41 protein-coding genes and 1 pseudogene (2 of these 42 only partly in view) are annotated in these 57,671 nt (G+C 70.7%); 27 read left to right on the top strand and 15 right to left on the bottom strand.

The features are described 5' to 3' along the window. On the top strand, nt 1-213 hold the 3' portion of the coding sequence (locus tag OG440_RS01685) for a DUF3140 domain-containing protein (protein ID WP_406005019.1). 129 nt of this gene lie to the left of the window's left edge; 213 of the gene's 342 nt are visible here — the last part of the coding sequence; its start codon lies off the left edge, out of view; it ends in the stop codon at nt 211-213. 33 nt (nt 214-246) lie between these two features. On the opposite strand, the gene OG440_RS01680 is transcribed toward OG440_RS01685, so the two are convergent. Next, a complete protein-coding gene (locus OG440_RS01680) occupies nt 247-477 on the bottom strand; it encodes a hypothetical protein (RefSeq protein ID WP_406005018.1) in 231 nt (76 codons plus the stop codon). Nucleotides 478-691: 214 nt separating this feature from the next. Between OG440_RS01680 and OG440_RS01675 the strand changes: the two genes are divergently transcribed. Beyond that, on the top strand, nt 692-1,363 hold the full coding sequence (locus OG440_RS01675) for a beta-glucanase (RefSeq protein WP_406005017.1): 672 nt from the start codon (nt 692-694) through the stop codon (nt 1,361-1,363). A gap of 12 nt (nt 1,364-1,375) precedes the next feature. On the opposite strand, the gene OG440_RS01670 is transcribed toward OG440_RS01675, so the two are convergent. Then, nucleotides 1,376-1,609, bottom strand: coding sequence for a hypothetical protein (locus OG440_RS01670; protein ID WP_406005016.1), 234 nt, complete (start codon nt 1,607-1,609; stop codon nt 1,376-1,378). A 144-nt stretch (nt 1,610-1,753) separates the two neighbouring features. Between OG440_RS01670 and OG440_RS01665 the strand changes: the two genes are divergently transcribed. Next, complete coding sequence (locus OG440_RS01665; protein ID WP_406005015.1) at nt 1,754-2,182, top strand: DUF6003 family protein; 429 nt, start codon at nt 1,754-1,756, stop codon at nt 2,180-2,182. Between the two features lie 359 nt (nt 2,183-2,541). Here OG440_RS01665 and OG440_RS01660 read toward each other — a convergent pair whose 3' ends face one another. Next, nucleotides 2,542-3,879, bottom strand: coding sequence for an L-fuconate dehydratase (locus tag OG440_RS01660; protein WP_406005014.1), 1,338 nt, complete (start codon nt 3,877-3,879; stop codon nt 2,542-2,544). An 11-nt stretch (nt 3,880-3,890) separates the two neighbouring features. Beyond that, nucleotides 3,891-4,004: pseudogene (locus tag OG440_RS01655) on the bottom strand (2-hydroxyhepta-2,4-diene-1,7-dioate isomerase); the annotation flags it as partial. Nucleotides 4,005-4,825: 821 nt separating this feature from the next. On the opposite strand from OG440_RS01655, the gene OG440_RS01650 reads away from it, so the two are divergent. The 6 genes from OG440_RS01650 (at nt 4,826) to OG440_RS01625 (ending at nt 13,783) form a co-directional block, all read left to right on the top strand. Further along, the gene (locus OG440_RS01650; protein WP_406005013.1) at nt 4,826-5,878 is read left to right on the top strand and encodes a sugar ABC transporter substrate-binding protein; all 1,053 of its coding nucleotides are present in this window, start codon (nt 4,826-4,828) and stop codon (nt 5,876-5,878) included. A gap of 109 nt (nt 5,879-5,987) precedes the next feature. Beyond that, nucleotides 5,988-7,565: a sugar ABC transporter ATP-binding protein gene (locus OG440_RS01645; protein ID WP_406005012.1), complete on the top strand. Its 1,578-nt coding sequence runs from the start codon at nt 5,988-5,990 to the stop codon at nt 7,563-7,565. A gap of 2 nt (nt 7,566-7,567) precedes the next feature. After that, entirely contained in the window at nt 7,568-8,608 is a 1,041-nt protein-coding gene (locus OG440_RS01640) for an ABC transporter permease (protein WP_406005011.1), read from the top strand. 85 nt (nt 8,609-8,693) lie between these two features. Beyond that, nucleotides 8,694-9,407, top strand: a complete 714-nt coding sequence (locus tag OG440_RS01635) for a FadR/GntR family transcriptional regulator (protein WP_406005010.1) — start codon at nt 8,694-8,696, stop codon at nt 9,405-9,407. 116 nt (nt 9,408-9,523) lie between these two features. Next, nucleotides 9,524-12,730: a glycosyl hydrolase family 95 catalytic domain-containing protein gene (locus OG440_RS01630; RefSeq protein WP_406005009.1), complete on the top strand. Its 3,207-nt coding sequence runs from the start codon at nt 9,524-9,526 to the stop codon at nt 12,728-12,730. 132 nt (nt 12,731-12,862) lie between these two features. Then, complete coding sequence (locus tag OG440_RS01625; protein WP_406011221.1) at nt 12,863-13,783, top strand: amidohydrolase family protein; 921 nt, start codon at nt 12,863-12,865, stop codon at nt 13,781-13,783. Nucleotides 13,784-13,854: 71 nt separating this feature from the next. Here the strand turns inward: OG440_RS01625 and nadE are convergent, their stop codons facing one another. Together nadE and OG440_RS01615 are read right to left on the bottom strand one after the other, a co-directional pair. Next, nucleotides 13,855-14,685, bottom strand: a complete 831-nt coding sequence (gene nadE, locus OG440_RS01620) for an ammonia-dependent NAD(+) synthetase (protein WP_406005008.1) — start codon at nt 14,683-14,685, stop codon at nt 13,855-13,857. Nucleotides 14,686-14,842: 157 nt separating this feature from the next. Further along, nucleotides 14,843-15,751, bottom strand: a complete 909-nt coding sequence (locus OG440_RS01615; protein WP_406005007.1) for an SMP-30/gluconolactonase/LRE family protein — start codon at nt 15,749-15,751, stop codon at nt 14,843-14,845. Nucleotides 15,752-15,836: 85 nt separating this feature from the next. On the opposite strand from OG440_RS01615, the gene OG440_RS01610 reads away from it, so the two are divergent. Then, on the top strand, nt 15,837-16,274 hold the full coding sequence (locus OG440_RS01610) for an Lrp/AsnC family transcriptional regulator (protein WP_406011220.1): 438 nt from the start codon (nt 15,837-15,839) through the stop codon (nt 16,272-16,274). Between the two features lie 91 nt (nt 16,275-16,365). Here OG440_RS01610 and OG440_RS01605 read toward each other — a convergent pair whose 3' ends face one another. Continuing rightward, the gene (locus tag OG440_RS01605; protein WP_406005006.1) at nt 16,366-17,121 is read right to left on the bottom strand and encodes an esterase/lipase family protein; all 756 of its coding nucleotides are present in this window, start codon (nt 17,119-17,121) and stop codon (nt 16,366-16,368) included. Between the two features lie 258 nt (nt 17,122-17,379). Between OG440_RS01605 and OG440_RS01600 the strand changes: the two genes are divergently transcribed. After that, entirely contained in the window at nt 17,380-18,051 is a 672-nt protein-coding gene (locus OG440_RS01600) for a hypothetical protein (protein ID WP_406005005.1), read from the top strand. A 58-nt stretch (nt 18,052-18,109) separates the two neighbouring features. Here the strand turns inward: OG440_RS01600 and OG440_RS01595 are convergent, their stop codons facing one another. After that, nucleotides 18,110-18,937, bottom strand: a complete 828-nt coding sequence (locus tag OG440_RS01595) for an alpha/beta fold hydrolase (RefSeq protein WP_406005004.1) — start codon at nt 18,935-18,937, stop codon at nt 18,110-18,112. Nucleotides 18,938-19,511: 574 nt separating this feature from the next. Here OG440_RS01595 and OG440_RS01590 point away from each other — a divergent pair. From OG440_RS01590 to OG440_RS01565, 6 genes are all read left to right on the top strand, one after another. Next, nucleotides 19,512-20,546 carry a LacI family DNA-binding transcriptional regulator gene (locus tag OG440_RS01590; RefSeq protein ID WP_406005003.1) on the top strand — a complete coding sequence of 345 codons (1,035 nt, stop codon included), beginning with the start codon at nt 19,512-19,514 and terminating at the stop codon, nt 20,544-20,546. A gap of 581 nt (nt 20,547-21,127) precedes the next feature. Continuing rightward, nucleotides 21,128-22,219 (top strand): ABC transporter substrate-binding protein, encoded by a 1,092-nt coding sequence (locus OG440_RS01585; protein WP_406005002.1) that lies wholly within the window; start codon nt 21,128-21,130, stop codon nt 22,217-22,219. Nucleotides 22,220-22,295: 76 nt separating this feature from the next. Next, a complete protein-coding gene (locus OG440_RS01580; RefSeq protein ID WP_406005001.1) occupies nt 22,296-23,855 on the top strand; it encodes a sugar ABC transporter ATP-binding protein in 1,560 nt (519 codons plus the stop codon). Then, entirely contained in the window at nt 23,848-24,810 is a 963-nt protein-coding gene (locus OG440_RS01575; protein ID WP_406005000.1) for an ABC transporter permease, read from the top strand. The genes OG440_RS01580 and OG440_RS01575 overlap by 8 nt, the downstream gene beginning before the upstream one ends. 23 nt (nt 24,811-24,833) lie before the next feature. Further along, entirely contained in the window at nt 24,834-25,841 is a 1,008-nt protein-coding gene (locus OG440_RS01570) for an ABC transporter permease (protein WP_406004999.1), read from the top strand. Between the two features lie 146 nt (nt 25,842-25,987). Next, entirely contained in the window at nt 25,988-28,351 is a 2,364-nt protein-coding gene (locus OG440_RS01565) for an AbfB domain-containing protein (protein WP_406004998.1), read from the top strand. 104 nt (nt 28,352-28,455) lie between these two features. Here the strand turns inward: OG440_RS01565 and OG440_RS01560 are convergent, their stop codons facing one another. Both OG440_RS01560 and OG440_RS01555 read right to left on the bottom strand, forming a co-directional pair. Further along, nucleotides 28,456-30,183 carry an MOSC domain-containing protein gene (locus OG440_RS01560; RefSeq protein ID WP_406004997.1) on the bottom strand — a complete coding sequence of 576 codons (1,728 nt, stop codon included), beginning with the start codon at nt 30,181-30,183 and terminating at the stop codon, nt 28,456-28,458. Between the two features lie 308 nt (nt 30,184-30,491). Next, on the bottom strand, nt 30,492-33,809 hold the full coding sequence (locus OG440_RS01555; RefSeq protein ID WP_406004996.1) for a LamG-like jellyroll fold domain-containing protein: 3,318 nt from the start codon (nt 33,807-33,809) through the stop codon (nt 30,492-30,494). 513 nt (nt 33,810-34,322) lie between these two features. Here OG440_RS01555 and OG440_RS01550 point away from each other — a divergent pair. Together OG440_RS01550 and OG440_RS01545 are read left to right on the top strand one after the other, a co-directional pair. Further along, nucleotides 34,323-35,156, top strand: coding sequence for a class I SAM-dependent methyltransferase (locus tag OG440_RS01550; protein WP_406004995.1), 834 nt, complete (start codon nt 34,323-34,325; stop codon nt 35,154-35,156). Nucleotides 35,157-35,510: 354 nt separating this feature from the next. Next, entirely contained in the window at nt 35,511-36,311 is an 801-nt protein-coding gene (locus tag OG440_RS01545) for a thioesterase family protein (RefSeq protein WP_406004994.1), read from the top strand. 52 nt (nt 36,312-36,363) lie between these two features. Here the strand turns inward: OG440_RS01545 and OG440_RS01540 are convergent, their stop codons facing one another. Further along, complete coding sequence (locus OG440_RS01540) at nt 36,364-39,792, bottom strand: CARDB domain-containing protein (protein ID WP_406004993.1); 3,429 nt, start codon at nt 39,790-39,792, stop codon at nt 36,364-36,366. 536 nt (nt 39,793-40,328) lie between these two features. Between OG440_RS01540 and OG440_RS01535 the strand changes: the two genes are divergently transcribed. The 6 genes from OG440_RS01535 (at nt 40,329) to OG440_RS01510 (ending at nt 51,268) form a co-directional block, all read left to right on the top strand. After that, entirely contained in the window at nt 40,329-44,615 is a 4,287-nt protein-coding gene (locus OG440_RS01535; protein WP_406004992.1) for a discoidin domain-containing protein, read from the top strand. A 99-nt stretch (nt 44,616-44,714) separates the two neighbouring features. After that, nucleotides 44,715-45,725: a LacI family DNA-binding transcriptional regulator gene (locus OG440_RS01530; RefSeq protein ID WP_406004991.1), complete on the top strand. Its 1,011-nt coding sequence runs from the start codon at nt 44,715-44,717 to the stop codon at nt 45,723-45,725. 332 nt (nt 45,726-46,057) lie between these two features. Then, nucleotides 46,058-47,473 (top strand): ABC transporter substrate-binding protein, encoded by a 1,416-nt coding sequence (locus tag OG440_RS01525; RefSeq protein WP_406004990.1) that lies wholly within the window; start codon nt 46,058-46,060, stop codon nt 47,471-47,473. 148 nt (nt 47,474-47,621) lie between these two features. Next, nucleotides 47,622-48,584 carry a carbohydrate ABC transporter permease gene (locus OG440_RS01520; protein WP_406004989.1) on the top strand — a complete coding sequence of 321 codons (963 nt, stop codon included), beginning with the start codon at nt 47,622-47,624 and terminating at the stop codon, nt 48,582-48,584. Nucleotides 48,585-48,603: 19 nt separating this feature from the next. Further along, nucleotides 48,604-49,479, top strand: coding sequence for a carbohydrate ABC transporter permease (locus tag OG440_RS01515; protein ID WP_406004988.1), 876 nt, complete (start codon nt 48,604-48,606; stop codon nt 49,477-49,479). Nucleotides 49,480-49,651: 172 nt separating this feature from the next. Beyond that, nucleotides 49,652-51,268 (top strand): glycoside hydrolase family 13 protein, encoded by a 1,617-nt coding sequence (locus OG440_RS01510; RefSeq protein ID WP_406004987.1) that lies wholly within the window; start codon nt 49,652-49,654, stop codon nt 51,266-51,268. A gap of 147 nt (nt 51,269-51,415) precedes the next feature. On the opposite strand, the gene OG440_RS01505 is transcribed toward OG440_RS01510, so the two are convergent. Continuing rightward, nucleotides 51,416-52,927, bottom strand: coding sequence for an MFS transporter (locus OG440_RS01505; protein ID WP_406004986.1), 1,512 nt, complete (start codon nt 52,925-52,927; stop codon nt 51,416-51,418). 331 nt (nt 52,928-53,258) lie between these two features. After that, nucleotides 53,259-53,945, bottom strand: a complete 687-nt coding sequence (locus tag OG440_RS01500; RefSeq protein ID WP_406004985.1) for a TetR/AcrR family transcriptional regulator — start codon at nt 53,943-53,945, stop codon at nt 53,259-53,261. 53 nt (nt 53,946-53,998) lie between these two features. Between OG440_RS01500 and OG440_RS01495 the strand changes: the two genes are divergently transcribed. Both OG440_RS01495 and OG440_RS01490 read left to right on the top strand, forming a co-directional pair. Further along, complete coding sequence (locus OG440_RS01495; protein WP_406004984.1) at nt 53,999-55,117, top strand: FAD-dependent oxidoreductase; 1,119 nt, start codon at nt 53,999-54,001, stop codon at nt 55,115-55,117. Nucleotides 55,118-55,193: 76 nt separating this feature from the next. Further along, nucleotides 55,194-55,841 (top strand): tetratricopeptide repeat protein, encoded by a 648-nt coding sequence (locus OG440_RS01490; RefSeq protein WP_406004983.1) that lies wholly within the window; start codon nt 55,194-55,196, stop codon nt 55,839-55,841. Nucleotides 55,842-55,930: 89 nt separating this feature from the next. On the opposite strand, the gene OG440_RS01485 is transcribed toward OG440_RS01490, so the two are convergent. Further along, nucleotides 55,931-57,352, bottom strand: coding sequence for a lamin tail domain-containing protein (locus tag OG440_RS01485; protein ID WP_406004982.1), 1,422 nt, complete (start codon nt 57,350-57,352; stop codon nt 55,931-55,933). Nucleotides 57,353-57,533: 181 nt separating this feature from the next. Continuing rightward, nucleotides 57,534-57,671: the final stretch of a BTAD domain-containing putative transcriptional regulator gene (locus tag OG440_RS01480; RefSeq protein WP_406004981.1), read on the bottom strand. It continues 723 nt past the right edge of the window; the window shows 138 of its 861 coding nt (coding positions 724-861); its start codon lies off the right edge, out of view; its stop codon occupies nt 57,534-57,536.

Genomic DNA, 57,671 nt, shown 5'->3' with positions numbered 1-57,671 from the left:
GACGGCGGCGAGAGCGTCGGCCATGCCTCCGGGCGGCGCATCGTCAAGCTTCTGCACACCAACAAGACGGATCTCACCGACGACGACCTCGCGCACATGCGCAAGGTCGTCGGCTACGTCCACCGCCACATCGAACAGCGCCCCGACGGCGACATCACCGGCACCCCCTGGCGCTACTCCCTCATGAACTGGGGCCACGACCCCGAGAAGTGACCGGTGTCGCCCGGACGGTCCCCGGTGGTTCGGCTACCGGCGGTTCGGGTCGTGGTCCCAGGTTCTCGGGCCGCCGCCTCGCCACTCGATCAGCGCGGACGTCTCGACGTAGGCCTCGTCGGCGTCGTCGAAGCCGGTCTCCCGGAGGAACTCGGCGACGTCCAGCAGGCCGTACGCCATGCCCAGGAAGTGGTCACCGGCGCGCACTCGCCGACCGCCGTCCGCGGCGGGCGGGTAGATCACGACGGGATGCGCAGGGCCCATGCCCACAGGGTGCGCCCTGCGCGGAACATGCGCATGCGGGCCCACCGTGCACAGGGCGAGCCCGATACGGACGCCCTCGGGGCGGCGCCCTGCGCGTGTGCTACGCCGAACGGGTGAATCACGGGTCGTGAGAATTCGGGCACCGCATGGCCGGGGCCGCCGTGGGGAGAAATCCGGCATGTGATGCCGTACCCGGCGACCGAGGGAGCCCGCGGTGAGCACCGTCGTCTTCACAGCCGATTTCTCCTCCGACCGTCAGTGGGTGGCGGGCCGTTCCTGGGCCTATCCCGACGGCGGTCCCACCAACCCCGGCGACAACAAACTGGACCACCTCACCGCCGACCCCTCGTACTCCCGTACCGGCACGTTCCGCGCCACGCGCAGATCCGACGGACTGTGGGACGCCGGTCTGTTGACCACGGAGGAGAGCCCCGAGGGCTTCATGCTCCGTACCGGGGACCGCCTCGACACCAGGGTGCGGCTGCCCGCCGGGCCGGGTGCCTGGCCGGCGATCTGGACCTGGCGGGACGGGGGCAACGAGGTCGACGTCTTCGAGTACCACCCGGACAACCCCGACCTGCTGGAGTTGAGCAACCACGTACGCGAGGGCCACAGTTACGTCCGCGACGAAGCCGTCCGCCCCGGTGGTGTCATCGATCTGAGCGTGACGTTCGGCAGGCGCAGCGTGGTCTGGTCGCTGAACGGGGAGCGGGTCTTCGCCGACGGACGGGGCGTCGGGTCCTCGTGGCAGGCCTACCTCATCGTCAACCTCTCGGTGTGCGCGGGGCGTTACCACCCGCCCCCCGACGACGCCACCACCGAGTTGTCGTACGAGGTGGAGAGTCTGGTGGTGCACCGTGCGACGGACCGTGGCTCCGGGCCATGACGACGCGACGTGTCAGTTGTTCCCGCGCCGCATCCGGTCCCGCCAACGCGCCCCCGCGTCACGGGTCTTGCCGTTGAGCTTGTCGCGTCCCTTGGCGAGCAGCAGGGCGAGCGGCGTCATCGCAAGGCCGATCAGCAGGGCGGGCTGCCAGTCCATCCCGTCCCGCCGATACCGCAGGAAGAGGACGCACACGGCGTAGAGCGCGACCAGCATCAGAGCCGTGCGTAAGGGTTTCGGCAGAGTCATGACATCCGGATACCCGGGCCACGCTCCCGCATGACGCGCTCACTCCCGAAGGTAATCCGGATGCGGTGGGGTAGAGGGACGTCGATCGGCCCCCGACCGAGGTGGCCGGATGTTCCGTTGTCTCCCGTCGAGAAGGAGCCGAGCATGACCGACGAGGCCTACCTGTTTCTGTTGGACGACGCCGCCGTGGAACTCGGCGTGGCCCCGGCCGCCGTCGGTGACCTCGCCTGCATGGAGACCACGGCGGTACGCGCGTGGCTGGACGCCCAGGGAAGCACGGCGACCTCCCCCCGCCTGCGACTCCTGCCGCCGGAGGAGAGGACGGCCGTTCCCGAGGGAGCGGAACGGCTGCCCGTCCCGCTGAGCGACGAGGAACTGAGCCGGGTGCGCCATCACCTGGCGCCCGCGGTGCACGCCCGGGTCGAGGAGGAACTGCTCGCCTACCGTGACAGCGCCGAGGGCAGGGACGAGTTGATCGGGCGGGCCCTGGCCGTCGGCGTGCCGCCGCACCGCATCACGGAACTGACCGGCGTGGACCCCGCCACCGTGACCGCGGCGGCCGGCGGCCGGTGACGCGTCGGCCGTACCGGCGATAGCGGGCGGCGAGGGGCGGCAGCCCGGGGCGGCCGACCATCGTCTCCGGAGAGTTCCTTCCCCGATCATGTCCCGGGTCTGGGGGACGTGGACGGTGGTTCCTATGACGTTGACGCTCCCTTGTCGCGCGATCGCTCCCTGTCCGGTTGCCCCGTGAACGTCGATCACGCACAGCCGTCCCGATCGGGATCGGTCGCCACGGTCCTCACGACCGGGAGGCCGGGCGGAGCCCGAGCCCCCGCATACCGTCGTCGACGGCCAGGGCAGTACGAGTCACGCCTGCGGTCACGCCACCGATCGCCCGGTGGGTCACACGGTCGGGAGACCCGGGAGGCCGGTCACGCACCCTTGTGTCCTTCGGCGAGGTCGGCGGCCCAGAAGACGCCGTCGGGGTAGCGGTACTCGGCGAGGGACCCGGGGAGCATCGCGGCGGAGAAGCCGGGGGACAGCGGCGCGGTGTAGTGGCCGTCGCGGATCACCACCGGCGCGACGAAGTGTTCGTGGAGGTGGTCGACGTACTCGATGACCCGGTTCTCGGTGGTGCCGGACAGGGCCAGGTAGTCGAACATCGACAGGTGCTGCACCAGCTCGCACAGCCCCACGCCGCCGGCGTGCGGGCACACCGGCACCCCGAACTTCGCGGCCAGCAGCAGGATCGCCAGGTTCTCGTTGACGCCGCCGACCCGGGCGGCGTCGATCTGGACGACGTCGACGGCGCCGGCCTGGAGCAGCTGTTTGAAGACGATGCGGTTCTGGACGTGCTCGCCGGTGGCGACCTTCACGGGCGCGACGCCTTCACGGATCGCCGCGTGGCCGAGGATGTCGTCCGGACTGGTGGGCTCCTCGATCCAGTACGGGTCGAACTCCCCGAGGGCCCGGACCCAGGTGATCCCCTCGCCGACGTTCCAGCGCTGATTGGCGTCGATGGCGATACGAACGCCGTCGCCGACGGCGGCGCGGGCGGTGCGCAGCCGCCGGACGTCGTCCGCCAGGTCGGCGCCGACCTTGAGCTTGATCTGGGTGAAGCCGTCGGCGACCGCTTCCTTGGCGAGGCGGGTCAGTTTCTCGTCCGAGTAGCCGAGCCAGCCCGGCGAGGTGGTGTACCCCGGGTAGCCGCGCTCCAGCAGCGTCGCCTCACGCTCGGCGAGTCCGTCCCGCCCGTCCCGCAGCAGGGTCAGGGCGTCCTCGGGGGTGAGGGCGTCGGCGATGTAGCGGAAGTCGACCTGCGAGACCAGCCACTCGGGGTCGGCGTGGGCGAGCAGCCGCCACAGGGGCTGACCGGCCCGCTTCGCGGTGAGGTCCCACACCGCGTTCACCACCGCCCCGATCGCCATATGCATGACGCCCTTCTCGGGACCGAGCCAGCGCAACTGGCTGTCGCCGATCAGATCGCGGCTGAGCGATCCCGGGTCGGCGCACAGCTCCTCGACGCGGCGGCCCAGGAGATGGGGGCGCAGCGCGCCGATCGCCGCGACCTGGACGTCGTTGCCGCGCCCGATCGTGAACGTGAAGCCGTGACCTTCGAGCCCGTCGCCGGCGTCGGTGCGCAGCACCAGATAGGCGGCGGAGTAGTCGGGGTCCGGGTTCATCGCGTCGGAGCCGTCCAGTTCCCGGGAGGTGGGGAAGCGGATGTCGTAGGTGTCGACCGAGATGATCCGGGCGGGAGTTGCAGACAAGGGGGTGCCTTTCACGCTTGGCCGAAGGTCGGCCGCCGGCCGCCGAGCCCGTCGATCTGGAGCTGGACGGTGTCGCCGGAACGGAGGGAGGGGGTGCCGGGCAGGTCGAGGGCCACACCCGCGGGCGGGCGCCGGGTCGGCCTCTTCGCGCAGGTCACCGGCCCGATCACCCGCACGGTCCGGACTCGACCCATATTCATCGGAGGAATGACGACTCCGTGACTGTAAAGGCTGGTCGGCGTCTGGGCAATGAAGTCCTCGGATGTATCCGTCGCGAGCCACCGGTTCTCGCCGAAGTCCGCTGGGACATGTCGGTATTCGTCGGGGTGGCGGTGCCGATCGATGTCGGCCCATCGGAGGAATGCGTGCCGAGCGGGCCACGCGACGGATCGACGCACCCGTTCAGGGCGGTGGCGAGAAGCGCTCGAGCGCGGACACGCCCGGCGCCTCCGGCGCGGCGGGCGTGGTGGACGTCGGACACCCCGGGGGTGTCGAGCGCGTCGGGTGTCGTTCCCGACAGCGGGACTATGCCGAATCGTGAACTCCGGAACCTGTCGGTCCCCGCGCGGATGGCGCAGGATAAGCGCAGCTCAGTGCCGCTCGGGCCGGTGCGGGCAAGGTCGTCCGTCAGGCTCGTGACCGAATACGGGGTGATGCCGTGGAAAACGTTGGGGACGGACTCTTGTCAACGTCGGCGACGCCGTCGTAACGTCCACGTCGTCCCGGATACATCGGAGGAATCGGCTTCGCTGTCTCCCTCGCTGTTCCGTTCCGCTTTCTCGGCCCTCCGCTTCACCCTCATCCCATCCCCGCCGGCACGGTCCGCGCACACCCTCGACAGCGGCCGACTCTCCGATTCGAGTCCGCGTCCCGCGCACCGGGCGCCGACACCCCTGCTGCCGCCGCCGCGCACCGCCCTGCCCTGGCTAAGGAGAAACACACGGCCATGAAGCTCGCTCGCACCCGCTCAGCCGCCGCAGCCGCCGGCACCGTCCTCGTGGCGCTCGCCCTCGTCACCGCATGCAACCGCGAGAGCACCAGCTCGGGTGCCGCGGGCGGCGCGGACAAGCCGGCCATCGGCATCGACCTGCCGCGCTCCGACTCGGACTTCTGGAACTCCTACGCCGACTACGTGAAGAAGGACGTCAAGGCCGACGGCGTCAACGCGCTGCCGCTGAGCAACTCGCAGAACGACGTCACCAAGCTGGTCGCCAATGTGCAGGTGTTCGAGAACACGGGCGCCAAGGCGGTCGTCATGGCGCCGCAGGACACCGGTGCCATCGCCTCCACCCTCGACACGCTCGCCTCGAAGAAGATCCCCGTGGTCAGCGTCGACACCCGCCCCGACAAGGGCGACGTCTACATGGTCGTACGCGCCGACAACAAGGCGTACGGCACCAAGGCCTGCGAGTTTCTCGGCAAGCAGCTCGGCGGTACCGGCAAGGTCGCCGAATTCCAGGGCGCCCTCGACTCCATCAACGGGCGCGACCGCTCCGAGGCCTTCGCCGCATGCATGAAGACGAAGTTCCCGAAGATCAAGGTCTTCGAGCTGCCCACCGACTGGAAGGGCGACGTGGCCTCCGCCAAACTCCAGAGCCTGCTCGCCCAGCACCCCGACCTGAACGGCATCTACATGCAGGCGGGCGGTGTCTTCCTCCAGCCGACCCTGGCTCTGCTGGAGCAGAAGGGTCTGCTCAAGCCGGCCGGTCAGAAGGGGCACATCTCGATCATCTCCAACGACGGCATCCCGCAGGAGTTCGACGCGATCCGCAAGGGCCAGATCGACGCGACGGTCTCCCAGCCCGCCGACCTGTACGCCAAGTACGCGCTGTACTACGCCCAGGCCGCGGCCGACGGCAAGACGTTCAAGGCCGGGAAGACCGACCACGACTCCACGATCATCGAGATCCCCAACGGTCTCGAGGACCAGCTGCCCGCCCCGCTGGTGACCAAGGACAACGTCGAGGACAAGACGCTCTGGGGCAACAACGTCGGCTGACGACCCCCCTGGGGGACAGGCACGCGGAGGCGGCGGCGCACCCCGCCCCTCCGCCCCGCACCCGCCCCGCCCGTACCCCCGTATCCGGACCGGAAGGACGGTATTCACCATGGCGGACTCCGCGACCGCCCCGGCGCCAGGCACCGTGAGCCGCGCCCCGGTGGCCGAGGCGACCGGAATCAGCAAGCGGTACGGCGCCACCGTCGCACTGCGCGACGCCCGCATCACCATCGCCGAGGGCGAGTCGCACGCCCTGGTCGGACGCAACGGCGCGGGCAAGTCGACGCTCGTGTCCATCCTGACCGGGCTCCAGCAGCCCGACACCGGCACCCTGCGCTTCTCCGGCGCGCCGGCGCCCGCCTTCGGTGACATCGACGCCTGGCGGTCCAGGGTGGCCTGCGTCTACCAGCGGTCCACGATCATCGGCGACCTCACCGTCGCCGAGAACCTCTTCCTCAACCGGCAGAGCGAGGCCGCGCTGCGACCCATCCGCTGGAAGGAGCTCCGGCAACGCGCCGAGCAGCTTCTCGGCGAGTACGGAGTGGACGTCGATCCCACGGTCCGGGCCAGGCATCTCACCGTGGAGCAGCGGCAGTTCGTCGAGATCGCGCGGGCCCTGTCCTTCGGCGCCCGGTTCATCATCCTGGACGAGCCGACCGCCAAGCTGGACGCCCGCGGAATCGACCGGCTCTTCGACAAGCTCCGCGACCTCCAGCGGCAGGGCGTCGCCTTCCTCTTCATCTCCCACCACCTGCAAGAGGTCTACGACCTGTGCACCACGGTCACCGTCTACCGGGACGCGGCCCACATCCGTACCGCGGCGGTGGCCGGACTCGGCAAGCACGAACTGGTCGAGGCCATGACCGGCGAGTCCGCCACGACGACGAGCGCCGACGGGACCGGCGCGGCCGCCTCCGCGGCCGGCTCCAGGGAGCTCCTGGCCGTCGAGGGACTGACCCTGTCCGGCACCTGCCGAGACCTGTCCCTCTCCGTGCGCGCCGGTGAGGTGGTCGGTCTCGCGGGCGCCACCGCCAGCGGCAACGTCCAGGTGGGGGAGGCCGTCGCCGGTCTGCACCGCGCCGAGGGAGGCAGGATCGCGGTCGATGGACGCACCGTCCGGCCCGGCAGCGTCCCGGCCTCCCTCGGCGCGGGTGTCGGCCTGGTGCCGGAGGACCGTCACGTCCAGGGTCTCGTCGGCAATCGCAGCGTGGCGGAGAACGCCACCCTCACCGTCACCGACCAGCTCGGCCCGTTCGGTACCGTCCTGCCGGCCCGCACCAGGACCTTCGCCCGGCGGATGATCCACGACCTCGACATCAAGACGCCGGGCGCGGGCACCCCGGTCTCGGCGCTCTCCGGCGGCAACCAGCAGAAGGTCGTCGTGGCCCGCGCCCTGGCGACCGACCCGCATGTGCTGGTCGCCATCCGGCCCACCAACGGAGTGGACGTCAGGTCCAAGGAGTTCCTGCTCGCCAGGATCCGCGGGGTCGCCGAAGCCGGCAAGGCCGCGCTGATCGTCTCCGACGAACTGGACGACCTCAGGGCGTGCGACCGGGTCCTCGTCATGTTCCACGGACGCGTGGTCGCGGAGTTCGACCGCGGCTGGAAGGACGAACAGATGGTCGCCGCCATGGAGGGCGTCGCCGGCACCCCCGCAGCAGCCGACACCGAAGAGCACGGAAGGTAGTCATGTCCGCCACCACCGATGTCACCGACCCCGCCGCGAGCGTGGCGCAGACGTCCGCCAAGAACACCCGGCGCGGACTCGATCTCGGCCGCTTCCGTGAACTGTCCCTCGTGCCGGCCATCCTCGTCCTGGGCCTGATCGGGTTCATCGTCTCCCCGGCCTTCCTCACCTCCGACAACCTCATCGGTGTGGCCCAGCAGTCCACCGAGCTGAGCCTGCTCGTCCTCGCCACGGCGCTGATCCTGATCGTCGGCCGGATGGACCTCTCCCTGGAGTCGACGATCGGGGTGGCGCCCGTCATCGCCGTCTGGCTCGTCCTGCCCACCAGCGGCGGCCGGTTCAACGGCCTGGGACTCTTCCCGCAGTGGACGGCGATCCCGCTCTGCCTCCTGGTCGGGGTGGCGATCGGCGCCTTCAACGGCTTCCTCATCCTCAAGCTGCGCCTCAACGGCTTCATCGTCACGCTCGGCGGACTGACCATGCTGCGCGGACTCCAGGTGGCCCTGTCCGAGGGGCAGTCCATCGTGGATCTGCCCCCCTCCTTCACCTATCTGGGCAAGGCCTCCTGGCTGGGGGTCCCGGCCGCCATCTGGATCTGCGCGGTGCTGTTCGCGGCGGGCAGCTGCGCGCTGGCGTGGCTGCGCCACGGCCGGGCGTTGTACGCGATCGGCGGCAACGCGGAGGCCGCCCGGACCGCCGGTATCCGGGTCGACCGGATCGTGTGGGTCGTGCTGATCATCGGCAGCCTGCTCGCGGCGTTCGCCGGCATCCTCTACAGCGGTCACTACGGTTCCATCTCCGCCACCCAGGGCAGCGGCTGGATCTTCCAGGTCTTCGCCGCGACGGTCATCGGCGGTGTCAGCCTCAACGGCGGCAAGGGCTCGGTGTTCGGCGCGCTCACCGGTGTGCTGACCCTCCAACTGGTCGTCAACGTGATGACGCTGGCGGGTGTCCCGCCGCTGTGGAACCAGTTCCTCAACGGCGCGATCATCATCGTCGCGCTGATCATCTCCCGCTTCGCGTCCGGCGAGAAGCAGGAGTAGACGCGCCACCCGGGGCATCGCGCGGGCTCGCTCCGGGGCCGCGCGGAGTCCCGTCGGGTTTCCCCGGGACAGAGAGGCACCCCTCGTGGCACTGACGGACGAGGCGATGGAGAAGATCAAGGCGATGATCGTCGCGGGTGAACTCGCGCCGGGGTCCCGGCTGCCCAAGGAGGACGCTCTCGCGGGTCAGCTCGGTCTGTCCCGGAACTCGCTGCGCGAGGCGGTCCGCGCGCTGACCGCCATGCGCATCCTGGTCACCCGGCAGGGCGACGGCACCTACGTGTCCAGCCTGGAGCCGCACCTCCTGCTCGAGACGATGTCCTTCGCGGCCGACGTGTCCCACGGGCGGACCGCCCTCCAACTGCTCCAGGTACGCAGGCTGCTGGAGCCGCCGGCGACCGGTCTTGCCGCCACCGTGCTGACCTCGGGGGACCTCGAGGAACTCGGCGCCATCCTGGAGCGGTCCCGGGCGGCCGCCACGGTGGACGAGTTCGTCGCCCACGACATCGCCTTCCACCTGCGCATCGTGGAAGCCGTCGGCAACCCCGTGCTGTCGATGCTGCTGCGCGTCCTGTCCACCCGTACCCAGCGGGTGCGCATCGTGCGGGGGAGCAGGGCGCGGCGCGCCGTGGAGCGCGCGCACACGGAACACGAGGAGATCCTGCGCGCCCTCGGAGCACGTGACGCGCTGCTCGCCGTGTCCGCCGCGACGGTTCATGTGGCCGCCGTCGAACACTGGCTCGCCGCGAGTTGGGTCGACGCGGACGGACCGTCAGCTGACGACAGATCGCACCCCTAGACATCCGATCTATTGTGCCGTGAAGATGGCCACAGACCACAACGCCCTCGATGAACGTCGAAGTGGCTGCAACTCCCTCCGTGAAAGAGCCGATGAATGGGCCGGGAGATCTTACTGTGAGCAATGAATCCCAACCGCTGAGACGAAGCGTCCTCAAGTTCGGCGGTGCTCTCGCCGCGGCGCCTCTGGCCACGCAGCTGACAGGCGCCATGCCCACCGGACAGGCCGCCGCCGCGCCCCGGGCCGCGGCGGGCATGCAGTGGCCGACCCTGTCGCGCAAGGCGCTGCAGTACTCCGTCCCCGCCGCGGACTGGCAGTCGCAGGCCCTGCCGATCGGCAACGGCCGGCTCGGCGCGATGCTCTTCGCCGATCCCTACGAGGAGCGCATCCAGTTCAACGAGCAGAGTCTGTGGGGCGGGGTCGACAACTACGACAACGCGCTCGCCGGCAAGCCGGACAGCGACTTCGACACCGGCATGACCGGCTTCGGTTCGTACCGCGCCTTCGGCGACCTCTTCGTCACCTTCGCCGCCCGTCCGAAGCCCGTGGTCACGGCTCCGGGGGGACCGTACGACTCCTCCGCGTCGGAGGGCGTCGACAAGACGTACGACGGCGAACCGGGCACCAAGTGGTGCATCGACGGGCCCGGCGCCAGGGTGCGGTGGCAGGTCGTGCTTCCCGACCCCGTCGAGGTCCCCTCCTACCGCCTGACGAGCGCCAACGACGTTCCCCAACGCGACCCGCAGGAATGGACGTTCTCCGGATCGGCCGACGGCGCCACCTGGACCACGCTGGACAGCCGCACCCTGGAGGCGCCCTTCGAGAGCCGCTTCCAGACCAGGGAATTCACCTGCGCCGACACCGCGGCCTACCGCTTCTACCGGTTCGACTTCGTCCCCAAGGCGGGCGTCAGCCACTTCCAGGTGAGCGAGATCGGCCTGACCGGCGTCGACCTGGGCGGGGACGGTTCGGTGTACCTGTCGTCGCCGAGCGGGCACTCCCAGGGGTCCGGCGCCCGTCCCGGAGCCGGGTCCTGGGACATCTCCTGTGCCGCGGACCGTGATCCGGGCACCGTCTGGCGGGTCGACGGCGCCGCGCCCACCGTCGTCTGGCAGGCAGACCTGCCCCGCGCCGCCGCCGTCACCTCGTACACGCTGACCTCGGCACCGGACCGCCCGAAGGACGATCCCCGGCAGTGGACGCTCGAGGCGTCGCACGACGGGACGGCCTGGACGACCCTCGACACGCAGAACCCGGGGGCGCCCTTCGCCGGCCGCGGCGAGACCCGGACCTTCGCCTTCAGCAACAGCACGGCGTACCGCGTCTACCGGCTCACCCTGACCGGCGGCGGGTCCGCCACCGGCTTCCAGATCGCGGAGATCGCGCTGGCGGGCAACGGCTTCGACACCCGCGCCCAGCGCGCGGTCGTCGACTACCGGCGCACCCTCGACTTCGTCGACGGTCTGCACGTCACCCGCTTCGGCGCGCCCGGACAGCGCATCCTGCGGGAGGCGTTCGCCGGCCGCTCCGCGGACGTCATGGTCTTCCGCTACACGTCGGACCGCGCCCGGGGACTCTCCGGCGCGATCTCGCTGACGTCCGCGCAGGAGCAGGCCCCGACCGCCGTGGACGCCGGCGCCGGGCGGATCGCCTTCAGCGGCGTCATGGGCAACGGACTGAAGCACGCCTGCACCGTCCAGGCCGTACACACCGACGGCGACCTCAGCGCCGACGGTTCCGTGCTCCGGTTCAGCGGCTGCACGACCCTGACCCTGTTTCTCGACGCCCGCACCGACTACCGGCTCGACGCCGCCGCCGGATGGCGCGGAGCCGCTCCGGAACCGATCGTCGACCGGGCTCTCGACGCAGCGGCCGCCCGGCCCTACGGCAGGCTGCGCGACCAGCACGTCGCCGAGACGCGCGCTCTCATGAAGCGTGTCTCGGTCACCTGGGGGACCACCTCGGCCGCCGTCACCGCTCTGCCCACCGACGCGCGACTGGCGCGTTACGCGGCGGGCGGCGAGGACCCGACCCTCGAACAGGCGATGTTCGACTACGGCCGGTACCTGCTGATCAGCTCCTCCCGCCCGAACGGCCTGCCCGCCAACCTTCAGGGGCTGTGGAACGACAGCAACCAGCCGGCCTGGGCCTCCGACTACCACACCAACATCAACGTCCAGATGAACTACTGGGGAGCCGAGACGACGAACCTGCCCGAGTGTCACGAGGCACTCGTCGAGTTCGTCAAGCAGGTGGCGGTGCCCAGCCGGGTGGCGACCCGCAACGCCTTCGGCGAGGACACGCGCGGCTGGACGGCCCGCACCAGCCAGAGCATCTTCGGTGGCAACGCGTGGGAGTGGAACACCGTCGCGAGCGCCTGGTACGCCCAACACCTCTACGAGCACTGGGCGTTCACCCAGGACCTGACCTATCTCCGCACCGTCGCCCATCCGATGATCAAGGAGATCTGCGAGTTCTGGGAGGACCATCTCGAGGAGCGCGAGGACGGGCTCCTCGTCTCGCCGGACGGCTGGTCCCCCGAGCACGGGCCGCGCGAGGACGGCGTCATGTACGACCAGCAGATCATCTGGGACCTGTTCCAGAACTACCTCGACTGCGAGGCGGTGCTCGACGCGGACCCGGCCTACCGGGCCAAGGTCGCGGACATGCAGGCACGCCTCGCGCCGAACAAGATCGGCAAGTGGGGTCAACTCCAGGAATGGCAGGAGGACATCGACAGCCCCACCGACATCCACCGCCACACCTCGCACCTCTTCGCGGTCTACCCGGGCCGCCAGATCACGCCCAGGACGCCCGACCTGGCCGCCGCGGCCCTCGTCTCCCTCAAAGCACGGTGCGGGGAGAAGGAAGGTGTCCCGTTCACGGCCGCGACGGTCTCCGGCGACAGCCGCCGCTCGTGGACCTGGCCCTGGCGGGCCGCCCTCTTCGCCCGCCTCCGGGACGGTCGGCGCGCCCAGATCATGCTGCGTGGACTGCTGACCTACAACACGCTGCCCAACCTGTTCTGCAACCACCCGCCCTTCCAGATGGACGGCAATTTCGGCATCTCGGGCGCCGTGGCGGAGATGCTGCTCCAGAGCCACGACGGAGTCATCGACCTGCTGCCCGCCCTTCCGGACGGCTGGAAGGCCGAGGGATCCTTCACCGGGCTCCGCGCCCGGGGCGGCTACGAGGTCGGCTGTACGTGGCGGAACGGCAAGGTGACGTCGTACGAGATCGTGGCCGACCGGGCACGGAACCGGAAGCCCGTCACCGTACGGGTGAACGGCGTCGACAGGAGGGTGAAGCCGGCCAAGCCCTGACGGCGGCCCCGGATCGCGGCGGCGCGGGCCGTCGGCGGGGCCACGTGAGGGATCCCTCACGGATTTCCCGCGCACAGGAGTGGACCCGCCGCCGCACCCGGGACGATCGTGGGCGCCATGGATGATCACCGTATGGAACCCGTCGACCCTGGTGGCACCGCCGAACCCGGCCCTGCGGGGGAGGAGGCCGCGCAGGTGCGCCGTTTCTGGGGCCGGCTCGGTCTTCCCGGGCTGGTCGACGTCCACACGCACTTCATGCCCGAGCGGGTCCTGCGCAAGGTCTGGGCCTACTTCGACGCGCTCGGCCCGCGGTCCGGCGGGCTCGAGTGGCCGATCACCTACCGGAACGAGGAGACGGAACGGACCGCCCTGCTCAGGGAGTTCGGCGTACGGGCCTTCACCGCGATGCTCTACCCGCACAAGCCGGGCATGGCCCGGTGGCTGAACGACTGGGCGGCCGACTTCGCCCGCCGCACGCCCGACTGCCTGCACACCGCGACCCTCTACCCCGAGCCCGGCGTCGAGACCTACGTCCGGGAGGCCGTCGAGGCGGGCGCGCGTGTCTTCAAGGCGCACGTGCAGGTGGGGGCGTACGACCCGGCCGACGAACTCCTGGACCGGACATGGGGGTTGCTGGCCGAGGCGGGGATCCCCACGGTGATCCACTGCGGCTCCGGCCCCGCACCCGGCAAGCACACCGGACCCGAGCCGATCGCGCGGGTACTGGCGCGCCACCCCCGGCTCCGGCTGGTCGTCGCGCACCTGGGCATGCCCGAGTACGAGGAGTTCCTCGGCCTCGCCGAGCGGTTCGGGGAGGTGCGGCTGGACACGACGATGGCGTTCACCGATTTCGCCGAGGCGATGATGCCGTTCCCCGGCCGAGCCCTGCCCCGGCTGGCCGGGCTCGGCGACCGCGTACTGCTCGGCTCCGACTTCCCCAACATCCCCTATCCGTATGTGCACCAGCTCCACGCCCTGGAGCGGCTGGGTCTCGGCGACGAGTGGCTGCGGGCGGTCTGCCACGACAACGCGGCGCGGCTGTTCGACCTGTGAGAGCCCCGCCGTGGTGCTCGCCACGCGAGCGGGGTCCCCGGTGCTGCCGTGGGCCGTCGCGCACCCGTCTCTCAGGGACCGATGGGCAGCCGGCGCTTGTGGTCCGTGAGCCGGTAGCGATCGACGATCGTCTGGAAGACGCCTTCGTCGACAGGCTTGCCTTCCAGGAAGTCGTCGATGTGGTCGTAGGCGACACCGAGCGCGTCCTCGTCGGTCTTACCGGGATCGAGGGTCTCCAAGTCGGCCGTCGGGACCTTGTGCACCAGCTCGGCCGGCGCACCGAGCGCGTCCGCCACGGCTCGCACCCGGCGTTTGGTGAGGCCGGACAGCGGGACCAGGTCCGCCGCGCCGTCACCGAACTTGGTGAAGAAACCGGAGACCGCCTCGGCCGCGTGGTCGGTGCCGACGACCATTCCGTGGTGCCCGCCGGCCACGGCGTACTGGGCGATCATGCGCTGTCGCGCCTTGATGTTGCCGAGCACGAAGTCCTGGTGGTGGGCGTCGCGGAAGATCATGTCGGCGCCCAGCAAGGCGTCGAGCGTGGCGTCGGCGGCAGGTTTGACGTCCACGGTCAGCACGTGATCGGGCCGGATGAAGGAGAGCGCGAGCTGGGCGTCGTGCTCGTCGGCCTGGACGCCGTAGGGCAGCCGCATCGCGTAGAACCGCGCCTCGTGCCCCGCTGCCCGGGCCCGCTCGACCGCGAGCTGGCACAGGCGGCCGGCGGTGGTGGAGTCGACGCCACCACTGATACCGAGCACGAGGGAGGAAAGGCCGGTGGAGATCAGCCGCTCCGCGAGAAAGGCCACCCGGCGCTCGATCTCCGCCTCGACCTCGAAGGTCTCCGCGACCTCGAGTTCCCGGGCGATCTCCTGCTGAAGGGTGAGGGAGTCCGGGTCGTTCACATCTGCTCCTTGGTCCGGTTCGCGTGGTGCCGGCGCCCCGCCACCCCCTCTACGGGACGGGGAGGGACGCCGGAAGATCAGTGTCGGACAGTCGCGACCTTCCGGCGCCGGGGCGCGCGCAGGACGGAGTGCCCCGGACCGCGGCGGAGTATGCGCCCTAGAGGCGGGGCGCTCCCGTCACCGACATCACCAGTGAGTACAGCGAGGTGGTGGCGGTGATGAACAGGCGGTTGTTCTTCGGGCCGCCGAAGGTGATGTTGGAGACCGGCTCCGGCACCCGGAGCCGTCCGATGAGGGTGCCGTCGGGGTCGTAGCAGTGGACGCCGTCGTCCAGGGCGGCGGCCCACAGGCGGCCCTGGTCGTCCAGGCGGATGTTGTCGAAGTGGACGCCCGCGCGCGCTTCGGCGAAGACCTCGCGTCCGGAGAGCGTGCCGTCGTCGTGGACGTCGAAGGCGTGGATGCGGGCGGCTCGCGAGTCGGAGACGTACAGCCGCTTCTCGTCCGGTGACAGGATGACGCCGTTGGGCCCCTCGAAGCCGTCGGCGGCGAGGAGCACGTGCCCCGTCGCCGGGTCGATCCGGTAGACGTTGCAGGAGCCGATCTCGGACTCGGCCCGATGGCCCTCGTAGTCGCTGGTGATGCCGAAGTCGGGGTCGGAGAACCAGAGAGTGCCGTCGGATCGCACGACGGCGTCGTTGGGGCTGTTGAGCCGCCTGCCCTGGAACCGCTCGGCCAGGACCGTCACCGTGCCGTCCGGTTCGGTGCGGGTGACCCGGCGGTTGCCCTGCTCACAGGTGACCAGGCGGCCCTGCCGGTCGAGGGTGTTGCCGTTGCTGTGTCCGGCCGGATCGCGGAAGACGCCGACCGCTCCGGTGGCCTCGTCCCAGCGCAGCATGCGGTCGTTCGGGATGTCGCTCCAGATCAACTGGCGCCAGGCGGGCAGATACAGCGGACCCTCCGCCCAACGGCAGTCCCGGTGCAGTACCTCCAGCCTGCCGTCGCCGTTCGTGCAGCGTCCGGTGCGGAAGCGGTCGTCCAGGATCTCGTACAGGCCATCGGCGGGCATAGCGTCCCCTCGCATACGCTGATCAGGATCTGATTCAACGTAACACGGAGATAACCGAACAGGATATGGTCGATAGATGAAGCCGATAGATGACATCGATCGTGGCTTGATCGCGCTGCTCCAGAAGGACGCGACCACGTCCTACGCCGAGTTGGGCAGGGGGGTAGGTCTGTCGGCGGGCGCCGCCCACGAGCGGGTGCGCAGGCTGCGGGAGCACGGGGTCATCAGGGCGACCACGATCGACGTGGACCCCGCGGCCCTCGACCGCGGGGTCCTCGCCTTCGTGCTGATCGACTCGACGGCCTGGATGGGCGATCGCGCCGAGGACTTCGCCGCCGTGCCGGAGATCCAGGAGGCCCACGTGATCGCGGGCAGCGCGTCGGTCCTGGTGAAGGTGCGCACGGCGAGCACGGAGCGACTCCAGGACGTACTGCGGCGTCTGTACGCGATCGAGGGGGTCAGCGGAACCCAGGCGACGGTGGTCCTGGAGACGTTCTTCGAACGGCCGCTGGACGCGGGGTAGGCGAGGGCAGGAACCGGGACGGGACTCCGGTCGCCGAACGCCCCGTCCCCGGCCGTCGTGATGCCGGGAACGGGGCTGCTCGCGCGAAGGGTCAGGAGGCGATGAAGTCGGCGATCTGACCGAGCACCACCGTGTCCGTGAGGTAGCCGATGTGGGTCTGGCAGAGCACGTTGTTGTTCGTCGCGCCGGTGAGCCGGGTGCTGGTGTACGGGATGATGACGCCGTCGCACGCCGAGTACCAGGTGGCGTACGCGGTACTGCCCGGCGTCTCGTCGCCCGCGGTGATCTGGGCGATGAACGAGGAGCCCGGGTACATCTGCTGACAGGTCGTGTAGGTGAGGCAGGCGGCGGCGTACGTGGTCCCGTGGTTCGCGCCGGCGATCGAGGCGAGGTGGCTGACGCTCGTGTTGCCGCCCAGGACCTTCAGGTAGTACTGGCTGACGAGGCCGCCCATCGAGTGGTTGACGATGGCGACCTTGCTCGCGCCGGTCCGCGCCTTCACGTTGTTGACGAAGGTCGCGAGCCCCTGGGCGTTGGTGATGTTGTTGCCGTAGGAGTTGTACTCGTAGGCGAACAGGTTGGAGCTGGACCAGCCGTTGAGCCGGAAGACGCTCATGGCGGTGGTCCAGTTGGACGCGCTGCCGGTGTATCCGTGGACGAAGACGACCGGTGTGCTCGTGGACAGCGGCTGGGCGGCCGCGTCGGCCGGCCGGGCGGCGGCGGACACGGACGCGGCCGTGCCGGCCGTGGCGACGGCGCCGGCCGTCGGCGCTGCGGAGAAGAGGGTGAACGCGAGGGTGGCGGTCGCGAGAACACCGAGGATCCGGCGCGGGGCATGACGACGCATGGAGCCCTCCTGACGAGGATGCGGGTGGCTGGACCTGACCAGCGTCGTGGCGCCGAACGGGGCAGCAATCGGCGAAATCACCGGCGTGGCGGTGACGCGGGGTGTCCCGGGCCGTCAAGCCCTTCCTGCGGGCCGGCAGCCGGCAAGGCGGTTCCCCACCCGAGGGCCCGGCGCCGTGCCCGCCGATCGCCGGCAAGCGGTATTCCCGTTGCCGGGACGTCGTGGCGCCCGCGATCCTGAGGCGATGAGGTACTCCGTATGCAGCTGAGGCTGCAACAGTTCAGACCCCGCACCGGGCCGCACGAGCACCGTGTCGTCCAGCCGAGGAAGCCCCTTCGCCACACGTCGCTGAGCGCCCCCGAGCCCATCGGCCTGTTGCTCGGCGATCACGACGGGCTGAACCGGCTCTCGGGTCTGTTCTCCTTCGCCGCCTACTCCCGGCACACGATCGTCCATGTGCCGTTGCGTGACGGCGTGCCGTCCGACGAGGGCTTCGGCACGCCGGTCGACCTCGTGCTGGTCCACGACACGTTCGGTCTGCGTCCCAGCAAGTGGCCCGGGCTGCGGCGCAAGCTGGTGAACGGCACCCCGCTGACCGTCGGCACCGACGAGGAACGCACGGCCAGGGATGCCGTCACCTGGCGTGAGCGCGGGAGGCGGGCCGACTCACCGGACGAGCTGCGACACGCCACCCACGCCCGCACGTTCTTCCTGTTCGGCAACCGGGAGCTCTTCGCCGAGACCGCCACCTGCCTTGCCCACGCGGCGGGTTGGGGTCCACGGCAGAAGGGAGTCACCCAGGGCCACTCGGCCTTGATGACGGCGCTTCCCACGCTGGTCCAGAAACCCGGCGGCGGACACCCGGTGGAGGTGCTCGTCTGCTTCAAGCCGTACCAGCCCTACGCCCACTTCCGCCGGCCGGGACGCTGAGCGGGTGACGACGGCCGCGAGTGCCGTGACGGCCCGGGGTGACGGCCCGGGCTCTCGCTCAGCCGCGGGCGAATTCGAGGAGATCCCTGTTGAACTTCTCGGCGAACTTCGGCACCAGCGCCAATCCGTGAGGGGCGCCGGAATACACCTTGTACACCGCGTCCTTGACCAGCTTCGAGCTCTTGTCGCCCGAAGCGACGATGGGCACGATCTGGTCGTCGTCCCCGTGCACGATCAGCGTCGGAACATCGATCTTCTTGAGATCCTCGGTGAGGTCCGTCTCGGAGAACGCCTTGATGCAGTCGTATGCGCCTTTGATGCCCACCGTCATTCCCCACAGCCAGAACTCGTCGCGTGTTCCCTGGGTGACGGTCGAATCGTCGCGGTTGGCACCGAAGAACGGCACGCTGAGATCCTGGTAGTACTGGGAACGGTCCGTTGCGACGCCCGCGCGGATCTCGTCGAATACCTCGATGGGCAGCCCCTCCGGATTCGCGTCCGTCTTCAGCATCAACGGCGGGATGGCACCGACCAGAACGGCTTTGGCGACCCGGCTCGAACCGTGCCGCCCGATGTAGCGCGTCACCTCACCGCCGCCGGTGGAGTGCCCGACCAGAATGACGTCCCGCAGGTCGAGTTCTTCGATGACCGCGGCGAGATCGTCGGCGTAGGTGTCGAGGTTGTTGCCGTCCCAGGTCTGGCCCGAGCGGCCGCCGCCTCTGCGGTCATGGGCCACGGCCCGGAATCCGTTGTCCGCCATCAGCTTCAGCTGCGGGTCCCAGGCGTCGGCGTTCAGCGGCCAGCCGTGGGAGAACACGACCGGTTGTCCGGAACCCCAGTCCTTGAAGAAGATGTGCGTGCCGTCCTTGGCGGAAGCGAAGGGCATGTCTTTCCCTCTCGTGCTGTTCCGGAACTCCGCATCAGGCGGGTTCGATGCTCGAATGGGGGTGGCGAAAACCGTGCCGCGTTCTGCGGGGGAACGCGCGCGGACCGACGGCCGGATCGCGGCGAAGGGCGACCCGTATGAGCACGTCTCGGGAAAAACTGTAGTCGACGGGCGGTTGCGCGGCGCGTCGGCTCATGAGGACTGATCACGCAGGAATCGGCAGGCGGGAATCAGCACGTCGGAATCAGCACGCGGCAATCGCGGATGCCCGCCGGTGACCGGCGATCTTCACCGCTGTGCGAATCACCCGCGGCTGTCGCAGCCGTAGACCGGTGACCTGTTCACGGACGACACTTCTCATGGTTGCCCGGGCGGCTCCGCATTGCCTGGTCCGGACCTTCGGGTGGCGGCGCGCCCGCGTGCCGCGACCGTCCGGCACCCGCCTTGTCAGTGTGCCGAGGACGCCTGTATAACGTTGTAAAAGTCAAGTATGGGGGCTCGGCGCTCGCCCACGGTGACGACCCCGTAGCCGCACCGGCCATCATCCCGTCGGAACGTCGCGAAAGGGAATGCCGTGCGGGTCAGCCTCAAGGACGTCGCCGCGCACGCGGGGGTCTCCATCAAGACCGTCTCCAACGTGGTGAACAACTACCAGCACATCACGCCTGCCATGCGCGAGCGCGTCCAGCGGTCCATCGACGTGCTCGGTTACCGGCCCAACCTGGCCGCCCGGCATCTGCGCAAAGGGCGTACCGGCATCATCGCCCTCGCCCTTCCCGAACTCGGCAACCCCTATTTCGCCGAGCTGGCGGCCGCCGTCATCGACGCCGCCGCCGCCCACGAGTACATCGTGCTGCTGGATCACACCGGGGGGCACCGCGAGCAGGAGATCCTGGTCAGCCAGGGGTTCCGGGCACGGGTCATCGACGGGCTGATCCTCAGCCCCATCGAGCTCGAGACCGAGGACCTGCGGGACCGGGCGGAGAACGTACCGCTGGTGCTGCTCGGCGAGCGCGACTACGACCTGCCGTACGACCACATCGCCATCGACAACGTCGCCGCCGCCCGTGCCGCCGTCCGGCATCTGAACGGGCTCGGCCGGCGGGAGGTGGCCTTCATCGGTGCCCGGCGCGGTCGCAGTGAGCCGGCGCAACTGCGTGTGCGCGGCTGGCGCGAGGAGCTCACGGCGGCCGGTCTCCCGGCCGACGACGGGCTCGTCGCCGCCACCGACGGGTGGGGGCACGCGGACGGGGCGGCGGCCATGAACCGCATCCTGGACTCCGGACGGCGTCCCGACGCGGTCTTCGCCTACAACGACCCGATGGCCATCGGCGCGATGCGCGTCCTGCACGAACGGGGACTGCGCGTCCCCGAGGACATCGCCGTCGTCGGCTTCGACGACGTGGTCGAGGGACGCTTCGGCGCGGTGACCCTCACCTCCGTGTCGCCGGACAAGGGGGCCATCGGCCGTCTCGCCGTCGAGTCGGTGCTGGCACGGCTCGGCGGCGACGAGATGCCCGAGCCGCGCCGGGTCAGGGCGGACCACCACCTCGTGGAACGGGAGAGCACCCTGGGGCGAGCCGCGGCGAACGGCGGCCGCCTCGGATGACCTCGCCGGTGCCGGGTCCTGTTCCGGTTCCGTTGCGGATGCGAATTGCTTCTCGACGGTGTGGCGGGCCGGTTCGGTCATGGTCTTGATCGCGGCACTTTGCCGAAGCGGGCATTGCTCTTCGTGCGCGCGATCGTGAGCGGCGCGGCTTCCGGCGGGGTCTTCCCGTGAGCGCGCCGGAGGTTCGGCGGCTGCCCGGGAGAACCCGCGTTCCCCGGCCGTGACCCTGGGTCCGCCGCCGCTGGTGAGGCCGCAGAGACGGGTGGTGTCACCCGACTTGCTCGCGGCGAGCCCCCGCACAGTCCGTGCGCAGGGGGTTTACAGCACTCTTCCAACGATGTAAAAACCTCTGTGCGGCGGGTCGAACGACCTTTCCCGCCAGGGGAGAAGCACCTGTCCGGCACGGCTACCGCACGCCTCTCGCACGCCCACCGCTCAGCTCCTGCTCGACACGGCTCGACCTTGTTCGACCACAACTCGACCTTGCTCGACCACGGCTCGACCTTGTTCGACCACGGCTCGACCTTGCTCGTTCGCCATCTCCCCAGTGTTCTTTCCGCGTCGCCCGGATCGGGGTCACCATGCAGCGCACCACTCACCGCCGTCGTCCTCTCGCCCGGCCCGTGGCCGTCTCCCTGGCCGCGGTCGTGGCGTTGACCGCCACCTCCTGTGCGAAGTCGGAGGACGACACGTCGAGCGACACCACGTCCTCGGCCGCCGACGCCGCGCAGAAGGTCGCCTCGCCCGCGCCCGGCGGCAAGACCTGCACCGTCGACGCGTACGGCGGTGCGAAGCTGGACCTCGCGAAGGCCACCGTCGGGTTCTCCCAGTCGGAGAAGGAGGCCAACCCGTTCCGTATCGCCGAGACGCAGTCCATCAAGGACGAGGCGAAGAAACGGGGCGTCAAGCTGCTGACGGCCAACGCCCAGTCGCAGTTCTCCAAGCAGATCAGCGACGTCCAGGACCTGTTGGCGAAGGGCGCGGACCTGCTGGTCATCGCCCCGCTCAACTCCGACGGCTGGGACCCGGTGCTCCAGGCCGCCGCGGCCAAGAAGGTCCCGATCGTCACCATCGACCGCAAGATCAACGCCACGGCCTGCAAGGACTACGTCTCGTTCATCGCCTCCGACTTCGTCGAGCAGGGCCGGCGCGCCGCCGACCAGATGATCGAGGCGACCGGAGGCAAGGGCGAGGTCGCGATCCTCCTCGGCTCGGCGGGCAACAACGTCACCACCGAGCGCACCAAGGGCTTCAAGGACCGGATCGCCGAGAAGGCGCCGGATCTGAAGGTGGTGTTCGAGCAGACCGGCGAGTTCGCCCGCGAGAAGGGCCAGCAGGTCACCGAGCAGCTCGTCCAGTCGAAGCCGGGCATCAAGGGGATCTACGCCGAGAACGACGAGATGGGCCTGGGCGCGGTGGCCGCGCTGAAGGGCGCCGGCAAGAAGGCGGGCGACGTCGAGATCGTCACCGTGGACGGCACCCGCAACGCCGTGCAGGGCATCGTAGACGGCTGGATCAGCGGCGTCGTCGAGTCCAATCCGCGCTTCGGACCGCTGGCCTTCCAGACGCTGGACACCTTCACCAAGGGCGGGAGCGTGGCACAGGACATCGTTATCGAGGACGGCGCCTACACCGAGGACAACGCCGAGGCCGGCATCGGCAAGGCCTACTGATCCTCCGTCAGGGGCCTGCCGACCGCGGGCCCCTGACGCGCACCGTCACTTCCTGCATCGCACCCTGGAGGCACAGGTGGCACCCCCCGCCGAAGTGCTCGCCGTCCGCGGACTGAGCAAGACCTTCCCCGGCGTCCGGGCCCTGGACGACGTGGACCTGACCCTGCGTGCCGGTGAGGTGCACGCCCTCATCGGCGAGAACGGCGCCGGCAAGTCGACCCTCATCAAACTCCTCACCGGCGTGTACCGGCCCGACGCCGGCGAGATCGCGTTCCAGGGCCGCACGGTCTCCTTCGCCACCCCGCTGGAGGCCCAGAAGGCCGGGATCTCGACCATCTACCAGGAGGTCAACCTGATCCCGCTGCTCAGCGTGGCCCGCAACCTGTTCCTCGGCCGCGAGCCGCGCAACCGGTTCGGCCTGCTGGACATGGGCCGCATGAACCGCGAGGCCGAACAGACCCTGAGCGCCTACGGGGTCCGGGTGGACGTCCGCAGGCCGCTGCGCACCCTCGGGGTCGGCGCCCAGCAGATGGTCGCGCTGGCCCGCGCGGTCGCCACCGATGCGCGCGTCGTCGTCATGGACGAGCCGACGTCCTCCCTCGAACCCCGTGAGGTCGAGACGCTGTTCTCGGTGATCCGCAGCCTGCGGGACGCGGGCATCGCGGTCGTCTACGTCAGCCACCGCCTGGACGAGCTGTACGCCGTGTGCGGCACCGTCACGGTGCTGCGCGACGGCCGCCGGGTGCACCACGGCCGGCTCGCGGACCTCGACCGGCTCTCCCTGGTGTCCACGATGCTCGGCCGGGACCTGGGGGAGGTCCGTGAGGAGGGCCTCACCAAGTTCACCGGGGACCACGGCCCGGCCGACGCCGAACCGGTGCTCACCGCCTCCGATCTGACGGTGCCGCACCAGTTGCACGGCGTCTCCCTGAGCATCCGCCCCGGCGAGGTCGTCGGCCTCGGCGGACTGCTCGGCTCCGGACGCACCGAAACCGCGAAGGCCATCGCCGGTGCCCTGCCCGCACGCTCGGGCAGGGTCACGGTGGCCGGCGTGCCGCTGCGCGCCGGCTCGACCCCGGCGGCCATCCGCGCGGGGATCAGCCTGCTGCCCGAGGACCGCAAGAGCGAGGGCATCGTCCCCGGGCTGTCGGTGCGCGAGAACATCGCGCTCGCCGTGCTGCCCCGCCTCTCGCGGTTCGGGCTGGTCTCCGAGGCCCGCGTCGACAGCGTCGTCGACACCTTCATCGAGCGGCTGCGCATCAAGGCGTCCTCACCGCACCAGAAGGTGGGCGAACTGTCCGGCGGGAACCAGCAGAAGGTGCTCCTCGCGCGGTGGCTCGCCATGAACCCCAAGGTGCTCCTGCTCGACGAGCCCACCCGCGGCATCGACGTCGGCGCCAAGGCCGAGGTGCAGAAACTCGTCGACGAACTGGCCGCCGACGGCCTGGGCGTGCTGCTCATCTCCTCCGACCTGGAGGAACTCATCGAAGGGTCCGACCGCGTGGTCGTACTGAAGGACGGCGCCGTCGTCGGAGAGCTGACCGGAGCCGACGTCACGGAGGACAAGCTGATGCGGACGATCGCCGGCGACGACCCCGTACGCGAGCCGGGCGAGAAGGCGGCCGTCGATGGCTGAAGCCACCCTGCGCGGCGTCCCGTGGGACAGGACCCGACTTCTGCGCTGGTTGCAGACCTACGGCGTCTACGTCGGCGTCGCGGCGCTGCTCGTCGTCAACACCGTCATCACCCCGCACTTCCTGACCGCGGAGAACTTCCGCACCCAGGCCGTCCAGGTCGCCCCCGTCGTCATCGTCGCCCTCGGCATGGCGCTGGTCATCGGCACCGAGGGCGTCGACCTGTCGGTGGGCGCCGTGATGGCCCTGGCGGCCTCCGTGACCGCCCTCTACCTCGGCTACGGTCTGCTGCCGGCGCTGCTGGTGGTCGCGCTGTTCGCCGCGGCGGTCGGGCTGGCCAACGGCGCGCTGGTCGCGGTCGTCGGCGTGCAGCCGATCGTCGCCACGCTGGCGCTCATGGTCGGCGGCCGCGGCGTCGCCCTGGTGCTGCTGCCCCAGCTGAAGGACCTGCGCAACCCCGCACTGGCCTCCCTGGGCTCCGGCGACGTCCTCGGTATCCCCTACCTGACCCTGATCGCCGCCGCCCTGGCCCTGCTGGTGGCCTTCGTGGTGCGCCGCACCACCTTCGGACGCCAACTCCTCGCCATCGGCGACAGCCGCCCCGCCGCCCAGCTCGCCGGCCTGCCCGTGCGACGTGTGCTGATCATCGTGTACGTCGTCTGCGCGCTCCTCGCCGCGGTCGCGGGCGTGCTGGCCACCGCCCGCCTCCAGGCCAGCGACCCCACCTCGCTGGGCAACCTGATGGAGCTGTCCGCGATCACCGCGGTCGTCGTCGGCGGCACCCCGTTGACCGGCGGCCGGGTCAACATCGGCGGCACCGTGGCCGGAGCCGTCCTCATCCAGCTCCTCACCGCCACCCTCATCAAGCACGATCTGCCACCCTCCTGGACGCAGATCGCCCAGGCCATCGTGATCGTCGCCGCGGTCTACGCGGCTCGGGGACGGGGGACGCGTTGACCACCGCGAACACGGAAGCACCCGTGACCACTGCCGGCATCGAACCCCCGCAGCACGCCCCCCGGGCCGGCTCGGCACGCTCCGAGCGGCTGAGCGCCCTGGTCCAGCAGCACGGCGCGTCGGCCGTCCTGCTGATCGTCTCCCTGGTGGCGTCGTTCTCCTTCGACTCCTTCGCGACCGGCGACAACATCACCAACATGGCGACCAGTTCGGCCTTCCTGGCGATCGTCGCCCTCGGCATGACCTTCGTCGTCATCACCGGTGGCATCGACCTGTCCGTCGGCTCCCTGTTCGCCCTCGGCGGCGTCCTGGCGGCCTGGGGGTCCCGCCACGGCACCCTGGTGGCGCTGCTGCTGCCGCTCACCGTCTGCGGGGCGATCGGCGTCGTCAACGGCCTGCTGGTGGCCCGTTCCCGCCTCGCACCCTTCATCGTCACCCTCGCGGCCATGCTGGGCGCGCGCGGACTCATGCTGGCGCTCACCGACGAGGGCGCCGAAACCTACCTGATCGGCAAGGGCTCCTTCCTCGCCGAGCTCGGCCAGGGCAGCACCCTCGGCCTCGCCCACCCGGTGTGGATCACCCTGGTCCTGTTCGTCGCCGGTGCCGTCGTCCTGCGCCGGACCCGCTTCGGGCAGCACGTCTACGCGGTCGGCGGCAACGAGGACGCCGCCGCCCTGATGGGTGCTCCGGTGGCCCGCACCAAGACCCTCGTCTACGCCCTGTCCGGACTGCTCGCGGGACTGGCGGGCGCCCTGAACGCCGCCTGGCTGGCCTCGGGCGTGACCATCCTCGGCAGCGGCATGGAACTGGAGGCCATCTCCGCCGTCGTCATCGGCGGCACCCTGCTGACCGGCGGGCTCGGTTACGTCAGCGGCTCGCTGGTCGGGGTCCTGCTCCTGAAGGTGATCCAGAACGTCATCAACCAGATCGGCTCGCTCGACTCCTCCTACCAGCAGGTGGTGAGCGGTGCCTTCCTGGCAGTGGTCGTCATCGCCCAGACCTGGCTGGGCCGCCGCCGCCAACTCATGTGACACGCCCGCACCGGCTCCGCACGAACCGGACGGCGGCCGGCCACGCCCGGCTCCCGCCGCCGCCCCCGTCTCCGGGCGGTCGGACCTCCCCCCGGCCGCCCTCCCGCACACGCACGTCTCCCCACCCCACGAGTCAAGGAGGCACGATGCGTCGAGTACCCGCAGGCCCGAGACCGTTCGCCCGGAGGGGACGACGAGCGCGGTGGGTCACCATCGTGCTCACCGCGCTCATCCTGATCGGCGGCACGGCACTGACGGCCACCGGCCCCGCGGCGGCCGCCGCGCAGGCGTGGACGCCCAAGCCGTCGCCGATGACCACCCCGTGGACCGGCCAGGTCCCCATCGACACCCCCCTGCCCGAATATCCGCGCCCGCAGCTGACCCGCCCGGACTGGGCCAACCTCAACGGCATCTGGGACTTCGCGGTCACCTCGGCGGACGCCGGTCAGCCCGCGTCGTTCGCCGAGCAGATCCGGGTCCCGTTCGTCGCCGAGTCCGCGCTCTCCGGCATTCAGCGCAAGATCACCCAGAACGACAAGCTCTGGTACAAACGCTCCTTCACCGTCCCGTCGAACAGGAACGGCCGTCGCGTCCAGCTCCACTTCGGTGCCGCCGACTGGCGCACCACCGTCTGGGTCAACGGCCGGCAGGCCGGAACCGCCCACAGCGGCGGTTACGACGCCTTCTCCTACGACATCACCGACCTGCTGAACGGCGGCACCAACACCCTGGTGGTCTCCGTCTGGGACCCCACCCAGACCGGCTCCCAGGCGGTCGGCAAGCAGCGCATCAACGACGTGGCCCCGCACGCCGGCGGCGGCATCTTCTACACCGCCGCGTCCGGCCTGTGGCAGACCGTGTGGCTGGAGCCGACCGCGCCCGCGTACGTCAGCCGCCTCGACCTGGTTCCCGACCCCGCGAACAGCCGCCTCAAGGTGACCGTCCGGGGCACCGGGACCAGCGGCCACCAGGTCCGCGTCACGGTGTCCACCGGCGGCGTCACCGTGGGCACGGCCACCGGCGCCGTCGGCACGACGTTCACCGTGCCCGTCCCGAACCCGCACCTGTGGAGCCCCGACGACCCGTTCCTCTACGACGTCAGGGCCGACCTGCTCTCCGGCACCACGACCGTCGACTCGGTCGGCAGCTACACCGGCCTGCGGACCGTCGGTCTGGCCAGTGTGGGCGGCATGCAACGCCCGGTCCTGAACGGGAAGTTCGTCTTCCAGACCGGCACCCTCGACCAGGGCTACTGGCCGGACGGCATCTACACCGCGCCCACCGACGCGGCCCTGCGCTTCGACCTCCAGAAACACAAGGACCTCGGCTTCAACATGGTCCGCAAGCACATCAAGGTGGAGCCGCAGCGCTGGTTCTACTGGGCCGACCGGCTCGGCCTGCTGGTCTGGCAGGACATGCCGGCCATGGACCTGCGCACCCCGGACAGCGCGGCCCGCACCCAGTGGGAGGCCGAGTACGACCGCGTCATCGACCAGCACCGCAGCTCCCCCTCCCTGGTGATGTGGGTCGACCAGAACGAGGGCTGGGGCCAGTACGACCAGGCCCGCATCGCCGACAAGGTCAAGGCGTACGACCCGACGCGCCTGGTGAACAACATGAGCGGCGTCAACTGCTGCGGCTCGGTCGACGGCGGCAACGGCGACGTGGTGGACCACCATGTCTACGTGGGCCCCGGCACCACCGTGCCCAGCGCCACCCGTGCCGCCGTGCTCGGCGAGTACGGCGGACTCGGATTCGAGGTCGCCGGACACGAGTGGTACCCCGGGGGCGGCTTCAGCTACGAGGACCAGCCCGACCTCGCGCACCTGAACAACCGGTTCGTCGGTCTCCTCGACGCGATCCGCGAGGTGCGCATGCCCCGGGGCCTGTCCGCGTCGGTCTACACCGAGATCACCGACGTCGAGAACGAGGCCAACGGCCTGCTCACCTACGACCGTCAGGTGGTCAAGGTCGACGAGGCCCGGGTCAGGGCCGCCAACCGCGCGCTCATCGACGCGTCCCAGGCCGCCGCCACCCCGGTCACCCTGCCCGTCGGCCAGTACCGGTCCCTGCGGGTGACGACACCCGGGTACACCGACCGGTATCTGCGTCACCGGGACGGCGCGGCCTTCACCGACGTCGTCACCGGTGGCAGCGACGCGCTGCTGAAGAACGACGCCACCTGGAAGATCGTCCCCGGCCTGGCCGACGGCGGCTGCTACAGCTTCGAGTCGCGCAACTACCCCGGCCAGTACCTCCGCCATCGCGAGTACCGCGTCTACAAGGAGTCCGGCAGCACCGATCTGTTCCGCGCCGACGCCACCTTCTGCCCGGTCCGGGGCGCGAACGGCGGCGTACGGCTGTCGGCGTACAACTTCCCCGAGCAGTATCTGCGCCACTACGACGCCGCGTTGTGGCTCGCCACCCCGGGCGGTACGCACACCTGGGACAGCCCCGCCCTCTTCACCGAGGACACGACATGGTCCGTGGACGCGCCCTGGGCGCCGTGACTCCGGCGTAACGGCCGACGACGGCAGCGGTCCCGGTGGTGGGAGACCTTCCTCCCGCCACCGGGACCGACCTCGTTCCTCGGTCGGCCGTCACCCGTCGGCCGTCAGAGGTCGAGGACGACCTCCGTCACCGGAGTGCCGCAGCACACCAGGGTCGTACCGGGCTCGGGCGGTTCCAGCGGCGGGGTGGTGTAGGTGATGTCACCCGACACGAGCGGTGTGACGCACGTGTGGCAGACGCCGGTGCGGCAGGACCAGCGGGTGGGGATGTCGCAGGCCTCGGCGAGTTCGAGCAGCGAGGCGTGCGCGGGGGACCAGGGGGTCGCGAGACCGCTGCGGGCGAAGGTGACCAGGGGGCCGGCCCCCGTGGGGCCGGGCGGCTGGTGCGGCCGGATCGCGGTGCCGCCGGTCATACCGGGACCGATGCCGGGGTTGATGGCGGCCAGTGCGCTGAACCGCTCCGTGTGGACGTGCTCGGCGGCCACTCCACGGGCGCGCAGGACGGCGCCGAGGTCGTCCATGAACAGGGTCGGGCCGCACAGGTAGACGTCGGCGTCGGCGGGAACGTCCAGGGCCGCGAGCGACTCGACGGTCGGCCGGCCCTGGACGACTCGGGGATCGGCGGGCCGAGGGGCGGGCCCGGCCGTGTAGTAGATGTGCTCGTGGGCGGAGGGGAGATGTGCCAGCAGCGTGTGGGCCTCGTCGGCGAAGGCGTGGTGGGCGCGGTCGTGGGCGGTGTGGATCCACCAGACGGGGCGTGGATCACCGGTCTCGGCGAGGTGGTGGAGCATGGCGAGTACGGGGGTGACGCCGATGCCCGCCGAGATCAGGACGACCGGTCGGTCGCCCTCTTCGAGTACGAACGTCCCGCGCGGACTCGCGACGTCCACGACATCCCCGGGGCGCAGCGTGGTGTGGAGGTATCCGCTGACCTGTCCGTGGGGCTCGTGCTTGACGCTGACCCGGTAGACGCCCGACCCGGGCGCGGACGACAGGGAGTAGCTGCGTACCGCGGGAACACCGTCGCCGACGGGGAGCCGCAGGGACAGATACTGACCGGGGCGGGGCCGGGGCAGGCGGGTGCCGTCGACGCTGTCGAGATGGATCGACGAGACGGCGGGGGTCTCCCGGACGACGCGTGTGACGCGCATGGCCCTGAAACCGGGCCATCCCGGCTCGCTCGGGGGCTGCCGGGCGGCGGCGAGCTCTCGGAAGGACCGCTGCCAACCAGGGCTCAGAGCAGGGATGTCGAGCGCCCTGCGCAGCTTGTCCGGATCGCGGTCGGGCAGGTAGAGAAGAGCGTCGGTGTCGGCGACGCTGAGTCGCTCCGGGCCCCTGCGGACCAGGGTGATGTCGTCACCGGCCTCGACGAGCCCTTCGGTGATAACTCTCAGGTAGAAGCCGGGACGGTGGTGCGCGACCAGCAGGGAGGCCATGGCCGGTTCGCCCAGCCGCATGCCGACGCGGTAGCAGGTGACGCGGGGCTGCGTGACCTCGAACTCGGCTTCGCCGATGCGGTACCGGTCGCCGATGCACACCTCGTCGTCGGGCAGACCGTCGACGGTGAAGTTCTCCCCGAACATCCCGAAGGTCAGGTCGTCGCGGCCGAGCTGTTTGCGCCAGTACCGGTAGGACTGGAGCTGGTAGACGAGGACGGCACGGATGTCGCCGCCGTGCCCGGCCAGATCGCCCTGTCCGTCTCCCTCGACGTTCAGCCGTCGCACCATCCGCGGGCCGTCCACCGGCGACTTCCAGGCCGAGGTGTGGACGGTCCTGCCCTGCCAGGAGACGTCCTGTGGCATTCCTACGTTGACGGACACCAGCGTCACCATCGCGGACCTCCTGGGGATGTCCGGCCGGGGCAGACCCCCCGCGGCGCTGTGCGGCGCGCCGATTCCGATACTAGTTCGCGAGCCGACGCCCCCGCGATTCCGCGACGGCGCCGTACGGAGCGGTCGTCACCCTGCTCCCCGTCGGTCCCGGCCGTTGCCTGCCGTTCGCCGCCCCGTACCGCCGCGGCGGTGAGTCCCCGGGGCCGTCCCGGGCCCGCCCGGGGCCACGATCATCAGGGAACGGCGGCGGCGGCCTCGTCTCGTGAGAGGACAAGGCCGCCACCTGGCACCGAACGCGACGCCGCGGGTCAGGACACCTTGGGCTTCTCCTCCGTGTGGAGGGCGCTCACCTCCTCGCTGGTCAGGGCCCGGTCGACGGCGTGGACCTCGTCGACCGCGCCGTTCCAGAAGTCGACGTTCGCTCCGTCCCAGTGCGCGCGCCCCACGGTCAGCGGACCGGTGCTCGGGAGCGCGGTACCGCCGGTGGCCGTCGCCGCGAGCTTTCCGTCGACGTACAGCCGGATCTGGTTGCTCGTCGCGTCGCGCACCCCGGCCAGGTGGTACCAGCGGCCCGTCTCGGCGGACACGGCGACCTGGGCGCGATGCTCGCCGGGCGTGCTGAAGGCGAACGTGCCGTGGCCGTACTGGAGATAGAAGGGGTTGGCCGTGGCGCGGGAGTCCTGGCTGACCGCGGTGGCGTAGTTGCCGGGGATCGCGTCGAGCCTGACCCAGGCGGACACCGTGTAGCTGGCGCTGGTGTCGAGTACCGGTCCGGCGGTCTCGGCGTACTGCCGGAGACCGTCGAGCTTCAGGGCGCCGCCGCTGACGCCAGGGGTCCAGGACGTTCCCTCGCGCAGGGTGAGAGGGACGGCGTTCGGGCCGTCGTCCTTCGCGGTGGCGCCGGTGCCCTCGTCGAGGCTCCAGTGCCCGCCGCCCTTCGGGTGTCCCGCACGGCCCGCGGCGGCGCCGGCGGCGATCACCTCGCGGTTGATCCTCCGCACCTGGTCGGGATCGACCTTGATCTCGCGGCGGTCGTACGTGTACAGGCCGTTCAGCTCGTTCTCCAGGTCGGTGATCTGCGTGTACACCGAGCCCGACAGTTCGGCGCCGGCCTGCTCGACATAGAACTGCCGGGTGTTCTCGACGTACTTGCGGGTCAGCTCCTCCTTGGTGGTGACACCGCTGTAGATCACCGTCGGGGCGCCCGGCCACATGTGGCCCGGGGTGCGCAGGACGAAGCCCCCGTGTTCGCCGTCCATCGCGGCCCGGCCGCCGTCGGGGAAGGCGGGGTCGGTGTTGTTGTAGTCGTGGTGGTCGATGATGTCACCCTTGCCCGAATCCCCTTTGGAATTACAGCAGTTGACGCCGCTGTGGGCATTGACGACGCGGGACGGGTCGGCGGCCCGGACCGATTCGGCGATGCGGCCGGTCTCCTCGCGGTCCCACTCGCCCCAGCCCTCGTTGAAGACGATCCAGCCGATGACGGACGGCGAGTTGTGGTGCAGGCGCACGATCTCCTTGCCCTGGTCCACGAAGGCCTTGCGGCCCGCCTCGTCGGTGAGGTTCCCGGAGACGAAGTCCTGCCAGACCAGCAGGCCGAGCCTGTCGGCGTGGTAGAACCACCGCTGCGGTTCGACCTTGATGTGCTTGCGGACGGCGTTGAAGCCGAGCTTCTTGTGCGCTTCGAGGTCGAAGGCGAGGGCTTCGTCGCTGGGCGCGGTGTAGAGACCGTCGGGCCAGAATCCCTGGTCGAGCGTGGCGAGGGAGAAGATCGGCTTGCCGTTGAGGACGAGCTTGTCGAAGCCGCCCACCTTCTCGATGCGGACCTCGCGCATACCGAAGTAGCTGCCGACCTTGTCGGTCGACCTGCCGTCGGCGAGCGTGACGTCGAGGTCGTAGAGGTAGGGGTCGTCGGGGCTCCACAGATGCTGTTTCGCCACCGGCAGCCGCAGTTCCCCGCCGACGGGCCCCGCGACCCTGCCGACGACCTTGCCGCGCGCGTCGCGGGCGACCGCCTCGACGCGTGCGGCGGGGGAGGCGTGCTCGGAGTTCACCGTGACCGCGAGGGTGCCGCTGTCGATGTCGGGCGTGGTGACGAGGTCGTCGATCGAGGCGGGTGCGACGGGTTCCATCCACACGGTCTGCCAGATGCCGGAGGTCTGGGTGTAGAAGATTCCCCCCGGGTTCGTGGACTGCTTGCCCGTGGGCTGGTCGGCGCCTCCGGTGTCGGTGACGGCGACGACGATCTCCTGGGGGCCGGTGCCCTCGAGCGCGTCGGTGATGTCGGCGCTGAAGGCGTTGTAGCCACCGGTGTGTGCGGCGACCTTCCGGCCGTTGACATAGACATCGGCCTGGTAGTCGACGGCGCCGAAGTGGAGCTTGAGCCGGTCGGCCCGGCCGCTCCCGCCGACCTTCCAGCTCTTCGGGACGTCGACGAGTCTGCGGTAGAACATGTGGTCCTCGTGCCGCTCCAGCCCGGACAGCTGGGACTCGACCGGGAACGGCACGATGATCTTCTCGTCGAGGTTCCTGCCGAAGACCGGCTGCTCTCCCGCCTCGGCCGCGGCGAACTGCCAAGGACCGTTGAGGTTGCGCCACTTGGAACGCACCTGTTGGGGACGCGGGTACTCCGGCAGCGGGTGTTTCTCGTCGAGTTCGTCGCCCCACTCGGTGGTGAGCCGGTGGGTGGAGGCGTTGTCGGCATAGCGGATGACCTTCGGCACGCTCTCGCCGCCGGCCGTCAGCGCGCCCGCGCCGTCGTAGGAGACCCTGACCAGTTGGTTCCGCTGAATCGGCTCCGTGAGGTCGATGGACAGGGAGGAGGGGTCGCCGGGGGCGGCCTTCACCGACCTGATCGGCATGGCGGTGGTGTCCGCCTCGACCTTCAGATGCTCCTTGAGCCCCTGGAGCCCGCCCACCCTGCCGTCGAACCGGGCGCGCAGCCGCCGCCCGTTCTCGGCGACTGACATCTCGGCCGGGTACACCTCGAAGTCGGCCGGCGGGGTGAACGCGGACATCGGCACGATCTGCCGCGACATCGTGGGCGTCGACCAGCGCAGGTACATGTTGGCGCCGCCGGTGTCCTGGAACAGTTCCAGGCGGAAGTCGTGCTGCTCACCGGCGGTCAGCCGGACGGCGGCACTGGTCTGCTCCCGGTCCCAGTCACCCACCCAGTGGTCGATGACGGGCTTGCCGTCGACGAAGAGCCGGAAGCCGTTGTCGCCGATGGCGTGGAAGGTGTAGTCACCGGTGGCCGGTGCCTCGATCCGGCCCGTCCAGCGCGCGGTGGTGTGCTCGGTCCTGCCGGTCAACTCCTGGAAAGTGTCGGTCAGTCCGGAGAAGTTGATCTGCGGGTCGAGCAGGGTGCCGCCGAGTCGGTCGAAGTCCCGGGCGCCGGGCGCCGACATGCTGAAGTACTCGCCCTTCAGACCGTGGGTCTCGACGGCCGCCCGCTCGACCGGCGCGTGTTCGGCGGCCGGCTGTTCGGCGGCTGGTGCTGCCGAGGTGCTCCTCGGTGCCTCCGCGGCCGCCGCGGCGGGCAGCAGTCCGCTCGGGGGCAGGATCAGGGCCGCCGCGGCGAGCAGGGCCCACACTCTGGCTCTGGGGCGGCTGTCGTGTCGTGTCATCGAACCCTTCCTCGTACGGAGGCCGTGACCACGTCCGGCGGGAGCGAGGGCTCCTGGCCGGGAGCCCGGGGGAGGCGACTGCACACCGGTGACGGGACGCTCGGTCGGGCGACCTTTTCAACGTTGGAAATTCTGTGACAGCGGTATGACAGCACGCTCACAGGGGAGTGTCCAGACCTCACGCAGCACTCTGTCCACCCACCGGCACGGGGAACCGCGTGCGTTTCGGTCCGGGTCAAGTCCGCTTCCGTAAGCGCTGGTTCGACTCGCGGCACCGCGACCAGCCCGGCCGGGGACCGACTGCGGTCGCGGCCGCCCACGAGGCCCGGGCTCGGATCGAAACCGGAGGGAAGACCGGCACGGTGGCCCCGCCCCGAGACCCTGCCCAAGGGGTCGAACCGTGAGACAGTCGTAGGAAGTGTCCGGCCCGGCGAGAGGCTCGGCACAGCGGTCCGGGGCGGTGGCCCCCGCCCGGAGCCGTACGCATACGGTGCCGCGGCGGAGGGACCCGTCATGTCCGAGGCCAGTGAGGCGGCCCAGGCCGACCAGGCTCTGAAAGTGAAGCATCGCGCCATGTGGGCGTTGGGCGACTACCCTCTCGTGGCCGCGGACGTCATCCCGGACCTGGGACCTGAACTCGTGCGGGAGTGCGGTGTCCGGCCCGGGACCCGGGTGCTCGACGTCGCGGCCGGGTCGGGGAACGCCGCCATCCCCGCCGCCCTCGTCGGGGCCGACGTGGTGGCTGTGGACCTGACGCCGGAACTGCTGGAAGCCGGACGTCGGTTGGCCACGGAGCATGGTGCCGAGCTGGAGTGGCGCCAGGGCGACGCCGAGGAACTGCCGTTCGCGGACGCGGACTTCGACACCGTGGTGTCCTGCGTCGGCGTCATGTTCGCCCCGCACCACCAGCGGGCCGCCGACGAACTGCTGCGCGTCTGCCGCCCCGGCGGGAAGATCGGCCTCGTCAACTGGACTCCGGAAGGGTTCATCGGGCAGATGTTCGCCACCATGCGCCCCTACGCACCCCCGCCGCCGCCCGGCGCCCAGCCGCCCCCGCTGTGGGGTGACGAGAGCCATGTGCGTTCCCTGCTCGGCGACGGCGTGAGCGGCATCGACGCCCGCCGCCGCACGTTGCGGGTCGACCGGTTCTCCCGTCCGGAGGAGTTCCGGGAGTTCTTCAAGTCCTGTTACGGCCCGACCGTCGCCGTCTACGGTGCCCTCGCCGACGACCCCGAGCGGGTCGCCGAGCTCGACGCCGCACTCGCGGATCTGGCCGCCCGGCACCTCGCGGACGGCGCCATGGAATGGGAGTACCTGCTGGTCACGGCCGACAAGGCCACCGCCTAGGACCGGTCCGGCCGGGCTCGCCTCGCCCTTCCCCGGCCGGCGCGGGCAGGAGCGCTCACGCCGACGGCCCGGCGGCTCGCGGCGTTGTGGGGCGGGTCGGGGCAAGGTCAGGCACCCGGATCCCCGGCCGCGGAGAGGCCGCAGACCGGCAGCGGAAGTGCACGGACGAGCGCCGGTGGGGGCCGGTCGTCGACGTCCGACGGCTGACATCGGAGTCCGACGGGCGGCATCGATGCACGGATCGATCAGGTGGCGATGTGGTCGCGTGGAGGTACGCGACCCCCCCGCACATTGAGCAAGCGCTTAGTAACATGGCCTCGAATGGACCGCGACGTGAGACACGGAGGGAAGGCCATGCCGGAATCGGAAGCCGAGGCTTTCTACGAGCGGGAGGCCCAGGACCGGTTCCTCCCCACCGAGTGCACCCGGGGGCCGTGGGACGCCGGCTCCCAGCACGCGGGTCCGCCGGCCGCCCTGCTCGGGCTGGCTGTCGAGCAACGTCCGGGAGCACGGCCGGACATGAGGGTCGCCCGGCTCAGCTACGAGATCATGCGCCCGGTCCCGCTGAGCCCCCTGACCGTGGCCACGCGGGTGCTGCGCGCCGGGCGCAGCACCGAACTCGTGGAGGCCGCCCTGACGCCCGACGGCGGCAGGGACGTCATGCGGGTGACGGCGCTGCGGATGAAGACGGCGCCGCACTCGGTGCCGGAGGTGTCGCCCGGTCCGCAGGTGCCGGGGCCGGCGGCCGCACCGCACCAGGCGTTCTTCCCGGTTCCGTGGGACCGCGGGTACCACACCGCCATGGAGGTGCGCTTCGCCGCCGGCTCCTTCCTCGCAACCGGTCCGGCGACAGCGTGGATGAGGATGAGGGTGCCCCTGGTCGCCGGTGAGGAGATCACGCCGCTCAGCAGGGTGCTGACCGCTGCCGACTCGGGAAACGGCATCAGTGCCGAACTCGACTTCCACCGCTACGTATTCGTCAACGCCGACCTCACCGTCGGGCTGCACCGTCATCCCGAGGGCGAGTGGGTCTGCCTCGACGCCCGGACGATGGTGGACGGCTCCGGCATCGGCCTCGCCGAGTCCGCACTGCACGACGAGAAGGGCCCGCTGGGCCGCAGCACCCAGAGCCTGTACGTGGCCGCGCGCGGATGAGCCGGTGGGAACCGGTGGGTTCCCCCGCCGCCGGGGGAACCCACCGCGGATCTCAGGGGACGTCGCGTCGTCCCGTCCCTCCGTTCGGGGTTCCGGCGATGGTGAACTGCGAGCCCGGTTCGATCAGTACGTCACCCTGGGCCGATCCGGTGATCGTCACATCGGACAGAGTGGCGCTGCCGCGCGCGCCGCTCATCGCGAGGATGCCGGAGCCGTTGGCCGAGCCGTCGATGCGCACGTTCGTGATCTTCACACCCGGCATCGCGCCGCCACCCGTCTTGAACTGGATGCCGTCGTACGTCGAGTCGTGGATCTCGGTGTCCCGGATGGTGACGCCCGGGATGTCCTGACCCTGGGCGAACAGGGTGATCGCGCCGAACTCCTGGTCCTCGTTCCAGAACGCGCCGCCCGTGCGGTACAGGGCGTTGCCCGCGATCAGGGTCTCGCCGCCGAAGGGCAGCGGGTCGTGGTCGGTGGCCAGCATGATGCCCGGATAGTTCATGGTGTCGGAGACCACGTTGTTCTCGATCGTGTTGCCGTAACCGCCGTACACCGCGATGCCGTTGGCCCGCCAGGGCAGCGCGATCGTGTTGTTGCGGAAGTGGTTGTCGTGGCCGATGTCCACCGAGGTGTCCTTCACGTACTTGCTGGACCACACGGCGAGGGCGTCGTCGCCGGTGTTGCGGAAGGACGAGTTGTAGACAGTGGAGTTGCGGGTGCCGTTGGCGAAGTTGATGCCGTCGGCGTAGGTGTCGCGGATCCGCACACCGGAGAACTCCAGCCCGTCGCCCGGGCCCCACAGCTCGGGGATGTTGGAGTAGTCGCGGCCCACCCAGACACCTACGTTGGCGTGCTCGATCCACACGTTGGTGATCTTCGTGCCCTTGCCGAAACGGCCGTTGAGACCGACACCGCCCTCGGCGTTGCCGTCGCCGCCGCGGATGGTGCCCGAGCCGAAGATGGCGATGTCGGAGATCCGGGTGTTGGAGTCGATGTCGAAGCCGAAGTTGCCCTCGTGCGGGTGGTTGATGCCGCCCGCCTCCTGCGGCGGGGTCAGCGTGTACAGCTGGGAGTGCCACATGCCCGCACCGCGCAGGGTGACGTCGCGGATGCCCACCTGGTTGAACTGCCCCCGGTTCAACGGGTCGTCGGTGAGGATCTTCTGCTCCTGACGCCACTGCCCGGCCGGGATCCACACACAGGAGATCTGACCGTTCTGGTCGGCGGTGACGGCTCGCTGGATGGCGTCCGTGTCGTCGATGCCGTCGTTGGGCACGGCGCCGTACTCGGTGATCGAGGTGCAGTCGGCCGGCTTGGATGCCGCCGGAGCCACCTGCTCCAGGTCGACCAGGTCGATCACCTGGTAGGCGGCCGAGTCGCCCGCGTCGCGCTGGAGCCGGAACACGGTGCCCGCCGGGTAGCTCTTCGACAGCAGCGCGTGGGACTCGTCGAACAGGCGCCGCGCGTCGCCGCCGGGCCGGTTGGTCAGACCCTCGGGATCGTCGGTGGTGCCGTACAGCCAGCTGTGTTTGGACGACAGGGTCAGCTTCTGCACGAAGACGCCGTCGGCGTACAGGCTGACGGTGGCGTCCGCACCGCCGCCCGAGGCCGAGTCGGGGACGGAGTTGCGCACCACGAGGGAGTTGGCCGCGTCGGTGGAGGTGAACTCCACGTACTGGCCGGTCGAGGTGAGCCGGACCGACCTGCGGCCGGAGGACTCGGTGGCGAAGTTGGTGTGTCCGAAGGTCCGTGTCGCGTCGGCGGTGAGGAGGGTGCCGGTGTACCGGCCGTCCTCCGCCTCGTACTCGGTGTAGGGCACGGCGGCGCCGCGTCCGACCACCAGGGACCTGGTGAGGACGTTGTTGTTCTCGTTCGTCTCCGCGACGACCCCGGTGGCGTCGGCGGTCGCGGTGAGGGTCGCCCCGCCCGCGGTGGCCGTCCAGGTTCCGGCGATGGTGACGTTCGCCGTGGCGTCGGGGGCCAACTGTCCGGTGGTGCCGTCGAGGGTGGTCGAGCCTGCCCGGAGCCGGGTCACCGAGCCGGCGGCCGCGCCGCCGATGCCGCTGTTGTGCACGGCGACGGTGAAGGAGACGGCCTGGCCGACGGCCGGGTTGGCCGGGCTGGTGGTGATCGAGCGCACCTCCAGGTCCGGGCCCGGCGCCCGGGTGACGACCAGTCGGTTCGCCGCCGTACGACTGTTGTTGCTGTCGTCCAGTTCCGGGACGGCGCCCCGGGGGTCGACGACCGCCGAGACGCCGTAGCTGCCCGCCGCACGGGTACCGGTGCCGATGTCGATGGTCGCCGAGGCGCCCGGGTCCAGCGCCGGGACGGCGCCGCTGCCCGCGACCGTGCCCTCCACGCTGACTTCGGCCGTGGTGGCGGCGGAGCGCGCGGTGCCCGCGTTGCGCACGGTGGTTTTGACGGTGACCGCGTCGCGCTCGCTGGGCGCGGCCGGCGTCCAGTCCAGGGTGGTGACCGTCAGGTCGGGGGCGGGCGCGGCGGTGCCCACGACCTGGAACTCGGCCACCTGCCCGCCGGGCGCACCGGAGTTGGCGGTGAAGTGCAGCCGCACGTCGGACCAGCGGCCGCTGACCGGAACGGTCACCGTGTTGCCGCTCGCCGGGCTGAAGGAGTACGACTTCGCGGCGGCCAGCGAGGTGAAGGCGCTCGCGGACTGGGGGCGGCCGAGCACCTGGAGGGTCTGGGTGCGGGCCGCCCATACCGGGTCCGGGTCGAGCTTGACCACCACGCCGGTCACATCGGCGTCCGCGCCCAGCTTGACGGTGAGGTCCGAGGGGTGACCGGCCGCCTCCCAGTATGTGGAGACGGAGTCGTCGGTGGCGTTGGCGGCCACGTACGACTGCGCGGACGAGGTGGCCTCGACCGGCTTGTTGCGGGCCAGGTTGGTGCCGGCCGGTGGCGGGTCGCCCGGGTCCGTGCCGCCGTCCTCGCCGTAGACCTCGAGCTCGGAGAGCTGCGCGGCGTTCCATCCGGTGTTGCCGGAGACGTTGACACGGACATACCGCACGTCCGCCGGGGAGGCGAGGGCGACGGACACCGTGTTGGCCTGGGCCGGGTCGAACACCTTGACCGAGGAGGCCGCGAGCGTACTGAAGCCGCTGCCGTCGCCGCTGCCCTGCAACGACAGGGTCTCGTTACGGCTGCCCCACCCGGTCGGGAGCTTGAGCACCACGCGGTCCACCGCGCGGGCCGCGCCGAGGTCGACCTGTGCCCACTGCGGGAAGGACGCCGCCGGGCCCTCCCAGTAGGAGGCCTGGACACCGTCGGTGAGGTTGCGGGCCGGGTACTCGGCGTGCGCGCCACCCGCCGTGGCGGGGCGGCCGAGGGCGAGATTGACGTCGGCCGCGGCGGGGGCCGCCTGGGCGGGGGAGACGAAGGCCAGGGGAAGCAGGCCGCTCGCCAGAAGCCCGGCGACGACCGCGCCGGTCACGGGCCGACGGCCCGGTGGTCTCCAACTCATGAAGTCCTCTGTTCGGTCGGTGAACACGGGGGAAGGCACGGCAGTGCGCCCGGGAGGTGCGGGGAGGTGCGGGAGGGTGTGGGAGGAGAGCGCGGGAGGCCCCGAGGGGGCCGAACCGAGGTGGGGACGCCGGCCGTGCACGCAAAATTGAGTCGAACAGTCGATTCTTTGCGGAAAGTACGCCCACAGCGTTCTAGCGTGTCCTCGCTTTGTCAACGGTCCCCGTAGTAACAGGAGTTGACCACGCAAGCGGCTTGCGCTACTTGCGGATCTGCTTGCGTTCTCGTGAAAGCCCGCACGAAACTCGCTGATCCCGGCACTTACGCAGGCCGTTCCGGAGATGGCCGGATCGGATCCGGCCCGTCGTGACGGTGGACGAACGTCAGTCGGTCTGCAACTCTCTGATCGATTCACGCAAAAGTGACGCCCTGTCCCGCAGATTGAGGCGTGCCCGGTGCGTCGCCCACCCCACCCCATCCATCAACCGTGTCCTTTCCGCGCCACGGCACGGCGGACGGGACGGAAATCGGGGAGAGATGAGACCTGAGCGCAGGGGATGGCGGGCCATGGCCGCAGCCGTCCTCACCACCGGCCTGCTGGCGCTGGGGGTGTCGTCACCGACCACCGCCTCGGCGGCCGGCGGCCCCGACCTCGCCGCCGGACGGCCCACCGCGGCCAGCAGCTCGCATCCCGAGTACGCCGCCCGCAACATCACCGACGGCGACCAGGGCTCCTACTGGCAGAGTGCGGGCGGCGCCCTGCCGCAATGGGTCCAGGCCGACCTCGGCTCCACCGCCCGTGTCGACGAGGTCGTGCTGAAGCTGCCCGCGTCCTGGGAGAATCGCAGCCAGACCCTTTCCGTCCAGGGCAGCGCCGACGGCACCGGCTTCACCACCCTGAAGGCGTCCACCGCGTACACCTTCAGCCCTGGCTCGGCCAACACCGTCACGGTGACCTTCCCGGCCGGGCAGACCCGCTATGTACGCGTCGAGATCACCGCCAACACCGGCTGGCAGGCAGCCCAGCTCTCCGAACTGCAGGTGCACGCGGCGGGCGAGTCCTCCGCCGACCTCGCCCACGGCCGCACCCTCACCGCGAGCAGCCACATCGACCCGTACGCGCCGGCCAACGCGGCGGACGGGGACAAGGCCAGCTACTGGGAGAGCCGCAACAACGCACTCCCGCAGTGGATCCGCGCCGACCTGGGCTCCTCGCTCGGCGTCGACCGAGTGGTCCTCGGGCTGCCGAGCGGCTGGGGCGCCCGCACCCAGACCCTGAAGATCCAGGGCAGCGCCGACGGGACCGACTTCACCGACCTGACGGCCTCGCGGGACTACCGGTTCGCCCCCGCCGACGGGAACGAGGTGACGATCACCTTCGACACCGCCACCACCCGCTACGTCCGGGTCATGGTCACCGCCAACACCGGCCAACCGGCCGCCCAGTTGTCCGAGCTGGAGGTCTACGGCCCGGCGACCGGCGACACCCGGGCGCCCACCGCCCCGGCGGACCTGGCGTTCACCGAGCCTGCGGCCGGGCAGATCCGGCTGACCTGGAACGCCTCCACCGACGACACCCGCGTCACCGGCTACGACGTCTACGCCGACAACGAGCTGCTGACCTCGGTCGCCGGCGACGTCACCACCTACACCGACACCCGGCCCGCGAGCGTCACGGTCGCCTACTTCGTACGGGCCAGGGACGCCGCCGGGAACGTCTCCGGCGACAGCGGCACCGTCATCCGCCCCGGCGCGACCGGCGACACGCAGGCGCCCACCGCCCCGGCGGACCTGGCGTTCACCGAGCCTGCGGCCGGGCAGATCCGGCTGACCTGGAACGCCTCCTCCGACAACACCGGCGTCACCGGTTATGAGGTGTACGCGAACAACGGCCTGCTGACCACGGTCGCGGGCGACGTGACCACCTACACCGACAACCGCCCCGCCACCGCGACCGTGTCGTATGCCGTGCGGGCCAAGGACGCGGCCGGGAACGTCTCCGGCAACAGCAACACCGTCACGCGAACCGGCACCTCCGGCCCCGGTTCCAACCTGGCCGTCGGCAAGCCGATCACGGCCTCCTCGGCCGTGCACACCTTCGTGGCCGAGAACGCCAACGACAACTCCACCGCCACCTACTGGGAGGGGACCGGCCACCCCGCCACGCTGACCGTGAAGCTCGGCGCCGACGCCGACGTCACCTCGCTGGTCCTGCGCCTCGACCCGGCCGGCTCCTGGGGCCCGCGCACCCAGACCGTGCAGGTCCTCGGGCGTGAGCAGTCCGCGAGCGGCTACACCTCGCTGGTGGCCGCCAAGGAGTACGCCTTCAGTCCGGCGACCGGCAACACGGTGACCGTCCCGGTCACCGCACGCGTCGCCGACGTCCAGCTGCGATTCACCACCAACTCCGGTGCTCCCGCCGGGCAGATCGCCGAGTTCCAGGTGATCGGCACCGCCGCGCCCAACCCCGACCTGGAGGTCACCTCGCTCTCCGCCTCGCCGGTCGCGCCCGTCGAATCGGACCCCGTCACCCTGTCCGCCACGGTCCGCAACAGCGGCGAGACCGCCGCGCCCGCGAGCAGTCTCGCGCTGCGCCTGAACGGCACCAAGGTCGCCACCGCCGCCGTCGCGCCCCTGGCCGCCGGCGCGCAGACCACCGTCAGCGCCTCCATCGGCGCCCGCGACACGGGCACCTACCAGCTCAGCGCCGTCGCGGACGAGGGCGGTGCGGTGATCGAGCAGAACGAGACCAACAACACCTACACGGCGCCCAGCTCGCTCGTCGTGCGCCCGGTCGACAGCTCCGACCTGGTCCCCGTGGTCACCACCTCACCGTCCGGACCGGCCGCGGGCGACAGCGTCACCTTCCGGGTCGCCGTGCGCAACCAGGGCACCATCGCCTCGGCGGGCGGGGCCCATGCCCTCACTCTCGTCCTGGTCGACTCCAAGGGGGCGGCCGTCCGTACCCTGACCGGCTCCCATGACGGGGTGATCGCCGCCGGTGCCACCACCGCGCCGGTCGGCCTCGGCACCTGGACCGCCGTCGACGGCACCTACACGGTGCGCGCCACGGTCGCGGCGGACGGGGGCGAACCTCCCGTGAAACGGGAGAACAACACCGTCGAGCAGCCGCTGTTCGTCGGACGCGGCGCCGACATGCCGTACGAGACGTACGAGGCGGAGGACGGCGCCACGGGCGGCGGCGCCACCACCGTCGGACCCAACCGCACCGTCGGCGACCTCGCGGGCGAGGCTTCCGGCCGCAGAGCCGTCACCCTCGACAACAACGGCGCCTACGTGGAGTTCACGACCCGGTCGGCGACCAACACCCTGGTGACCCGCTTCTCCGTCCCCGACGCCCCGGGGGGCGGGGGCATCGACACCACCTTGAACGTCTACGTCGACGGCACCCTCCGCACGGCACTGCCGCTCACCTCGCGGTACGCCTGGCTGTACGGCGCCGAGGCCTCGCCCGGCAACGCGCCCTCCGCGGGCGCCCCGCGGCACATCTACGACGAGGCGCACCTGCTGCTGGGAGCGACCGTCCCGGCCGGTGCGAAGATCCGGCTCCAGAAGGACGCGGCGAACACCTCGCGGTACGCGATCGACTTCGTCAGCCTGGAGCAGGTCGCGCCCGTCGCCAACCCCGACCCGGCCAGGTACGCCGTCCCGGCCGGCCTCACCCACCAGGACGTGCAGAACGCCCTCGACCGGGTCCGCATGGACACCACCGGCACACTCACCGGCGTCTACCTGCCGCCGGGTGACTACCGGACGTCCTCCAAGTTCCAGGTGTACGGCAAGGCCGTGCAGGTCGTCGGCGCCGGACCCTGGTACACCCGATTCCGCGCGCCGGACGGACAGGAGAACACCGACGTCGGATTCCGGGCCGACGCGAGCGCCAAGGGCTCGGCGTTCCGCGGGTTCGCCTACTTCGGCAACTACACCTCGCGCATCGACGGACCGGGCAAGGTGTTCGACTTGGCCAACGTGTCGGACATCGTCGTCGACGACACCTGGACCGAGCACATGGTCTGCCTGTTCTGGGGCGCCGACACGGACCGGACGACCATAAGCAACTCCCGGATCCGCGACACGTTCGCCGACGGGATCAACATGACCAACGGGTCGACGGACAACCACGTCGTCAACAACGAGTCCCGCTCCACCGGCGACGACAGCTTCGCGCTGTTCTCGGCGATCGACGCGGGCGGCGCCGACATGAAGGGCAACCTCTACGAGAACCTGACCTCGCTGCTGACCTGGCGGGCCGCGGGCATCGCCGTGTACGGCGGCTACGACAACACCTTCCGCAACCTGTACATCGCCGACACCCTGGTCTACTCGGGGATCACCATCAGCTCGCTGGACTTCGGCTATCCGATGAACGGCTTCGGCACCGAACCGACGACGGTGGAGAACGTCTCCGTGGTCCGCTCCGGCGGGCACTTCTGGGGCGCCCAGACCTTCCCCGGCATCTGGCTCTTCTCCGCGTCCAAGGTGTTCCAGGGCATCCGCGTCGACGACGTGGACATCGTCGATCCGACCTACTCCGGAATCATGTTCCAGACGCAGTACGTCGGAGGGCAGCCGGTGAATCCGATCAAGGACACCGTCCTCACCGACATCTCGATCACCGGCGCCCGCAGGAGTGGTGACGCCTTCGACGCCAAATCCGGCTTCGGGGTGTGGGCGAACGAGCTGCCCGAGCCCGGCCAGGGGCCCGCGGTCGGCGAGGTCACCTTCCACGGGCTGCGCCTGAACGGCAACGCCGTGGACGTCCGGAACACCACCTCCACCTTCAAGATCAACATCAGCCCCTGACCGCCTGCCCGCAAGAGGACGATGGATCCTGACGGAAAATGAACATGGAGGTCTTGATTGGCGCAAGCCGCTTGCGCGGCTTGCGCTAGCCTTGCGCCCATGACGCGACGACTTGCTCAGGTTGCCAAGAAGGTAGGGGTCAGCGAGGCCACGGTCAGCCGGGTGCTCAACGGCAAGCCGGGAGTATCCGAGACCACCCGTCAGTCGGTGCTCACCGCGCTGGACGTGCTCGGCTACGAGCGTCCCACCCAACTGCGCGGCGAACGTGCCCGGCTGGTGGGACTCGTCCTGCCGGAGCTTCAGAACCCGATCTTCCCGCTGCTGGCCGAGGTCATCGGGGGCGCGCTCGCCCAGCAGGGGCTGACCCCGGTGCTGTGCACCCAGACCAAGGGCGGCGTCTCCGAGGCCGATTACGTCGATCTCCTCCTCCAGCAGCACGTCTCCGGCGTGGTCTTCGCCGGTGGGCTGTTCGCGCAGGCCGACGCCCCGCACGACCACTACCGGCAGCTCGCCGAACGGCGGATCCCGGTGGTCCTGATCAACGCGCCCGTCGAAGAGCTGGACTTCCCCTGCGTCTCCTGTGACGACGCCGTCGCCGTGGAGCAGGCCTGGCGTCATCTCTCCCTGCTGGGCCACGAGCGCATCGGGCTCGTCCTCGGGCCGCGCGACCACATGCCCTCGCGCCGCAAGCTCGCCGCCGCCACGGCCGCGGCCGAGGCGGCCGGTTCCTCGCTCCCCGACGAGCGGGTGGAGCGCTCGATGTTCTCCCTGGAGGGCGGCCAGGCGGCCACCTCGCGGCTGCTCGACCGCGGGGTCACCGGCATCATCTGCGCCAGCGACCCGCTGGCCCTCGGGGCGATCAGGGCCGCCCGGCGGCGCGGCCTCGCGGTGCCCGAGCAGGTGTCCGTCGTCGGTTTCGACGACTCCGCGTTCATGAACTGCACGGAGCCCCCGCTGTCCACCGTGCGTCAGCCGATCGAGGCCATGGGGCGTGCCGCCGTGGACCTGCTGTGCACCCAGATCCGGGGCGGCGAAGTGCCGCCCGGTGAGCTGCTGTTCGAGCCGGAGCTGGTCGTCCGCGGCTCCACGGCCCAGGCGCCGCGCGACTGACGGAACCCGTCCCGCTCGGCACCCCCCTCGCGCACACCGCGCCCGTCGCGTCATCGGCCGGCCCACGGACCCCGTGGGCCGGCCGCGTCATGTCGCCACCGGTCCGCGAGCGAGGGACGCCGTTCGCGAAGCGGTATCCGATGTTCCGCGCCCGACACCGACTTGCAGCCAATCACCGGGCGTCAGCCACTCCATCTACCGTGCTCTGTCGAGCAATTACGAAATCTGCGCGGGATATTGCGCAGTCTTGTCGGCGGTGATTGAGTGTGCGGCGCCCCACCTCGTCCTGGTGAGGGGGCACCTTCCACGTTCATGCCCGAAGGGGACCACCCATGAGAAGAGCTCGGTTCCGCCGCACCCGCCGCGCGGGCGCCGTCACCCTCGTCTCCGCTCTCACACTGACGGCGCTCGCCGCCTGCGGCACGAGCAGCAGCGACGACGGTGACAACGGCGACGGGAACAGCGCGAACGCCAACCCCGCCGCGCCGCTGGACCCCAAGACCAAGGTGACCATCACCATCGACTGCATGCCGCCGGCGGCCAAGAAGGCCGAGCTCGAGGAGTGGAACGAGGACGTCGAGGAGTTCAACAAGACGTACCCCAACGTCACCGTGCAGGGCCGCTCCACCCCCGGCCAGTGCCTGGAACCGCCCCGCTTCACCGCGATGCTCAAGGCGAAGTCCCAACCCGACGTGTTCTACACGTACTTCACCGACCTCGACCAGGTCCTCGACAACGACGGCGCCCAGGACATCAGCGCCTACGTCAACGACCGGACCGTGCCGCTGCTGAAGGACATCGACCCGGACGTCCTCGGCTCGCTCAAGAAGGACGGCAAGCTGTACGGCCTGCCCACCAGCAACTACCGGATGGGCCTGCTCATCAACCGCCCGCTCTTCGAGAGGGCCGGCCTCGACCCCGACACCCCGCCCGCCACCTGGGAGGACGTCCGTTCGGCGGCCAAGAAGATCGCCGCACTGGGCGACGGTGTGGCCGGTTTCGGCGAGTACAGCGCCGGCAACACCGGCGGCTGGCACTTCACCGCGCAGATGTACAGCCTCGGCGGTGAGGTCGTCGACGCTTCCGGTACGAAAGCCGCGTTCAACGACGCCACCGGCAAGCAGGTCGCCCACAACCTCCACGCGATGCGCTGGGAGGACGACGCCATGGGCAAGACCCAGCTGCTGAAGTGGGGCGACCTCCAGAAGCAGATCGCCACCGACAAGCTCGGCATGTTCCTCGCCGCACCCGACGACGTGACCTACATGGTCCAGCAACTGGGCGCCAAGTACGAGAACTTCGGCATGGGCCCGATCCCCGGCGGCAAGAACACTCTCGCCGGCGGCAACAACTACATGATCAAGAAGGGCATCTCGTCCGACAAGGTCAAGGCCGCGATCGCCTGGCTGAACTTCAAGTTCACCACCGTCGGCAAGGGCCAGTACGACTGGGAGCGCACCAAGGGCGACAGCCTTCCCGTCGGACTGCCGCAGCCCAACCTGTGGCTGAACGACAGCAAGACCAAGGACGACGCGGCCCGGCGGCAGTTCGCCACCATGCCGGTGCAGAACTTCAAGGCCTTCATGGACAACCCGGTCCCGGGCAAGGCCGAGCCGCCGAAGGCGCAGGAGATCTACAAGGTCCTGGACAACGTGATGTCCGGCATCCTCACCGACAAGGACGCCGACATCGACAAGCTCCTGTCGACGGCGGAGACCCAGGTGAACCAGGTCCTCGCCAACCGGTGACCCCCGCGGGGCCGGGCGGTCTCGCACCGCCCGGCTCGCGAGCGCACCCGCGGCTCCGCCCCGACCGGCGCGCCCGGCGCCTTTCCGCCCACGTCACACCACCGGACCGTCCCGTCCGACGGCACCGCAGTCCGACCGAGGAGCATCCATGTCGGCCCCCACCCTCACCAAGGACCCGGCGGCCGGGGCCCGCCGTCCCCGCCGACCGCGCGCCGGCGCCGCCCGGCCCCCGGCCGGAGGACTCGGCAAGGCCCTGCGCCGCAACGTCACCGCCCACGGGTTCCTCATCGGCGCGGTGCTCTGCTTCGCCTTCTTCTCCTGGTACCCGATCGTCCGCGAGTTCCTGCTGGCCTTCCAGAAGACCGAGGACGGCCAGGTCAGCTGGACCGGCTGGGACAACTTCGTCACCATCTGGAACGACCCCGCCTTCGGCCAGGCCTGGCGCAACACCCTCTGGTTCACGGTCCTCGCACTCGTCCTGGGCTTCGCCGTCCCCTTCGTCACGGCCCTCGTCATCAACGAGTTCCGGCACGGCCAGGGCTATCTGCGGCTCCTGGTCTACCTGCCCGTCATGCTGCCGCCCACCGCGTCGGTCCTGCTCTTCAAGTACCTCTACGACCCCGGGTACGGCATGTTCAACGAGGTGCTGGACGTCTTCGGCATACCCGCCCGGCAGTGGCTCCAGGACCCCGACACCGCGATGCTCTCCGTCGTCGTCGCCTCCACCTGGATGAACATGGGCGGCGCGACCCTTATCTACCTGGCCGCGCTCCAGAGCGTCCCGGGCGAACTGTACGAGGCCGCCGAACTCGACGGGGCCGGCCTGCTGCGCAAGGTGTGGCACGTGACGATCCCGCAGACCCGGCTGATCCTGGCCCTGATGCTGCTCATGCAGATCATCGCCACCATGCAGGTCTTCATCGAGCCGTTCCTGCTGACCGGCGGCGCCGGACCCGAGGGGTCCACCACGACCGTCGTCTACCTGATCTATCAGTACGCCTTCAACTTCAACAACTACGGTGCCGCCGCGGCGCTCGGCCTGATCCTGCTCGTACTGCTGGCCGCCTTCTCGGCCGTGTACACCAGGCTCAACCGCGCCACGGAAGCGTAGGACCGGGGGAGACACGGACATGTCCACACGCACGCTCATCTCGCCCGCAGCCCTCGCCCGCCCGCGCGGCCGGCTGCTGTACCGGCTGTGCTTCGCGCTCGTCGTCGTCCTGTTCACGCTGGCCTTCCTCGGCCCGCTGTACTGGATGGTGTCCGGCGGCCTCAAGACCACCCAGGAAGCCGTCCAGACGCCCCCGACCTGGGTGCCCGGCTCCGTCCACCCGGAGAACTACCAGCGGGCCTGGGAGGTGATGGATCTCGCCCGCCTGCTCCTCAACACCCTCTACTACGCGTTCGGCGCGCTCGCCTTCCAACTGGTGCTGGACGTCGCCGCCGCCTACTCCCTGTCCCGGCTGCGGCCCGTCCTCGGCAAGGCGATCCTCGGCCTGATGCTCGTCACGCTGATGATCCCGGCGACCGTCCTCGTTGTCCCGCAGTACCTCACCGTGCTGGACGTGCCGATCGTCGAGCGCAACCTGCTCAACTCGCCCTGGGCGATCTGGCTGCCCTCGGTGACCAACGCCTTCAACATCTTCCTGCTGAAGCGGTTCTTCGACTCCATCCCCAAGGAACTCCTGGACGCGGCCTCCATGGACGGCGCGGGCCCGCTGCGCGTCCTGTGGTCCGTCGTCCTGCCGATCTCCCGCCCCATCCTCGGCGTGGTGTCCATCTTCGCGGTCGTCGGCGTCTGGAAGGACTTCCTCTGGCCGATGCTGGTGCTGCCCGACCCCACCGGCCAGACCCTCGCCGTCGGCATCTACTCGCTCGCCACCAGCGTGCCCGAGAACGTGCTGATCGCCGCCCTCACCATCGCGTCCCTGCCGACGCTGCTGCTGTTCCTGCTCTTCCAGCGCAACATCATGAGCGGACTGACCGCGGGCGGCCTCAAGGGCTGAGCCCGGCACGGCCCTTCCGGTACCGGCGCCCCACAGTCCCGCCCGCCGGGCGAGGCCACGTGCCCGCACGCCCCGTCGGTACCCCTTCCGAACTCCGTCGCCGCCCCGTCCTCGACGCCCCGCTGTCAGGGGCGGCGGCGGAGAACCACCCCTGCCCCGAAAGGACCGTCACGTGGCAGCCCCGCACCCCGACAGGACCCCCGCCCCCTCGGACGACTGGTGGCGTGGCGCCGCCATCTACCAGGTGTATCCCCGCAGCTTCGCCGACGGCGACGGCGACGGCACCGGGGACCTGGCGGGCGTACGGGCGAGACTGCCCTACCTCGCCGAACTCGGCGTCGACGCCATCTGGTTCACCCCCTGGTACCTCTCGCCGCTCGCCGACGGCGGCTACGACGTCGCCGACTACCGCACCATCGACCCCGCCTTCGGCACCCTCGACGAGGCCGAGCGACTGATCGGCGAGGCGCGCGCCCTCGGCATCCGCACCATCGTCGACATCGTCCCCAACCACGTCTCCGACCAGCACCCCTGGTTCCGGGCCGCGCTCGCCGCGGGACCCGGCAGCCCCGAGCGCAAACTGTTCCACTTCCGGCCCGGACGCGGTGAGCACGGCGAACTGCCGCCCAACGACTGGCCGTCGCAGTTCGCCGGCGGGACCTGGACCCGGGTCGAGGACGGCGAGTGGTACCTGCACCTCTTCACCCCCCAGCAGCCCGACCTCAACTGGGCCCACCCGGCGGTCCGCGAGGAGCATGAGGACGTCCTGCGCTTCTGGTTCGAGCGGGGCGTGGCCGGCGTCCGCATCGACTCGGCCGCCCTGCCCGCCAAGGACCCCGACCTGCCCGACTTCGTCGAGGGCCGCGAGCCCCACCCGTACATCGACCGCGACGAGCTGCACGAGATCTACCGCTCCTGGCGCAGCGTCGCCGATGTCCACGGCGGGATCTTCGTCGGAGAGGTCTGGCTGCCGGACGCCGAACGCTTCGCCCGCTATCTGCGCCCCGATGAACTGCACACCGCGTTCAACTTCAACTTCCTGGCCTGCCCCTGGGACGCGGAGCGGCTGCACGGCGCCATCGACGACACCCTGGCCGAACACGCCCCGGTCGGCGCACCCGCCACCTGGGTGCTGTGCAACCACGACGTGACGCGCACGGTCACCCGCTACGGCCGGGCGGACACCGCATTCGACTTCGCGACCAAGGAGTACGACACCCCGACCGACCTGGCGCTCGGCACCCGCAGGGCCCGCGCCGCCGCCCTCCTCACCCTCGCGCTACCCGGCTCCGTCTACCTCTACCAGGGCGAGGAACTCGGCCTGCCCGAGGCGGACATCCCGCGTGAGCGCATTCAGGATCCGATGCATTTCCGCTCCGGGGGCGCCGACCCCGGCCGCGACGGCTGCCGGGTCCCGCTGCCCTGGACCGCCGACGCCCCGTACGCGGGCTTCGGCTCGCGCACCGAACCCTGGCTGCCGCAACCGGCGGGCTGGTCCGCGTACGCGGCCGACCTCCAGGCCGCCGACCCCGGCTCGATGCTGGTTCTCTACCGCACCGCGCTGCGGCTGCGCCGCACCGAGGCCGGCCTCGGCGACGGACCCCTGGAGTGGCTGCCCGCCCCCGCCGGGGCCCTCGCGTTCCGCCGGACGCCGGGCCTGCTCTGCGTGGTCAACCTGACCGCGGCCCCGGTCGCCCTCCCCGAACACGATCACGTCCTGCTCGCCAGCGGCCCCCTGGACGCCGACGGACGGCTGCCGGGCGACACCGCGATCTGGCTGCGCGAGTGAGCGCCGAGAGCGGCCCCTCGGCCGAGCCAGGTGCCCGCCAAACGCGCGCGTCGAGGACGGTCGCAGGGCGGCGCCCCTTCCCACGGCCCTCCGCCTGACGGCCCGCCGCGCTACGGCACCTCGACCCGCGGCGCCACGGCCCGCGGATCAGGACTGGCGGGAGTGCAACGGATCATGGGCGACCTCGTCCGGACACCGTTCATGCGGCCGGCGCGTCCGCCGGTCGCGCCGCCAGTCGACGGTCGCGAGGGCCAGCGACGCGCCCATGCCCGCCAGGGCTGCGACCAGTGCGGTGGCGAGGGCGCCGCGGTAGTCGTCACCTTCGCCGAGCGTCAGGTAGTACAGGCCGGGCAGCGCCGCCGTGCCCACGGCGGCGCCGAGACGCTGACCCGTCTGGAGGGCGCCGCCCGCCGCGCCCGCCATCCGCACGGGCACGTCCCGCAGGGTCATCGTGATGTTCGGGGAGACCACGAAGCCGCCGCCGAGGCCGCCGAGGAACAGCAGCGGCGTGGCCGCCCAGGGGGCGATGTCGAGAGGTGCGAAGCGAAGCAGCAGCGCGGCGCCGCCCAGGCCGGTGATCACGCCCGTCAGGCCGCACACGGTGAGCAGCCGGCCGAACCGGTCCACCAGCCGGCCGGCGACGACGGCCGCGCTCGCCGAGCCGACGGCGAAGGGCGTCACGGCGAGGCCGGACCGCAGCGGTGAGAAGCCCAGCCCGCGCTGGTAGAAGAGGGCGAACACGAGCCAGACGCCGCTGAAGCCGATGAAGTACAGGGTGCCGACCCCGGCGCCGACGGCGTAGCCCCGCACCGTGGTGAACAACCGAGGATCGAGCAGCGGCTCGGCGTCACGGGCGACGAGACGGCGCTGCCGGCGCACGAAGACGCCGAGCAGCGCCCCGCCGACGAGGAACAGCCACCACAGTCGGCCCAGTCCGCCGGAATCCGCCTGGACCAGCGGATACATGACCGCGAGGACGCCGAGGCCGAGGAGCAGGACGCCGGGCACGTCCACGTGCCCCCGGCCGGACGGCCTGCTGCGGGGCAGCAGACGGCGGCCGAGCAGGACCGCGAGCACACCGATGGGGACGTTGACGTAGAAGATCCAGCGCCACCCCTCGGAGCCGGAGGCCAGCGCGAGGATGACGCCGCCGGCGAGCGGTCCGACGGCGGACGAGATGCCGACGGTGGCGCCGAAGAACCCGAAGGCACGTCCGCGTTCGGCGCCGCGGAACATCTGCTGGATGAGCGCGGAGTTCTGCGGAGCCATGAAGCCGGCCGCCAGTCCCTGGGCGAGGCGGGCCACCACCAGCCAGGTGATGTCAGGGGCCGCGCCGCAGACCGCGCTGAAGATCACGAAGCTGCTCAGGGCCAGCAGGAAGATGCGGCGCCGGTCCAGGGCGTCCCCGAGGCGGCCGGCGGTGACCAGGGCGAGGGCGAAGGTGAGGGCGTACCCGGAGACCACCCATTGCACCTCGGCGGCGGAGGCGTGCAGCTCGCGCTGCACGGTGGGCAGGGCGACCGCGACGATCGTCACGTCCAGCAGGCTCATGAATCCGGCCACCAAGGTGACCCACAGCGCCCGCCACCGGTTCGGGTCCTGCCCGGACCCGCCCTTCCGAGCGCCCGGGTCTCGGTTCTCCGCAGCCGACGCCGTCACAGGATCTCCTCTCGCCGGGCCGCTTCCGAGAACGCCCGGGCCCGCAGTGGAAGCGCCCGGCAGTGTGCCGAGCCTCCCTGCTCGCCGCCCGGCATCCTGATCGTGCGGCACCCGGTTCGCCCGGCTGTTCGCCTGAGTGCATTCTGAGCCGCGTCGTCCCTCCGCCGCATACCGGAGCTATTGCCCCGGATCGCCCGTGGTGCACGAGGGGCGCGACTCGGCCGCGGGCCGGGCGCGTCACGTACGGCGGCACGCAGGCAGGTGACCGGGCAACCCGGCGCCGCCCAGGCGGTACGGCGCGACGGACGGGCTCGCCCGGACCGGAAAACGATCAAGGCCGGGCGAGTTTGGCGGCCACGGCGTCGAGGACCCAGTCCAGGCCGGTCGCGAAGGATGCCTCGGCGTCCACGTGCGTGCCGTCGTGCACGGCCTTGGCGAGTGCCGGGAAGCGGCCGGTGGCCAGCATGCTCGTCACATGCGGGCCGGAGGCGCGCTGCCAGTCGCGCTTGGACAGGCCCGTGGCGCGCTCTGCCCGCAGGTTCGCGACCTCGCGCCTGATCGCGCCGGTGAAGTAGGCGCTGACCGTCTCCACGGCGCGCATGACGGTGTCGATGTCGGCGAGGCCGTCGAGGGCGGCCAGCTTGGCCTCGGTCACGGCGAGGCCGTTCGGGCCCAGGGTCGGGCGGCCGCCGAGCAGGTCGGCCAGCCATTCGTGCCGGAGAGCGGCCAGCCTGGTGCGGTGGGCGAGGACGCGCAGCGCCTCCCGCCAGTCACCGGGCCGCTCCTCGGGGAGGAACTCGGCCTGGACCTCGTCCATCATGAGGTCGAGCAGCTCCTCCTTGGTGGAGATGTATCCGTACAGCCGCATCGGGCCGGCGTTCAGCCGGGCGGCGACCTTGCGCAACGACACCGCCTCCAGCCCGCCCTCGTCGGCCAGCGCGACGGCGGCGGCGACGATCCGCTCGCGGTCGAGCGGCACGGGGCGAGCCGGCGGCTCCGGCCGGTCCCACACAGTCATGATCACACCGTTCTGTTGCGATGTATCGTAATGGAGGGATACGGTGTATCGCCATGAGACAGCGTATCGCAGTCATCGGAGGTGGTCCTGCCGGCCTTGCCTTCGCCCGCGTCCTGCACCGCCACGACCACCCCGTCGCCGTGTTCGAACGCGATCCCGCCCCCGACGCCCGCCCCCCGGGCGGCACGCTGGACCTGCACGAAGGGCTGGGCCAGCTCGCCCTGTCCAAGGCGGGGCTGCTGACGGAATTCCAGGCGCTGTCCCGCCCCGAAGGCCAGGCCATGCGCATCCTGGACACGGACGGGACCGTCCTGCGCGACTGGCGACCCGGCCCGGACGACCGGGCCAATCCCGAGATCGACCGCGGACAACTCCGCGACCTGCTGCTCGGCCCGCTCGACGTCCAGTGGGGCCGGGGCGTGACGCAGGTGGTGCCGGGGACCCGGGACGGCGTACTGGTCCACTTCGAGGACGGACGACAGGAGACGTTCGACCTCGTGGTCGGCGCGGACGGCGCCTGGTCCCGAGTGCGCCCGGCGATCTCGTCCGCGACGCCGCACTACACCGGCGTCACCTCGGTCGAGACCTCCCTCGACGACGTCGACACCCGCCACCCCGACCTCGCCCGGCTGATCGGCGACGGTTCCGTGTCCGTGTACGGCGTGAACCGCTCTCTCGTCGCCCAGCGCAACAGCGGCGGCCACGTGAAGGTGTACGCCAAGTTCCGCGCGCCGCTGGACTGGCACACGGACGTGGACCCGGCCGACGTCGAGGCCGTGCGATCCAGCCTGCTGGCCGTGTTCGACGGCTGGGCCGCCCCCGTCCTCGAACTCCTCCGCCACGGCACCGCTTTCGTCCACCGCCCCTTCCACGTCCTGCCCGTGGCCCACACCTGGGCCCACACCCCCGGCGTGACGCTGCTGGGCGACGCCGCCCACCTGATGCCCCCCTTGGGCGCGGGCGCGAACCTCGCGATGCTGGAAGGCGCCGAACTCGCCGAGTCCCTCGCCACCGGCTCGGGAGATCCTGACGAGGCCGTCCGCGCCTTCGAGGAACAGATGTGGGAACGGGCCGGCAAGTGGGCGAAGATCACGACGGCCGGCCTGGAACGTCTCGTGAGCCCGGACCCCACCGAAGCCCTGGCCCTCTTCGACCAGGTCCAGCCATCCTGAGCCCGGTGCCGTTCGACGGCCCGGGACACCCGGACAGCCTCGGCGCTGCCATCGTCCGACCGACAGGGGTAGGGGTATGCAAGGGGAGAGCTGGATCGAACGTGCGGGGGATCTGTTCGAAGCGGCGATGTTCGGCGCTGACGCGTCCGCGCTCGACCGGTCCGACGACGTGCTGGACGCGGTCGAGGCGCCGCTCTGCATGGCGCGGGGCAAGGTACTGCACGTCCGCTTTCTGAACGACCGCGAAGAGAACGGTCACGAACTGGTCCTGTTCGAGCGCGCGGCCGAGTTGTACGAGCGCCTGGGCGACGCGTCGGGTGAGGCGGACGCCCTGTTCTGGATCGGCTGCTGGCACCAGGTGGTCAAGGGGGAAGGCGCCACCGGCAGGCCCTACTTCGAGCGGTCGTACGCGCTGGCGAAATCCGTCGACGACCGGATGACGATGTCCTACGCGATTCGCCACCTCGGCTTCGCCGACAAGGACGCGGGTCACTTCGAGCAGGCCCGGGAGCGGTTGGCCGAATCGGTGGCACTGCGCCGGGAGATCGGCTTCCGGCCCGGGGAAGCGGCCGGACTGGTGGCGCTCGCCTACCTCGCGGCCGAGACCGGCGACCCGACCACGGCGTTCCGCCATCTCGACGAGGCCCAGGCGGTCGCCGAGAGCTGTGGAGCCAAGGCCGTGTCGGGATGGATCGAGCAGGCCCGCACGTTCATCCGCGCCTAGCCGGGAGCTCTCCGGCCTCCTGGGCTCCTGGTGGTGTGGCCCCGTCCCGGCCCGTGGGCGGGGCGGGACGGGGCCACACGGTGACGGCATCAGCAGGTGATGGTGCCCTTGCGCAGGGCGTGGCCGCCGTCCTCGCTGTCGTCGGCCCAGTAGACGGGCTTGGAGCCGGCGACGCACTCGTCGGAGCCGGCCACCGCGAAGCCCTCGTTGTTGTAGTCGGGCATGCCGCCGGGCCGGTCGTAGACGGCGCTGGTGGTGAACGCGCCGGAGGCGTCGACCTTCAGGGTGCGGTGCCGGCCGTCACAGGTGTCGTCGCACACGGCCCACAGGCGAGCGGCCTGCGGCTCCCACTGGAGTTCCATCACCCCGGACATGCCGCTGCCGAGTGCGGCGACGCGGGTGTAGGTGCCGGAGTCGGCGAGGACGTAGCCGTAGATCATGCCGGTCCCCTCGACGGCGACGAAGAACACGCCGCCGCTGTGGGCGCCGTAGCGAGCCGGGTCGTAGGCCGTGCCGGTGGCGGCATCCTTGAAGCCGGCCCCCGTCAGGTAGGTGTCGGGGATCCAGGTGATCCCTTCGAGGCCGAGGTTGGAGCCGGTCGAGGGCAGGTCGGGGGTGAGGTTCCATTCCCTGCTGGAGGTCAGGGTGGAGCCGGTTGCGGCGACGTCGTACTTCAGCACCGACAGGCGGCTGGTGCCGGAGGCGTCGCTGTCGCGCTCGCTCGCGACGAAGGCCCCGCCCGCGGAACCGGAGCCGGTGAGGGTGACCCCCTCGCTGTCGGGGGTTCCCGAACCGCCGGGGAAGCGCAGGGCCTTGCCGGAGGACCAGCCGCCGCTCGTGTCCGGGGCCCAGCCGCCGGAGCCGTCACGGACCAGGCGCCACAGCTTGCCGCTGTTCTGCGCGCCCCACAGCACGCCGCCCTCCTGGTGGAGACCGCTGAGATCCTGGCCGAACACGTCGGCGGCGTCCGCGGTTCCGACGGTGCCGCTGCCGGGCCACGCCACCGGGGTCGTACCCCCGCCGCCGGTACCGCAGTCGTTGGGGGTTCCGAGGGTCAGGGCCGCCTTTCCGAAGGCGCCGGTGCCGTCGGGGCAGCGCGACCAGGAGGGGGCGGAGTGCTCGCTCCAGGAGAACCCGTCGACGAGGGTCGTGCCGTCGGCGAGGTACAGGCGGGCCTCGTCGTCGGAGCCGAGACCGAACTTGCCATGGACGTCGAACGCCCGGAACGCCCCCGGAGCCAGCGTCGTCCCGGAGACGATCTTGTACTTGGAGCTGTTGTCGTCGTCCTTGAGGATCCAGCCCGAGACGTCGATGGTGGCGGTGCCCTTGTTGTAGAGCTCGATCGAGTCGTCGACGCCGCCGGTGGTCACGACCTCGTTGATGCGGATGTCGTCGGCGGCAGTGGCGTGGGCGGCCGGGACGCCGGTCAGGGCGCCCACGGTCAGCAGCGGTCCGGCGACGAGGAAACGGGTAAGACCACGACGCCGGCGGAGAGCGATCGATGCAGTCACTGAGTTCCATCCCGAGGTTGTCATGGGCAAGCGGCATGACGGTCCCGGCACCGGTCGAACAGGACTCCTCCGGACGGTCGGACGGCCGGTGAACGACGGGCGAAGCTTGCGCGCCCGCCTCGGCGGGACAGTCGCGCCCTCCTCGTCACCGCCTTTCGAGGTCACGCAGGCCCCCCTGCTCTCAGGTGGTGTAGAGGTCGTAGGTGGGGGTGTGGTGGGGGTCGGCGATGACGTCGAGTCGGGGGTCCACGGTGAGGATGGCCTGGTGCATGCGCTGGAGTTGCGGTGAGGGTTCGACGCCGAGTTCGTCGATGAGGCG

Source organism: Streptomyces sp. NBC_00637 (assembly GCF_045161545.1).
Taxonomy (GTDB): Bacteria; Actinomycetota; Actinomycetes; order Streptomycetales; family Streptomycetaceae; genus Streptomyces.
This window is presented reverse-complemented; position numbering and strand designations above follow the sequence as displayed.

Coding starts and splice junctions, on each gene's coding strand:
- OG440_RS01665 (WP_406005015.1), top strand. CDS start 1,754: ATGACCGACGAGGCCTACCTGTTTCTGTTGGACGACGCCGCCGTGGAA.
- OG440_RS01645 (WP_406005012.1), top strand. CDS start 5,988: ATGGCGGACTCCGCGACCGCCCCGGCGCCAGGCACCGTGAGCCGCGCC.
- OG440_RS01565 (WP_406004998.1), top strand. CDS start 25,988: ATGCGTCGAGTACCCGCAGGCCCGAGACCGTTCGCCCGGAGGGGACGA.
- OG440_RS01640 (WP_406005011.1), top strand. CDS start 7,568: ATGTCCGCCACCACCGATGTCACCGACCCCGCCGCGAGCGTGGCGCAG.
- OG440_RS01490 (WP_406004983.1), top strand. CDS start 55,194: ATGCAAGGGGAGAGCTGGATCGAACGTGCGGGGGATCTGTTCGAAGCG.
- OG440_RS01525 (WP_406004990.1), top strand. CDS start 46,058: ATGAGAAGAGCTCGGTTCCGCCGCACCCGCCGCGCGGGCGCCGTCACC.
- OG440_RS01615 (WP_406005007.1), bottom strand. CDS start 15,751: ATGCCCGCCGATGGCCTGTACGAGATCCTGGACGACCGCTTCCGCACC.
- OG440_RS01550 (WP_406004995.1), top strand. CDS start 34,323: ATGTCCGAGGCCAGTGAGGCGGCCCAGGCCGACCAGGCTCTGAAAGTG.
- OG440_RS01600 (WP_406005005.1), top strand. CDS start 17,380: ATGCAGCTGAGGCTGCAACAGTTCAGACCCCGCACCGGGCCGCACGAG.
- OG440_RS01555 (WP_406004996.1), bottom strand. CDS start 33,809: ATGACACGACACGACAGCCGCCCCAGAGCCAGAGTGTGGGCCCTGCTC.
- OG440_RS01650 (WP_406005013.1), top strand. CDS start 4,826: ATGAAGCTCGCTCGCACCCGCTCAGCCGCCGCAGCCGCCGGCACCGTC.
- OG440_RS01515 (WP_406004988.1), top strand. CDS start 48,604: ATGTCCACACGCACGCTCATCTCGCCCGCAGCCCTCGCCCGCCCGCGC.
- OG440_RS01625 (WP_406011221.1), top strand. CDS start 12,863: ATGGAACCCGTCGACCCTGGTGGCACCGCCGAACCCGGCCCTGCGGGG.
- OG440_RS01530 (WP_406004991.1), top strand. CDS start 44,715: ATGACGCGACGACTTGCTCAGGTTGCCAAGAAGGTAGGGGTCAGCGAG.
- OG440_RS01535 (WP_406004992.1), top strand. CDS start 40,329: ATGAGACCTGAGCGCAGGGGATGGCGGGCCATGGCCGCAGCCGTCCTC.
- OG440_RS01545 (WP_406004994.1), top strand. CDS start 35,511: ATGCCGGAATCGGAAGCCGAGGCTTTCTACGAGCGGGAGGCCCAGGAC.
- OG440_RS01495 (WP_406004984.1), top strand. CDS start 53,999: ATGAGACAGCGTATCGCAGTCATCGGAGGTGGTCCTGCCGGCCTTGCC.
- OG440_RS01680 (WP_406005018.1), bottom strand. CDS start 477: ATGGGCCCTGCGCATCCCGTCGTGATCTACCCGCCCGCCGCGGACGGC.
- OG440_RS01575 (WP_406005000.1), top strand. CDS start 23,848: ATGGCTGAAGCCACCCTGCGCGGCGTCCCGTGGGACAGGACCCGACTT.
- OG440_RS01585 (WP_406005002.1), top strand. CDS start 21,128: ATGCAGCGCACCACTCACCGCCGTCGTCCTCTCGCCCGGCCCGTGGCC.
- OG440_RS01540 (WP_406004993.1), bottom strand. CDS start 39,792: ATGAGTTGGAGACCACCGGGCCGTCGGCCCGTGACCGGCGCGGTCGTC.
- OG440_RS01500 (WP_406004985.1), bottom strand. CDS start 53,945: ATGACTGTGTGGGACCGGCCGGAGCCGCCGGCTCGCCCCGTGCCGCTC.
- OG440_RS01560 (WP_406004997.1), bottom strand. CDS start 30,183: ATGGTGACGCTGGTGTCCGTCAACGTAGGAATGCCACAGGACGTCTCC.
- OG440_RS01520 (WP_406004989.1), top strand. CDS start 47,622: ATGTCGGCCCCCACCCTCACCAAGGACCCGGCGGCCGGGGCCCGCCGT.
- OG440_RS01605 (WP_406005006.1), bottom strand. CDS start 17,121: ATGCGTCGTCATGCCCCGCGCCGGATCCTCGGTGTTCTCGCGACCGCC.
- OG440_RS01670 (WP_406005016.1), bottom strand. CDS start 1,609: ATGACTCTGCCGAAACCCTTACGCACGGCTCTGATGCTGGTCGCGCTC.
- OG440_RS01595 (WP_406005004.1), bottom strand. CDS start 18,937: ATGCCCTTCGCTTCCGCCAAGGACGGCACGCACATCTTCTTCAAGGAC.